Genomic DNA, 56291 nt, shown 5'->3' with positions numbered 1-56291 from the left:
CCAGCCCCGAACCGACCGGGAACAGGCTGTACGACGCGTCGCCCACCGTGGCCACCGCGGGGGTCCGATCGGCCGTCAGGAACCGCCGGGTGACCGCGTCGAGCGTCGCGTCGTCGAGCTCACCAGGCCCTGGTACGACGTGGCGCCCGGTCGAAGTGAGCACCCGGCAGTCGTGGCCGATCTCGGTGGAGATCCGGGCCGCGAGCTCGTCGAGGCTGCGGCCGGCCGCGATCGACGACAGCAGCTGGCGCTGACGGACCAGACTCGCGGACAGCCGGGCCCCGGTCTCGGCCGATCCGGCGGCAGCGACGTACTCGGTGACGTCGGCGAACGCGATCTCGATCGGCACCTCGACGAGCGTGACCTCGTGCCGGTGGCAGGCCTCCAGCAGGTCGGCCGGCACCTCGCCGAGCAACGCCTTGCCGGCCAGGATCGTGGTGGCGCCGCGGCCGGCCATCGAGGCGACGAACACCTCGCTGTCCGCGGCTCGCCGGCGCCAGACCAGGCCGGTCAGGACCACCTCGCCGCCATTCAGGTAGCGGCCGGGTTCGAGCAGGTCGGTGGTGACGAGCCGGCCGATCGGGCGGTCCAGCACGCTGCCGGCCGAGTGCAGCAGGCGAAGCCCGAGCTCGGGCGCGTCGAGCAGTTCGGTCAGCAGCACGACGTACCTCCCTCGGGCTGGGGTGTTTAGAGGAACGTACAACGCGCGCCCGCACGTGAGACAGCGTTCCGGCCGGCTGCCCCTGAGCTTGGCCGGAGGGTTGACGCTCCCGACCTGGTCGTCTTATGGTCATTTCGCAGAACAGAAATCAACTTCCGCAATACGGAAATTTGGAGTTGTGATGAGCCACCCGCTGCGCCACACGGTGAACTGCTCGCTGCTGTTCACCGAGCTGCCCTTGCTGGAGCGGCCGGTGGCCGCCCGGCGCGCCGGTTTCAGCGCCGTCGAGTTCTGGTGGCCGTTCGTCGAGGCCGTGCCGCCGGACCGGCAGGTCGATGCGTTCGTGACCGCGATCGCCGACGCCGGCGTCCAGCTGACCGGTCTCAACTTCTTCGCCGGCGACATGCCCGGCGGCGATCGCGGACTGGTGTCCTGGCCGAAGCGGTCGAGCGAGTTCCGCGACAACGTCGACGTCACCGTCGGGATCGGCGAGCGGCTCGGCTGCCAGGGATTCAACGCCCTCTACGGCAACCGGGACGACGCGAGCTCCGAGCGTGAGCAGGACGACCTCGCGGTCGAGAACCTCGCGCTGGCCGCCGGTGTGGCGGGCCGGATCGGTGCCACCGTGCTGGTCGAGCCGGTCAGCGGCGCGGACCGGTACCCGCTGCGGACCGCGGCCGACGCGCTGGCCGTGATCGATCGCGTCCAGGCGGCGTACGACGTACCGAACCTCGGACTGCTCGCGGACCTCTACCACCTCGCGGTCAACGGCGACGACGTCGACCAGGTGATCGCGGACCACACCGACCGGGTCGCGCACGTCCAGATCGCCGACGCGCCGGGCCGCAACGAGCCGGGCACCGGCACTCTCCCGCTCGACCGGCAGCTCAGCGCCCTCGCGGCGAACGGCTACACCGGCTGGGTCGGACTCGAGTACAGGCCGTCCACCAGCACCGACGAAAGCTTCGGCTGGCTGCCGTTCGACCGCCGCTGACACCCCTAGGAGACCTCACATGACGAACATTGCTTTCATCGGCCTCGGGATCATGGGCAACCCGATGGCTGTTCACCTGGTCAACGCAGGTCACTCCGTGGCCGGTCTCGACCGGAGCCCGGAGCGGACCCAGACCCTCGTCGACGCCGGCGGCCGCGCGGCCGCCTCGATCGCCGACGCGGTCAAGGGCGCCGACGTGGTCTGCGTGATGGTGCCGGACTCGCCCGAGGTCCAGGACGTCCTCGAGGGCGAGGACGGTGTCTTCCAGCAGGCCGAGACCGGCACGCTGATCATCGACTTCTCCAGCATCCGCCCCGACGTCACGCAGCAGCTCGCCGAGCAGGCGCGGGCGCTCGGCTTCCGGATGCTCGACGCCCCGGTCTCCGGTGGCGAGGCGGGCGCCAAGAACGCCGCGCTGTCGATCATGGTCGGCGGGGAGGCGGACGACTTCGCCACCGCCAAGCCGCTGTTCGACGCCGTCGGCAAGACCGTCGTCCACGTGGGTCCGAGCGGGTCGGGTCAGACCGTCAAGGCCGCGAACCAGCTGATCGTCGCCGCCAACATCCAGGCCGTGGCCGAGGCCGTGGTCTTCCTGGAGGCGTACGGCGTCGACACCAAGGCGGCCCTGGAAGTCCTGGGTGGTGGCCTGGCGGGTTCCGCCGTACTGAACCAGAAGAAGGAGAACATGCTGTCCCGCTCCTTCCAGCCCGGCTTCCGGATCGACCTGCACTACAAGGACATGGGCATCGTCACCGCGGCCGCCCGGGAGGCGGGTGTCGTCGTACCGCTCGGCGCCCTGGTGGCCCAGCTGGTCGCGTCCGCCCGGGCCAACGGCGACGGCGGTCTCGACCACTCCGCGCTGCTGCGTGGCGTGGAGCGGCTGTCCGGACTCGGGTCCCTGAATGGGCAGGTCAGCTGATGGCTCGCATGCGCGCGGTCGACGCCGCGGTTCTGATCCTGGAGAAGGAAGGGTCCACGCAGGCGTTCGGGCTGCCCGGCGCCGCGATCAACCCGTTCTACAGCGCGATGCGGCAGCACGGCGGCATCAAGCACGTGCTCGCCCGGCACGTCGAGGGCGCCTCGCACATGGCCGAGGGCTACACCCGGGCCAAGGCCGGCAACATCGGGGTCTGCATCGGTACGTCGGGACCGGCCGGAACCGACATGATCACCGGCCTGTACTCGGCGTCGGCCGACTCGATCCCGATCCTGTGCATCACCGGCCAGGCGCCGGTCGCCAAGCTGCACAAGGAGGACTTCCAGGCGGTCGACATCGCCTCGATCGCCAAGCCGGTCGCGAAGTGGGCGGTCACGGTGATGGAGGCCGCGCAGGTGCCGGGGACGTTCCAGAAGGCGTTCCAGCTGATGCGCGACGGTCGTCCGGGTCCGGTGCTGATCGACCTGCCGCTGGACGTGCAACTGGCCCAGATCGAGTTCGACATCGAGACCTACGAGCCGTTGCCGGTATCCCGTCCTGCGGCGACCCGGGCGCAGGCCGAGAAGGTGCTCACGATGCTGGCGGCCGCCGAGCGACCGCTGATCGTCGCCGGTGGCGGGATCGTCAACGCGGACGCGGCCGACCTGCTGGTCGAATTCGCGGAGCTGACCGGGATTCCCGTCGTACCCACGTTGATGGGCTGGGGCACGCTGCCGGACGACCACCCGCTGATGGCGGGCATGGTGGGGCTGCAGACGTCGCACCGCTACGGCAACGCGACCATGCTGTCCTCGGATCTGGTCCTCGGTATCGGCAACCGCTGGGCCAACCGGCACACTGGCGGTCTGGACGTGTACCGGGCCGAGCGGAAGTTCATCCACGTCGACATCGAGCCGACGCAGATCGGTCGGGTGTTCGCGCCGGACTACGGTGTCGTGTCGGACGCTCGCGCCGCTTTGGAGATGTTTGTCGAGGTGGCGCGTGAGTGGGCCGCCGAGGGCAGGTTGGCCGACCGGTCCACGTGGGCTGCGGAGTGCCGCAAGCGGCGTACGGAACTGCAGCGGAAGACGCACTTCGATGTGGTGCCGATCAAGCCGCAGCGCGTGTACGAGGAGATGAACCGGGCATTCGGGCCGGACGTCCGCTACGTCAGCACGATCGGGTTGTCGCAGATCCAGGCCGCGCAGATGCTGCACGTGTACCGGCCACGGCACTGGATCAACGCCGGTCAGGCCGGGCCGCTCGGGTGGACCGTGCCGGCCACGCTGGGGGTCGCGGTCGCGGATCCGGACAGCACCGTGGTGGCGTTGTCGGGTGACTACGACTTCCAGTTCCTGATCGAGGAACTGGCGGTCGGGGCGCAGTTCAACATCCCGTACATCCACGTCGTCGTGAACAACTCCTACCTCGGGCTGATCCGGCAGGCGCAGCGCGGGTTCGACATGGACTTCTGCGTGCAGCTGTCGTTCGAGAACATCAACAGCCCCGAGGTCAACGGGTACGGCGTCGACCACGTGAAGGTCGCGGAAGGCCTTGGCTGCAAAGCGTTGCGGGTGTTCGAGCCGGACGGGATCCTGCCGGCTCTGGAGCAGGCCAAGAAGCTGATGGTCGAGCACCGGGTCCCGATCGTGGTCGAGGTCATCCTGGAGCGCATCACGAACGTGTCGATGGGCCTGGAGATCGACAACATCGTCGAGTTCGAGGACGTGGCCGAGGTCCCCGAGGACGCACCCACCGCGCTCGCACTGCTCGACTGATGTTCCGGGTGATTGTTGCCTCTGACAAGTTCAAAGGCAGCCTGACCAGCGCCGAGGTCGCAGCCGCGGTCGGCGTCGGACTCCGCCGAGTCCACCCCGGCACCACCGTGGTCCCCATCCCAGTAGCCGACGGCGGCGACGGCACGTTGACCGCCGCCGTCACCGCGGGCTTCACGCTGGTCCCGGTAACCGCCACAGGCCCCACCGGCGAACCAGTCCCCACGGGCTACGCCCACCACCCCGCCCCCGCCGCCCCAACCAACGGGCGCGGCGTCGGGGCGGCGTCCGCGCGTGGCGGCTCGGGTACTCGCGGCGAGTCCGCTGCTTGTGGTGATGTCGCGGTTGTGGAGTTGGCTGATGTTTGTGGGCTGGTTCGGCTGCCGGGTGGGCGGCCGGCGCCGATGAGTGCCAGCTCTCGTGGGGTCGGGGAGGTGATTGCGGCGGCTCTTGACGCGGGGTGCCGGAAGGTCACCCTCGGGATCGGCGGGAGTGCGTCCACCGACGGTGGGGTAGGCCTCGTCCAGGCGCTGGGTGCGCGGCTCGTGGGTGGGGATCTGGCCAGCGCGACCTCGCTCGACCTGACCGCGCTGCGTCGGCGGCTGGAGGGGGTGGAGGTTGTCGTTGCCTGCGACGTGGATAACCCGCTGACCGGCCCTCATGGTGCCGCTGCCGTTTACGGTCCGCAGAAGGGCGCCGACCAGGCGCAGGTGGCCGAGCTTGATGCCCGACTGAGTCGCTGGGCCGACCTCGTGGCGCGGGAGACCGGGAAGGATCTCCGTGACGAGCCCGGGGCCGGCGCGGCGGGTGGGGTGGGGTTCGCCGCGCTGGCTCTGCTGGGTGCCGAGCTCAGGCCGGGGATCGACCTCGTGCTGGAGTTGGTCGGCTTCCACGAGCAGCTCGCCGGCGCGGATCTGGTGATCACCGGAGAAGGTGCCCTGGACGACCAGACGCTGCATGGCAAGGCGGTCGCGGGTGTCGCGGCGGGAGCGAAGAACATTCCGGTGGTAGCCGTCTGCGGCGTCAATCACCTGGAGCCTCAGCAACTGCAGGAGGCTGGGGTGCGGGCGGCGTACGCGTTGACTGAGTTGGAGCCGGACGTACGCCGATGTATCGCCGAGCCGCGGCCGTTGCTGGAGCGGATCGGGGAACGGATCGCGGTGGAGCACCTTACGATGACAGCAACCGAGAGGGGCATCGCATGAACGAGCGCAGCGAGTTCATCGTCAAGCACAGTGCGCCTCATCGCTCATCCGCGCCCGGAGCGAAGCGAGGACGTGGATGAGCTTGCTGGACCTCGTGATCCGGGCTCGCCGGGCGGTGCGTACGGCGGGCGAGACGGCCTGTGCCGTCGGGGTCCGGGACGGGCGGATCGTCGCGATCGCGCCGTACGACGCCGATCTCGACGCCGCCACGGACGTGCGGCTGGCCGAGGACGAAGGACTGCTCCCGGGCCTGATCGACTCTCACGTGCACGTCAACGACCCCGGCCGTACCGAGTGGGAAGGCTTCACCTCCGCAACGCGCGCCGCCGCGGCCGGTGGTGTCACCACGATCATCGACATGCCGCTCAACAGCATCCCGCCGACCTGCGACCCGCCGGCGCTCGACCTCAAACGCAAGACCGCCCAGACCCAGTCGTACGTCGACGTCGGCTTCTGGGGCGGCGCGATCCCGGGTAACGTCCCCGAGCTCCGCCCACTCCACGAGGCCGGCGTCTTCGGCTTCAAGTGCTTCCTGCTGCACTCGGGCGTCGACGAGTTCCCGCCGCTGGACCCCGCGCAGGTCGAGGCTGCGATGCGCGAGATCAGTACGTTCGACGGCTTGCTGATCGTGCACGCCGAGGATGCCCACCGGATCGACGACGCACCGCCGGCGAACGGTGCGAGCTACCTCGACTTCCTGCACTCCCGCCCGCGCGAAGCGGAGAACGAGGCCGTTGCGCACGTCATCGAGCTGGCCCGCGCGACCGGCTGTCGCGTGCACATCCTGCACGTCTCCAGCTCCGAGGTCCTGCCGATCATCGCCAAGGCCTGCGAGAACGGCGTCCGGATCACCGCCGAGACCTGCCCGCACTACCTGACCTTCACCGCGGAGGAGATCCCCGACGGCGCGACGCAGTACAAATGCTGCCCGCCGATCCGCGAGGCCGCCAACCGCGACCTCCTCTGGGACGGGCTCAGAGACGGCACGATCGACCTGGTTGTCTCCGACCATTCGCCGTCGACGATCGACCTCAAGAACCTGGACACCGGCGACTTCGGCACCGCCTGGGGTGGCATCGCCTCGCTGCAGCTCGGCCTACCGGCAGTCTGGACCGAGGCCCGCCGCCGCGGCTTCACGCTGACCGACGTCGTCCGCTGGATGTCCGCCGCCCCGGCCGCGCAGACCGGATTGCGCACCAAGGGCCGGCTCGAGGTCGGCTACGACGCCGACTTCTGCGTCCTCGCCCCCGACGAGTCCTTCGTCGTGGACGCGAAGACCCTGCGGCACAAGAACGCCATCACGCCGTACGACGGACGCACGCTCGACGGCGTCGTCCGCAGCACCTGGCTGCGCGGCGAACCCGTCGACACCGAAGCCGGCCCCCGTGGCCGCTTGCTGACCCGAGGAGGACAAGGATGAGCTACTACGCCCCGAAGGGTGGACTGCCCGCGCAGACCGACCTCACCACCGACCGCGCGGTCTTCACCGAGGCGTACGCCGTCCTCCCGCGCGGCACGATGCGCGACATCGTCACCAGCCGGCTCCCGTTCTGGGAGGACACCCGGCTGTGGGTGATCGCCCGGCCGCTGTCCGGGTTCGCCGAGACGTTCTCGCAGTACATCGTCGAGGTCGCGCCGGGCGGCGGTAGCGACAAGCCCGAGACCGACCCGGCCGCCGAGGCCGTCCTGTTCGTTGTCCAAGGCAACTTGGTACTCACGGTCGCCGGCGAGAAGCACGCACTCGCGCCGGGCGGGTACGCGTTCCTGCCACCGGGCGGCGACTGGACCCTGCGGAACACGAGTGACGCGGTCGCCACCTTCCACCTGGTCCGCAAGGCGTACGAGCGGATCGAGGGCATCGACGTACCCCCGGCCTTCGTCACCAACGAGGCCGACGTCGAGGGCATCGCGATGCCGGGCACCGAGGGTCGCTGGAAGACCCAGCGGTTCGCCGACCCGGACGACGTACGGCACGACATGCACGTCAACATCGTCAGCTTCGAGCCCGGCGGCGTGATCCCGTTCCCCGAGACCCACGTGATGGAGCATGGCCTCTACGTCCTCGAGGGCAAGGCGGTCTACCTCCTCAACAAGGACTGGGTCGAGGTCCAGGAGGGCGACTTCATGTGGCTGCGCGCCTTCTGCCCGCAGGCCTGCTACGCCGGCGGCCCGGGCCGCTTCCGCTACCTCCTCTACAAAGACGTCAACCGCCACCCCAAACTGCCGCAGCGATTCCTCTAGTCGAGGCTCTTGCTGAGGAAGATCCGGCTGATGCCGGCCTCGCTCGGGATCCGCCCGAACTCGGTCCAGCCGTGGCGTTTGTAGAAGTCGGGCGCCTGGAAGTTGATCGTGTAAACGACGCCGCTGACACAGCCCCGGTCCCGGGCCTCGGCTTCTGCCTGCTGAAGGACCCGGCTCCCGAGGCCCGACCCGCGCAGCGCATCCGGCAGATAGAGCAGATCGACGAACCACAGCCCCAGCGAGGTCCGGCCGGTCAACCCGCCGAGGGTCTGCCCGGTCGAGGGGTCCTTCACGAGCACAGCCAGTGCCCGCCGGTCCTGAACCCCGCTCGCGCTGAGGTTGAATTCGTCCAGCGAATCCGCGACCACGGCGACCTCAGCATCGGTCGGATCGTCGGTCAGTACGACGTCGAGGGCGGGATGAGTGTCCACAATCGGACCGTATCCGCGGCCTCCGACAGTTCGGTTGACCTGTCTGGCGGGGCTGAACTCGGCGCCGGGTGTTGCGATCATGCTCCTGGCATCGCCCTGAAAGTGCCGGTAGGTGTGACATGGAAGGCGAATCCGTGGGGCGTGGTCCATTCCAGAGTCTTGTAGTCGAGGCGGTGGACGGTCCATCCGGGGGCGTGGGTCTTGACCCGGTGGCCGAAGCGGCCCAGCGGTGCGAGGTTCAGGGTGCTGGTTTGGCCGGGTGGGCCGAGGAGGTCGTAGGGGTGGAGGTGGTCCAGGTCCATGCCGTGGTGGGTTTCTTGGGTGCCGTAGGGGAAGAGTTCGACGGGGTGGGTGAGTTTGATGTGTTCGCGGATGCGGTCGGGGGTTTCGTAGGCGTCGACGCTGACGGCGTCGTTGAGGTCGATGACGGGCTTGACGGTGTAGGGGCTGTGGCCGACGAGGTCGCTCAGTTGGTCGGCAAGCAGGGGGCCGATGCCTTCGGCGCGGAGTACGCCGGTGCCGGTGGCGAGGGTGTGGTCGGTGAGGTGGACGTAGATCTCGGTCTGTCCCGGGTGTAACCGTCCACCGTGGCGGGTGCCGCAGCCGGTGTGATTTGTGCTGTCGCCGGTGGTGGGGCTGGTGTAGGCGTCATGTTTGATCTGCGCGAGGCGGGCGCGCAGGGTCCGTTGGGCGGCGGCGTCCATAGGTTCGCCGCCGTCGTCGGGGTCGAGGCGTAGGCCGGGATCGGATGGGTCGAACGGCTCGATCGGCACGGTGTCTGGGGTGTCGAGGGGGTCGGGCAGGTCGCTGGTGCTGGGGTGGGGTGCGTCGCGGTCGGCCTCGTTGTCCGGACCCGGCTCGCTCCAGTCGCTCGCCGAGTCGGTGGCTGCGTCGTGGCGGAGGTCTTCGTCGGTGCGCCAGGCGCCGGCTCCGGTGCCTGCGGCAGAGGTGGTGGGATCGGGATAGGTAGGTCCGCTTGTGGAGGCGGCCGGGTGGGCGATCACGCGATCGGGAGAGGGGGATGGGGTCGGGGAGTGGTCGGTGCCGGACTCGGCGGTGCGGACGGTGTGCAGCGCACCGGAGTCTGGGGGCGTGGTGTCCTGGGCGGTTGCTGGGGTGGTGAGGTGGTGGTGGCGGGCTTGGGTGAGGAGTTCTTGGGTGTAGCGGGCGTCGGCGATGATGCCGACCGCGTCCGCGCGCCGGTGTTGGACCGGGCGGGTGTCGCCGAGGGTCTTCAACGCGTCGGCGATCGCGTCGAGGGTCGCCTCGTTGCGGATGACTGCGCCGGCGGCGGCTTTGATGTACATGGTCTTGGTGCCGTGCTCGTTGCTGTGCCCGACGAACACGCCCCGTTCGCGGGTCTTCTCGTCGGCCTCGGCTCTGGCCAGGTCGGCATCGGCGTGCATCTTCGCGGCCTGGACGATCTTCTTCAGCCGGTACGGGGTGATGGAGTCGATGAGTCGCGCGATCCGCTGGTCGACGTAGGCGGCGGCGTCCTCGGACAGCTCCGCGCAGTCGGCCACGATCCGGCACGCCTTCCACGGGGTGGCCTCACCGGCCTGGACCCTGGCCCAGGTGAAGGGGAACCGGTGCCGCAGCGCCAAGGCTTGGCCGAGGTAGTTGGCGGCGACCCGCTGGGAGATCCCCAGCATGACCGCGAACTCGGCGATTGCGAACTCCAGGATCTCCGGGCAGCCGTCGCCACCCAGCACCACCGCCCGTTCCCGGCCGTCGTAGGACCGGCGGCCCGCCCGGCCTGGCTGCGCCGATGGGTGCGCGGATGGGTGGTAGCGGTCGGCGTAGATCTGGGCGTGTTCGAGGAGGCGGGCGTCGGACCGGTTGGCCTCGGCGCGGTGTTCGGCGGCCGATTCCAGCAGGTCGGCTGTCGATAGCGTCGCCAGGTCTCCTTCGAACATGTGTGCGATTCTATGCACCGCTATCAGATCGCGGCAAATCCAGCGGGGGCCCCGACAGCCCTTATCCACAAGGGGAAACCTCACACGGCTCTGGAGAGGAGAACTGGATAACCAACGCCGCCTGATCGGCCTCCGACTGCTTGCTGGGTGCAGATCCAGGCGGACGTCAGACGCTGATGGAGACTGGGCGCTGGGGCGGGATCAGCGGGTCCGTGATCAGGCGGGCGTGGCGCTCGACGTCGTACCGGGAGCCGTCGTACGCGAGGCGTTGGCGTTCGAGGCCCTCGGAGAGGAAGCCCGCGCCGGCCGCGACCGCGCAGGACGCGGGATTGTTGAGGCGGTGGCCGAGCTCGAGCCGGTAGAGGCCGGCGTCGTGGTGGGCCCAGTCGGCGAGAGCGCGGAGCGCGTCCCGGGCGACGCCGTGGCCGCGGATGTCGGCGAGGGTCCAATACCAGGTCCAGCCCACCTGGTGGCGGTCGATGTTCGTCACGGCCACGCACCCGATCGGGTGGTCGTCGGCATCGGCGACGGCGTACACGTGCCCGTTGTCCAGGTCAGCGACGCGGCCGATCCAGTCCACCGCGGACGCCCGGTCCACGATCCCGCCCTGGGTTCTCATCTCGGGATCCTGGTGAGCCGCGGCCAGCCGCAGCGCGTCAGCTGTCCGCCACCGCCGCAGCCCCAGCTCCCCGAGCGCGTATCCCATCCATCGAATCTACCGCCCACTCCGCACGAGCAACCGCGCTCGCGGCGCGTTCCCCGGCGCACGACCGTGGGCGATCGGGAGAGGATAGGGCGTATGGGATATCTGGATTTCAGGGATCAGGTCGTGGTGGTGACGGGCGCCAGCAGTGGGATCGGGGCTGCGGCGGCGGTGGGATTCGCGGAGACCGGGGCGACGCTCGCGCTGCACTACCACCGCAACTCCGACGGCGCGAAGCACACGGTGGGCGCGGTGCAGACGGCCGGCGGTACGGCGTCCCTGCACCAGGCGGACCTGGCCGACCCGAAGTCGGCCGACGGTTTCATCGACGACGTACTCGCGGAGCACGGCCGGATCGATGTACTGGTGAACAACGCCGGTGACCTGGTCAAGCGGACCGCGGTGGCCGACGTACCGGACGAGGAGTTCCACCGGATCCTGGACGTGAACCTGACGTCGGTGTTCGCGCTCAGCCGCCGGATCGTGCCGGTGTTCCGCGCCCAGGGCGGTGGCGCGATCGTCAACGTGACCTCGATCGCCGGCCGCAACGGCGGTGGCGGCGGGTCGGTCGTCTACGCGACCAGCAAAGGCGCGGTCAGCACCTTCACCCGCGGACTGGCCAAGGAGCTCGCGCCCGAGGGTATCCGGGTCAACGCGATCGCGCCCGGTGTCATCAAGACCCCGTTCCACGACCGGCACACCGGCGACGAGCAGCTGACCGCGCTGGTCGGCACCATCCCGATGGGCCGCACCGGTACCCCGCACGAGTGCGTCGGCACCATCCTCTTCCTCGCCTCCGACCGGATGGCCTCCTACGTCACCGGCCAGATCATCGAGGTCAATGGCGGCCAACTGATGCCGTAGGCGGACTCCCGCCACTCACCAACCTCGATCCGTCGCCCCGCTGCACGCTCACCGGGAGGTGCGGCCGGCGTTGGATCGAGGTTTGGTGAGTGGCGGAGGTCCGGCTCAGCGGGAGAGGGTGCGGAAGCGGTGGGCGGAGAGGGGGAGGAAGACTGCGATCAGTAGGGCGGGCGCGATGAGGGCGGCCTGTTCGGCGTGGGTGCCGATCCAGGTCGCGGTGGCCGACGGGTCGGGGTTGCCGAACAGGGCGCGGGAGGCCGTGGCCGTCGCGGACAGCGGGTTCCACTGGGCAATGGTGCCGAGCCAGGACGGCATCGTCGAGGTGGCGACGAAGGCGCTGGACAGGAAGCCGATAGGCCAGACCAAGACCTGGATCATCGTCACGCTCTGCGCGTTCTTCACCGTCAGTCCGATGAAAATCCCCATCCACAGCAACGCGAACCGCAGCAGCAGGAGCAACCCGAACGCACCCAGCGCGGACGGCAGCCCCTCGTGCCACCGCCAGCCGAGCGCGAGCCCGGTCGCGACCAGCACGAGCAGCGTCACCATCGAATCGAGCATGTCCGCGATGCACCGCCCGAGCACGACCGCCGCCGAGCTCATCGGCAACGACCGGAAGCGGTCCGTCACCCCTTTGTCCTTGTCCTGAGTGACCGCGGTCATCGTGCCCTCCAGCCCGAAGAGCATCGACAGCGCGAAGATCCCCGGCACGAGCAGCTCGTAGTACGACTCACCGTCGGGGAAGTCCATCGCGCCGCCCAGCAACGCGCCGAACATCAGCAACATCAGCACCGGGAAGAACCAGTTGAAGATCACGATCCCCGGCTGCATCCGCCAGTGCACCAGCGTCCGCCGCGCGATCGTCCAACTGTCCGCCAGCGCCCATCCGAGCGTGGTCATGGGGCCTCCCGGCCTGAACTGAGGAGCGGAGGGAGCGAAGCGAGTGGAGCGACGAGGGAAGGCCGGAAGTCAAAGCCCCATGACCCTGCCGGTGCCGAAGGCCCGGCCAAAAGCACCGTCATGCGGCCACCTCTGGTCCCGTCAGGTGTAGGAAGACCTCGTCCAGGGTGGGTCTGCGCAAAGTGATGTCCTCCGGTTCGATCTTTGCCTCATGCAACGAGTTGGCGATCACCACCAGGGCTTTGGTGCGGTCCTTGACCGGCACGCTGATCCGCACGTCGCTCACCCGGATATCCCCGTCCGCCAGGGGTTTCGCCAGTTCGACCACTGTGGTGACGTCCAAGGGATCCGTGAGTACGAGATCCAGCCAGTCCGACCCGAGTCGGGACTTCAGCTCGTCCGGGGTGCCCTCGGCAACGACCTTGCCATCCTTGAGCATCGAGATCCGGTTCGCCAGTTGATCCGCCTCCTCCAGGTACTGCGTGGTCAGCAGCACCGTCGTTCCGCCGTCGACCAGTTGCCGTACGGCGGACCACACCTCGAGCCGCCCGGCCGGGTCCAGACCGGTCGTCGGCTCGTCCACGAAGAGCACCCGTGGGGCCACGATCAGGCTCGCCGCGAGGTCGAGCCGCCGCCGCATGCCGCCGGAGTACTTGCTGACCGCCTGCCCGGCCGCGTCCGTCAGGCTGAACCGCTCGAGCAGTTCGTCCGCCCGGAGTACGGCGGCGGCGTGCCCCAGGTGGTTCAGCCGGCCGAACATGACCAGGTTCTGCCGTCCGGTCAGGACTTCGTCGATCGCGGCGTACTGCCCGACCAGCCCGATCCGGCGCCGGACCTCGGCGCCCTGCCGGCGGACGTCGTACCCCGCGATGGTCGCCGTACCGGAATCCAGTTCCAGCAGCGTGGAGAGGATCCGCACCGCTGTCGTCTTGCCGGCGCCGTTGGGGCCGAGCAGCCCCGTCACCGTGCCGGCCGTGACCTCCAGGTCGAATCCGTTCAGGCCGGCCCCCTCGGTGCCGCCTTTGTAGTGCTTCCGTACGCCGACGGCCTCGATCACACGTTCCGTAGTCACGTCCCACCTCTCGCCCGGTTGAGTCGTAGACTGTACCGTACACTGTACGACTCAGGTACGATCGGGTCGACGACGACCGGCTGGAGAATGTTCCCGTTGACTGGAAAGAAGGTGGCCGCGCCCGATCCGGCGCGCAGCCTGGCGCTGCTCTGGGGAAGTCATACAAAGGCCGGCCGCTCCGGCCTGACCGTCCGCGCGATCGTGGACGCCGCGATCGAGCTGGCCGACGCGCAGGGGCTCGAGGCGGTCTCGATGCGGATGGTCGCCGAGCGGCTGAAGGCCGGCACGATGTCGCTCTACACCCACGTGCCCGGCAAGGGTGAGCTGACCGACCTGATGTTCGACCGTGTGTACGGCGACCTGTACGCCGACGTCGACGAGCCGGCTGGTCAGCCCGGGGGATGGCGGGGAGCTCTGGAGTTCATCGCCCACCGCAACTGGGACGTCCTGACCGAGCACCCGTGGATCCACGAGGTCCCGACAATGCGTACGGCGCTGGGCCCGAACATCACGAAGAAGTACGAGGCCGAGCTACGTCCCCTGGACGGCCTCGGCCTCACGGATGTCGAGATGGACTCCGCCCTCACCCTGGTTCTCACCCACGTCCAGGGCACCGCCCGCGCCGGCGCGGAACAACTCCGCACCCAACGCGATTCCGGCCTCACCGACGAGGAGTGGTGGCGTCAGATCTCGCCGACCCTCACGCACGTGATGTCCGGTACGGCTCAGCACCTCCCCGTCGCCGGCCGCGTCGGCACCGCGGTCGGCGAACACTTCCAATCCGTCCTCGACCCAGCCCACGCTCTGGCGTTCGGCCTGACCAGGATCCTCGACGGGATCGGTCTGCTGATCGAGGAGCGGTCCGCCTAGCTGTTGAGCAGGTCCTCGAACGGGGTGGGGTTGTCGTACGGGTCGGTCGGGGTCGGTTTCTCATGGTGAAGCGCCGCGACCAAGTCGGTGGCTGCTTGCGCGATGCGGGTGCGGAGCTTGGCCGCGTTCGGGCCCCAGTCGGTCGAGGCGGCGTATACGGCGGTCGAGACCGGGGCTGCCTTCAGGTAGGCGAACAACGGGCGCAGGGCGAACTCGAGGACCAGCGAGTGCCGCTCGGTACCGCCGGTTGCCGCGAGCAGGACGGGCTTGCCGGCCAGGGCTTGGTCATCCAGTACGTCGAAGAACATCTTGAAGAGCCCGGAGTACGACGCGCTGAAGGTCGGGCTGACCACGATCAGCGCATCGGCCGCGGTCACCGTGTCCAGAACGGTCCGCAAGGACGCCGTCGGGAAGCCGGTGAGCAGGTTGTTGGTCAGGTCGTGCGCGTGGTCGCGCACCTCGATCAGCTCGATCCGAGACTCGATCCCGCGGCCGGACAGCTCGTCCTGGACCGCGGCCGCAAGCTGGTCGGCGAGCAGCCGGGACGACGACGGCGTCGTCAGCCCGGCCGTCACCACAGCGATCACTCGCTCGGTCATACCGTCGGCTCCTCGATCGTCTCCAGGTCGCGCGCCCGCTCGGCGGCGGCCTTCAGTGAAGCATGCGTCGGCGCGTCCGGCACGTGCGCCGGCTTCTTCGCCGCGAACTCCCTGCGCAGCACCGGAACCACCTCTTCGCCGAGGATGTCCAGCTGCTCCAGCACGGTCTTCAACGGCAACCCGGCGTGGTCCATCAGGAACAGCTGCCGCTGGTAGTCACCGAAGGCCTCCCGGAACGACAGCGTCCGCTCGATCACTTCCTGCGGGCTGCCGACCGTCAGCGGAGTCTCCCGGGTGAAGTCCTCCAGCGACGGGCCGTGTCCGTACACCGGCGCGTTGTCGAAGTACGGCCGGAACTCCCGGACGGCGTCCTGCGAGTTCTTGCGCATGAACACCTGGCCGCCGAGACCGACGATCGCCTGGTCCGCGGCGCCGTGCCCGTAGTGCTCGAAGCGGCTGCGGTAGAGCTCGATCATCCGCGCCGTGTGGGTGATCGGCCAGAAGATGTTGTTGTGGAAGAACCCGTCACCGTAGTACGCCGCCTGCTCGGCGATCTCGGGTGACCGGATCGAGCCGTGCCAGACGAACGGCGGTACGCCGTCGAGCGGCCGCGGGGTCGACGTGAACCCCTGCAGCGGCGTACGGAACTTGCCTTCCCAGTCGACGACCTCCTCGCGCCAGAGCCGGCGCAGGAGGGCGTAGTTCTCGACCGCGAGCGCGATGCCGTTGCGGATGTCCTGACCGAACCACGGGTACACCGGACCAGTGTTGCCGCGCCCCATCATCAGGTCGACCCGGCCCTCGGCCAGGTGCTGCAGCATCGCGTAGTCCTCGGCGATCTTCACCGGGTCGTTGGTGGTGATCAGGGTCGTCGAGGTGGACAGGATGATCTTCGACGTCTTCGCGGCGATGAACCCGAGCTGCGTGGTCGGCGACGACGGCACGAACGGCGGGTTGTGGTGCTCACCCTGCGCGAACACGTCTAGGCCGACCTCTTCGGCCTTCAAGGCGATGGCCACCATCGCCTTGATCCGCTCGCCCTCGCTCACGGTCGTCCCGGTCGTCGGGTCCTCGGTCACATCCCCGACGCTGAACACACCGAACTGCATCTGTCCTCCTCGCTCGCACCTGCACCAGGTAGTTCACTATTAAACTACCAGAACGCCACTCCCCGGCGAGTCATTCCCCGCACCGCCCCGCGTGGCCGACGTGTACCGCGGTCAGAGTCCGGGATACTCGATCACGGTCTCGGCCGACCGGGCGGCGAGTTGCCAGCTCTGCCGCCGGAAGGCCAGCACGATGCAGGCGAGTGCTGCGCTGCTGACCAGCGCGGCGCCGACGATCAGCGTGACGTCGCCGGTGAGGCCGCCGGTCACGACGAGCCCGAGCCCGACGACGACAGCGCAGACTGCCAGTGTGATCGCCGCGGGCCGGCTCTGCCAGACCCAGCGACCGCCCTGCTCGACTTCGGCGGCCAGGCCGGTCGCAAAGGTTCGCAGCTCGCCGTCCCAGGGTGCGAGCTCGAGGATCTGCGCGGCCGCCTGCCGGCAGAGCCGGCGCTGTCGCTCGCTGGCGATCAGCCGGACCTGATAGACGGTGACGGCGAGCGACGCCTCGGTCATTCGCCGAATGGCCCGGGCCAGCTGCGCCCGAAGCTCGTTGTCGTCCGGTTGCGCGAGCAGCTCTCGGTGCAACCGCTCGACGTCGGCGGCGGGATCCTCAGCCATCGGTCACGTCCTGTTTCGTCGTGCTCACGGGTTGGTGGCGTTGTAGGCGGTCGTGTAGACGGACTTCATCGTCGGCCAGTTCGAGGCCAGCGCCGACGCGTACAAGACATAGTCGAGACCGCCGGCCCGCCAGTACACCGACTCGACGTGCTTGCGGCCGTCGGCGGTGTCGAACTCGAACTCCCAGCCGACCGACTCGTGCTCGCGCCAGGTGCCCGGTCGGAGCCCGATCAGCCGGTAGCCGGGGTACTTCGTACTGAAGCTGCGCTCGGCGTTCCGCATGATCTCGATCAGCGGTTGGTTCGGCGACGTCGAACCGCCGTAGCGCAGGAAGCTGGTCGGATGTGCGGGGTCGGTCGCCTGGGTGTCGGTCCCGCCCGACCGGACCTTCGCCTGCCATCCGGCCGGGATCTTGGTGGTGAGCCCGCCCGGACCGGAGACGTCCTGGAAGTCGTTCGGAGCGCTGGTCGGTGGCGCTGAGCTCGTGCGGGTGTTCTTGGGCACGGAGCTGCTGATCGGCGTGGACGGTGCGGGTGCGGTCGGCGTACTCGTCGAGGTCTTCGGCTCCGTCTTCGGCTCTGCCGCGGTCGCCTGATGGTCCGGCGTACGCAGCAGGAGCAGGCTGGTCCCGATCAGCCCGCAGACGACGAGGTTGGCGGCGAAGACGATCGCCGCCACCTTCCCGGAGCCCATCCCTGGTCGGCTCATGGTTCCCGTCACTCCGGCTGGAACTTGATCGCGCCCTGCTCGACGGTGACCGGACCGGACACCGTGAACGAGGTGGGGTCGTTGACCGGGTAGCCGCCGTACCCGGTGCCGGTCAAGGTCGCCTGACCCTCGGAGGTGGTCTCGGCGACGACGTTGCCGTCGTCCGCCAGCCGGAGTTCGATCGTGGGGTACTTGTCGATCCGCCAGGCCGGCCGGGTGACGTCGATGCTGATCGAGAAGGGGCAGTTGTGATCCGGCTTGGTCGCCGCGATCAGGCAGCCTTTCAGGTACTCCTTGAGCTGCCCGTCGACGGTGGTCTTGGCCTCGGCCTTGATCCGCGGGACCAGCTCGACGGTGCTGTCGCCGAAGGCCGCGTCGACGGTGACCGGATCGCTCTCGACCAGGGGGTTGTCCACCAGGTCGACGACGTACCGGCCGGGGAACACCTCCAGGCTGGCCGACTCGTCCCCGGCGTTCAGCGCGTGACCGTTGACTTGTACGGCGACCGGGGCCGGGGTGCTGATCTCGATCGTCGGCCGGTCGCCGGTCAGCTCCCAGCCGCGGAACAGACCCCAGGTCAGCTCGTCCTTGCGGTGCAGGTCGACCTCGCCGCTCGCCTTGGTGTCGCCGATCACGAAGCCGACCTTGGCGGTCTGGCTGTCCTTGCCGTCGTCTTTCAGGTCGTCGATCGTCACCTTGGTCGGTGGGACGTACCTGTCCGAGCTGATCAAGTCACCGGTCGCGGTGTCACCGCTGCCGCCGTACGTGAGCGCCTTCTGGGCATCGCGGTCGGCGAGTGCCGCGTAGTACCCGTTGACGACGGACTCCGGAGTGAACCAGATCCTTTGCACCACGAAGCTCGCGGTGCTGATGACCGCGATCAGTGCGACGACCACCGCGGTGATCAGCGTCGCGCGCGGCGAGGGCTTCCAGGGTTCGACGAACGGGCTGACGGGTCGGCTGGGCTGGGTGGTTTGCACCGTTACGTCTCCTTGGCCGGGGATACCGCGGTACGGCGTACTTGGTCGAGGTACTCGTCGAGCGTGGCCTGCCGGGCGGCCAGGATCTGGGTGTGGTGCGCGACCGGCGGCTCGTGCCGGCAGGTGGCGAGCTCGCGCCACGCGACCGCCGACCTGCGCAACTCGTTGTGCCACCGGACGCCGTCGATCGGGTTGACAGCCGCCGACATCACCCAGCGATGCCAGTACCAGAACATCGTCAGCTCGGTCCGCAGACCTTCATGCACCGGCCAGCATGGCGGCAACATCACCCAAGGCGCATAGGCCTCCTCGAGCCACGCAACCCACCCCGCCAACCCATCCCAGGACTCCTCCCGAACCTCCTCACTCGACTCGTCCCAAACCCAAGGCGGCCTGGACGCCATAGTCACTCCCTCCCCGCATCGCCGGCAGCCGAACTCTCGTAGTCGCTGTCAGCCGAACTGTCGTAGTCGGTGCCGGACGAGTAATCCCATCCCCATATCCCGCATCCCCCGCCTCTGACTCCATAGCCTCCGCAACCCGCGCATCATCAGCCGCGGCCTGCTCCGCATAACCCCCACCCGCCCCAGCATCCGCATCCGCCTCGGGCTCTTGCTCGGGCTCGGCATCAGCGTCCGCGTCAGCCTCGGCTTCGGTCTCGGCGTCGGCATCAGGCTCGGCGTCCGCGTCGGCATCGGCGTCGGCGTCGGCATCCGCGTCGGCGTTCGCATCGGCGTCAGCGTCGGCGTCGGCATCAGCCTCGGCGTCGGCCTCGGCGTCGGCGTTCGCCTCGGCGTCGGCCTCGGCATCCGCGTCAGCCTCGGCGTCGGCGTCGGCCTCGGCCTCGGCGTCGGCGTCGGCGTCCGCGTCGGCCTCGGCGTCGGCGTCTCGGTCTGGGGTGGGACGAGGTTCGTCTTCTTCGAGGTCTGTGGTGGTTTCGGAGCCGGGGTCCTCGTCGGGTTCCGTCAGTGGATCCTGTTGTGAGTCCTCGCGGTCGGCTTCCCACTCCGGGGCTTCCTGGGCCTCGGCGGCCTTCCGCTGCCGAAGCTCCTCCTCGTCTGCTAGGACTTGATCGATGACAGTCTGAGGCACTGGGTCGACTGTCTCGGTGGGCTCTGGAGGACAGATACGCTCGTGCCCCGGTGGCGACTCCATGTCGCCGTATCTCTCGGCTTGAAGCAGACGTATCGCGTCCGAGTAGTCCGGGTCGTCCGACTGACCGGCGCGATCCAGCTCGTACAGCAGATGGTTGGCCTTGTCTTTGACCTCGAAGCTCTGTGGAGTGTGGAACTGCACCTCGAACATGTGCTGTGCCCGCCCGTCCGACCCGACCATTGCCCAGGTCGAGTTGATGCCGCGGTAGTCCGGGCTGTTCCAGCTGTTGCGGTCCTTGACCTTGATGAACCCTTGAGCTCGCAGGTTCTCGTAGCACGCGAGTACACCCTCGGTGTATTGCTCACTGGGAAACGTCAGGGTGTAGCGATTGAGATCGTTGGTGGAGTAGGCGGCCGCGGGCGCCGTCGCCAAGGGCGAGCGGCGCGCAACCTTGCTCCGAAAGGACTTGAGACTCTTCAGCGAGTAGCGGAGGCCTTCCAGGTTGCTGTCGTAGCGGGCGGTGGCGCGCCTGCTCTCCTCCAGCGCGTCGTCGAGCCGTCGCCGCCGTCGTACAGCGCGTAAATGAGCTGCCTCAACTGTCTCATTCTCGTCGGCATCGAGACGTAGTTGATCCTCGTGTCCCTTGCCCCGCCAGGGTCCTGGACTCACAGCTCGGTGGCTCCCGAAATTCCGCGAGTCTCCTGGATCAGTCGTTCGGCGGTCTCGGCGTCGATGGGTTCCAGGTCGGGGACGTCGTGCGGTCCGCCAACCTGGAAGTCTCTGATGTCCGGTGTCCGGACCCACGTGTTGGCTTGGCCGAAGCCCTCTTCGACCATGCGCTCGGGACTCCGGAGCTGCCGGTAGACGAGAGTGTCTTCGTGGAGGTCTCCTTTCTCTGGACTCAGGTATCGGACCCAGTACCGCGCGAATCGCTGCCGATCCGCGAGCAGCATTTGCACCTGCTCGGCTGTGACCGGCACCAGAAGATCGGGGTGCGGAACGTTCACCTCGCCGCGCGGATGCCACGACCAGTCGATCATCGACAAGTACTCGAAATCATCGCCGCGGCGCCGCCACAGGCCACTCGGACGATCCGCAGACTCCTTACGTGCCTTCGAAACCCGGGCGAAGTATTCGTAGTCGTCGTCGGTGCTCATGTGGTGAAACCCTTCATTTGCGTGCATACGTCGATCGTGGTCATAGCTTGGTGGCTCCGGTGATTCCGCAGGTCTCTTGGATGAGGCGTTCGGCGGTCTCGCGGTCGATAGGTTCCAGGTCGGGGTGGTCGTGGGGGCCGGCGGCTTGGAAGTCTCTGATGGTTTGGGTTCGGACCCACGTGTTGGTGAGGCCGAAGCCCTCGTCGATACGGCCCTCGGGGCTCAGGAGCTGCCTGTAAACCAGTGTGTCCTCGTAAAGGTCGCCCTTGTCCGGGCTCAAGTGCTCGACCCAGTACCGGGCAAATCGCTGGCGATCCGCGAGCAGGATCTGAACCTGCTCAATGGAGATCGGCACCAAGAGGTCGGGGTGCGGTACGTACACATCACCGCGCGGATGCCAGGACATGTCGACCGTCGACAGGTACTCGAGCTCGTCGCCGCGACGGCGCCAGAGACCGCTTGGACGGTCCACGGACTCCTTGTATCTCTTGGAGACCCTTGCCAGGTACTCGTAGTCGTCAGTGGTCATGGGTGAAGCCTTGTAGTCGGGTGAATTCGTGGATTGTGCCGGCGGGGCGGGCTTCTATCTGGAAGGGCGGTTCGCTGCGCCAGAAGAGCCAGGCGTGGAACGGCGGGAGCATCTGGATCGCGTTCACGGGGAGGGCCGGGCGGAAGATGTTGCTGACGGTGTGGTTCTGACCGGCGATGGCGGCGCCGACGCCGACGGCGCCGGTGGTCGGAGAGGCGCCGTACTGCGGGCCGAGCTGTGTGCTGGTGGTGGTTTGGCGTTCTTCGCCGGCCCATGAGGAGATGTTGTGCAGGTCCTCGCCGTTCGACATGCCGCCGAAGATCAACTTGGCGGTGGTCGCGGCCAGGATCGCCGCCTGCGGTTCGACGCAGTACCGGTTGCGGAGCTGCGCCAGGCTCTGCGTGGCCCACAGGGTGACGATGCCGCGGCCGCCGCCCTCGCTGACGAGGGACGGGAGGCTTTGCAGCGGTGCGATGTTCGCGACCTCGTCGAGGGCCAGCAGCAGGGGTGGGTCGAGTCGGCCGCCGCGGGCGGCGGCGAGCTCGGAGGCGCGTTGAGCAATGCTGTCGACCAGCCCGGCCATCAGGGGTGCGATCGCCTGCTGCTGGTGCGACGGCCCGATGATGAACAACGACGACCTGCTGTCCAGGAACTCGTCGATGTCCAGTTCGTTCGCCGAACACGACGCCAGCACGGTCGGCTCGGACGTCGCCTCGAGCGTGTTGCGGGCGACCGAGTAGAAGCTGCCGCGTTCCCGGTCACCGAGCAGCCTGACCGCGTCGAGGTCGTCGGCCCACATCGCGCCGGGGCTGGACGACAACCGCAGGATCGCCGTTGGATCGCGCGTCTCCTGGGCCATCAGCCAACGCCGTACGACGGAGATCGGCAGGCCCTCCAGCGCCGCGGCGTGGAAGTACGCGCGCAGGATCGCCGCCGCACCTCCCCGCCAGTGGTCCCCGTCCTGCACGCCTTGACCCGCGACCGCGGTCATCGCCGCGACCCGTCGGTAGCAGACCGACGGATTCTCGCAGTCGGCCAGTGGCGACCACTTCATCGACAACTCGGGATACTCGCTGCCGAACGGGTCGTACACCTTGACCGATCCCCTGTACGGCGCGGCGAGCGCACGCCGGCGGTCGCCGGTGAAGCCGAGGATGTCGCCACGGGTCCGACGTACAGACCAGCGGGCCCTCCCACCACAGCACCGACGGGACGATCAGCCCGGAGGTCTTGCCGTAGCGCGGCGGACCGACGATGCCGACCGAGTCCTCCGGTGCACTCCAGCAGCGCTTGTATCCGCCGCGGGCGTCCCAGCCGAGGAAGACCTGCCGGCGTGGTTCGACACCGAACGGCGGGATCTGCGGCCATGCCTGGTTCATCCGGCGATCAATCCCTGGCCAGCGAGCTGGTGATGATCACCGGCGTCGGTACGTCCGGCCGGTCGGCGTCGGGCAGCGGGTACTGAATGCCTGGCTCCTCGACCCGCTCGAGTCTCAGTTCGCTGGCGGGGTGGGAGGCCAGGATCGACATGTCCCAGCCGTTCCGGGCGCCGTCGAAACTCTCCCGGAGCTTCGCGAGGACCGTGCGGATCCCCTCGCGATGCCCCGCGAACACCGCGCCCTGGTCGGCTCGGTACTCGGCGGCCTGTATGCCCGCCATCTGCAGCGGCATGACGAAGTACCGGATGGCCACGAGGATCGGCCAGGTCGCGAGCCAGATGACGAAGGCGAGGATTCCCCGCGTCCACCGCAGCAGGAAGGTGCAGACGTTGTACGCGATGTACAGCTGGAGGGCGACACCGCGGATGAAATAGTTGGAGACGCAATCGGCGTTGCGCCAGTGCGTCAGCTCGTGGCAGAGCACCCCGGCCAGCGGCTCCCGTTCGTACTCGAACATGTCCAGGAACCCGACGTTCACGATGATGTGGCGGCTGTACGCGGCGGCGTTGGGAACGCGGTCGTCGACCATCATCAGGACAGGCAGTGACGCCAGACCCATCCGGCGAGCGCAGTCTTCCAGGACCGGTCCGATCAGCTCACGCTCACGCCGGCTCGGTCGCCGGCCCCCGTCGACGATGCGGATCCGCCAGTTCTCGGTGGCGATGGCATACAGGGTGTAGAGGAAACCGCACAGGAAGGCGACCACGAGCTGTCCGAGGAAGCGGGCGATCCCGTCCGACGGGCTCGCGGCGGTCACAGCGATCCAGGGCAGCAGCAGGCCGGCAAGGAAGCCTCCGAGTGCTCCGGCCGCGGCGCCCAGCAACATCCCCAGGATGCCGCCGCCCTGCAGGAAGGCGCTGCCCAGCAGGCTGTCCAGAACCGGGATGTCGCGGACCCAGGAGTCCGCGGTGTTGTTGCCGCCGAACGCGCCACCGAAGTACCCGAGGGCGCCGCCGGCGACCATGCCGACCCCGCCGAGCAGGATGGCCACCGGCAGGTTGAACCAGCTGGCGATGAGCGCGCCGATCAGACCGCGCGGGTTGCGCAGCATGCCGGTGATCAACCAGACGAAAGTGTTCTGGTAGCCCGGCGGCCGGCTGAACACCCGGCGCAGCTTCGTTCCGATCGAGTCCCGCGGCGCCGGGAGGGCGACCGGTGAGGGAGTCGGTTGCCAGGAACTCTGAGGAGCGGTCGGCGGGCCGGGCTGCTCCTGGAACGACGCCACGGTCGGGTCGACCGGTCGAGCACCGGTCGCACCGCAGTGCGGGCAACTCTGTCCGACCGGATCTCGCTGATTCCCGCAGCGGACGCAGATGCCCACGTAAGCCTCCCCAGAGTCGGCTGCCTCATGCGTACTCAGTGCAACTCCGTCGTCACGGAGTGGCACCGAAACTCGACTCTAGCGGTCCGAGCGGTCGACGTGGGGCGGGCTCGGATGATCTGTGGACAACTGCCACTTGTTGCAATCGAGCCCTGGGGAGGCCAGCAGAATCAGGCTGCGTCGAGCGCGGCTACCTGGTCTGAGGTGAGGGTCAGGTCGGTGGCGGAGTAGGAGTCGCGGATGGTCTCGGGGCGGCTGGAGCCGGGGATCGGGATGACGTACGGCGACTTCGCCAGCATCCACGCGAGAGTCAGGCGCTGGGGGCTTACGTCCAGGTCGGCGGCGAGTTGGTGGAAGGCGGGGTGCTTGGAGCCGAGATCACCGGCGTTGGAGATGCCGCCGAGCGGGGACCAGGGCAGGAACGCGATGCCGAGCTCGTCGCACAGTTCGAGCTCCGGCTCGCTGGAGCGGAAGGCGGGGGAGAACTGGTTCTGCACCGAGACCAAGCGGCCGCCGAGGATCTCGTTGGCCTGCTTGATCTGGGCCGGGTTCGCGTTCGAGATGCCGGCCAGCCGGATCTTGCCCGCGTCGAGCAGGTCCCGGATCGCACCGATCGAGTCCTCGTACGGCGTCTTCGGGTCGGGCCGGTGGAACTGGTACAGCCCGATCGCCTCCACACCGAGCCGCTTCAGCGACGCGTCGGCCGCCTCGAACAGGTGCTTCGGTGAGCCGTCCACGGTCCAGCGACCGTCGCCCGGACGCTCGTGGCCGCCCTTGGTGGCGACGAGCACGTTCGACGTGTCACCGCCGTACGACGCCAGTGCCTTGGCGATCAGGCTCTCGTTGTGACCGACATCGGTCGCGGTCAGGTGGTACGCGTCGGCGGTATCGATCAGCGTGATCCCCGCGTCGAGGGCGGCGTGGATGGTCGCGATCGACCGGGCTTCGTCGGGCCGGCCCTCGATCGACATCGGCATCCCGCCGAGCCCGATCGCGGACACCTCGACGTCACCGATCCGGCGGGTCTTGTTCGTGTCAGCTGCCATGCATCCAACCTCGCTCGCCCGGACCGCGGATTCCAACAGGAATATCCGCACAGATTCAGCACCGCCAGTGCTGAATGCGTGTCAAGGGGTTACCTTTCGAACGCTGCTTACGTAAGAATGTGACACCCTCTTTGGAACGGAGCCCGCCCGTGCCTCCTCCTTCCCGACGTACCTTCCTCCAACTGACCGGCCTGAGTGCCGCGTCGGTCGCGATCGGCGTCGCCGCGCCGGCGAGTGCCGACGCCACGCCCGGTCGCCCGATTCCTTCCGGTGCGTTCGCGCTCGGTGTCGCGTCCGGCGATCCCCGGCCGGACGGTTTCGTGCTGTGGACCCGGCTGGCCCCGACCCCGTTGGCCACCGACGGCCACGGCGGGATGCGCGCCGACCACGTACCCGTGCAGTACGAAGTGGCCGAGGACAGCCTGTTCAAGCACGTCGTACGGCGAGGGCTCGCGATCGCCACGCCTGAGCTGGCGCACGCCGTACATCCCGAGGTGCGCGGGCTCCGGCCGGGTCGCGAGTACTTCTACCGTTTCCGGGCCGGCACCGAGGTCAGTCCGGTCGGCCGGGCGAAGACGTTGCCGGTGAGCGGTGACCAGTTCACCTTCGCCACCGCGTCCTGTCAGGCCTGGTACCACGGCTACTTCCCGGCGTACAAGGACATCGCCCGCCGGTCGCCGGACGCGGTGTTCTTCCTCGGCGACTACATCTACGAGTACGGAATTGTTGCCGGCGACAACCTCTGGCGCGAGGGTGTCACGGTCGGCCCCGAACACGGCGTCGAGATCGAGACCCTCGAGCAGTACCGGCTGCGGTACAGCCTGTTCAAGACCGACCCGGACCTGCAGGCGGCGCACGCGGCCGCGCCCTGGTTCATGGTCTGGGACGACCATGAGGTGCAGAACAACTACGGCGCAGACAACTCGCTGTACGGGATCCCACCGGAGCTCTTCGTGCATCGCCGGGCCGTCGCCTACCGCGCGTTCTACGAGAACCTGCCGGTCGCTCTGAACAGCCTCCCGCACGGTCCGGACGGCCAGCTCTACCGGCGGTACGACGTCGGCTCGCTGGCCCGGGTCCACCTGCTCGACACCCGCCAGTACCGCGACCCGCTACCGGTCAGCGAGGCCGATCGAGTGTCCGAGCAGCGCAGCATCATGGGCGCCGAGCAAGAGGCCTGGCTGTACGACGGCCTCCAGCACTCGCCCGCGGCCTGGAACATCCTCGCGGGCGGCGTCGTCCTCACCGCGATCACCGACGACCGGACCGAGCAGTGGGACGGCTATCCCGCGAACCGGCGGCGCGTGATCGAGGCGATGAGCCAGGCTGGGACCGCGGTCATGCTCACCGGTGACATCCACCGCCACGTGGCATCCGAGCTCAAGCTGGACTTCGCGAATCCGGACTCGCGGACGGTCGGCGTCGAGCTGGTCTGTTCGTCGATCGGATCCAACGGCGACGGAACCGACACCGACACGTATGCGAAGGACTGGCTGCAGCACCCGTACGTCAAGCTCTACAACGCCCGCCGCGGATACGTATACACGACCCTCACCCGCTCCGAGTTGACCACCGAGTTCGTCAACTTCCCCTACATCCAGGCGGACGCGAACGCCGAGCCGCACGTCGTCGCCGCCTTCCGATCGCCCGTCGACGCTCCCCGCCTGGAGGCATTGTGACGAACCGCCCGCCCGCTATCACCGGCCTGCACGGCGCCGGCGCGATCGGCACCGTCACGCTCGACTGGAAGCCGGTCTCCTGGGCGACAGTCGTCGACCACTACGCCGTGTATGTCGACGACACCTTGGTCGGCAAGACGGTCTACCCACACTTCGTCCACCGCGGCCTCGGCTTCACCGGCGTCACCAGGTCCTACCGCGTGGTCACGGTCGATGCCGCTGGCAACAGATCGCGGTCGTCCGCGGCCGCAGCCGTCGCCAACCTGACCTCGGTCACGGTGTCCGGCGTACCGGTCGCGACGGTCGGGACCTTCGACGGCAAGGGCTCCGAGCTCGCGCTCTCGCCGAAGGGGTACGCCGGCTATCCGGCCCGCTTCCCGTCGGACGTCGACTACACCTTCGGTACGTCGACCCCGTCGGCGGACTGGTCGTACCTGCTACCCGGCCCGGCCGACAAGTGGGCCGGCTCCAAGAACCACCGGGCCACCTTCCGCTTCGAGCTGACCGCCGTACCGGAGCAGGATCTTGACCTGGCCCTGTGGTTGATCGACAGCCACGCCAGCCTGGCCGCCTCCGCGGTGCTCACCGTCAACGGCACCGAGGTCGACCGCCTCACCTTCGCCAACGGGGCGACCAAGGGCTCGACGATTGCCGACAGCACCTACCCCGGTTCGCCGCTGAAACCGTCGTACCTCGAACGACCGTTGCCGAGGGCGCTGTTCCGCGCCGGAGCGAACGTCCTCGAACTCTTCAAGGACCAAGGCTCCTGGATCGCGTACGACGCCCTCGGCATCTTCTCCCGGAAGTGATCAGGATGCGTGCACGTGCGGGTTGCGGTCCTCCACGACGTACGTCGCGCGCGTGCTGATCGGAGCGCCCTGGGTCTGGACGAAGGGGACGACGCGGAAGTCGGAGCGCCACTGCTTCTGGTCCACGGTGACGCGGACATAGCCGCGCTGGGAGTTGAAGAACTTCAGGTGCGGGTTGGCGGCCAGGAACTGCTGACCCTGGTCGGTCGTGTCGGAACCGTCGCCGCCGCTGGTGATCGACGTACCGACGAACTCGGTGCCCACCGTGGCCGAGTCCGGGTCGGCGAAGTCGCGCTTGAGCTCGAGGGCGTAGTTCTGGTGCCGGTCGCCGGTGATCACGACCAGGTTGCGGACGCCGCTGTCCTGGGCGGCCGCGAGTACCTTGTTGCGCTCGGCAACGTAACCGTCCCACGGGTCCAGCCAGACGTGCGTCTCCGGACCGGGAGTCCAGTCTGTCTGGCCCATCGGGGTCTGGTTGCCGATCACCTGCCAGCGGGCACGTGACTGGCGGAAGCCGTCCAGCAGCCACGCGCGCTGCTTGCCGCCGAGCATGGTGTTGTCAGGGTTGAACCGGTCGTCACAGGCGGACGAGTCGCCGTCGCCACACGGCTGGTCGGTCCGGTACTGGCGGGTGTCCAGGATGGTGAAGTCCGCGAGCCGGCCGTACGGGAGCCGGCGGTGGTAGCGGATGTCCGGGCCGGCCGGCATCTGCGCGTGCCGCAGTGGCATGTTCTCGTAGAGCGCCTGGAAGGCCTGCGCCCGGCGGACCCGGAACACGGCCGGGTTCTGGTCCGGCTCGGTGTCGGCCTGGGAGAGGTCGCCGGCCCAGTTGTTCTCCACCTCATGGTCGTCGAACGTGTGGATCCACGGGTGCGCCGCGTGCGCGGCCTGCAGCGGCGCTTCGGTCTTGTAGAGCGCGTACTGCAGCCGGTACCGGGCCAGGTCGAAGGTCTCGGTGTGGAACCGCGGGTCCGTGGTCACACCGCGCTTGTTCGTCTTCACACCGGACTCGTAGATGTAGTCGCCGAGGTGGACGACCAGGTCGAGGTCCTCGTTGGCCATATGGTCGTACGCGGTGAAGTACCCGTCCTGCCAGGCGTTGCACGACGCGAACGCGAACTTCAGGTCCCGCGGCGAGGCGAGTGGGTGCGGGGTGGTCCGGGTGCGGCCGGTCCGCGAGACCTCCGAGCCGGTGCGGAAGCGGTAGTAGTACACGTGGTCGGGCAGCAGACCGCGGACCTCGGGGTGGACCGAGTGGCCGAGCTCAGGGGTCGCGACGACGCTGGACCGCCGTACGACGTGGCGGAAGTGCTCGTCCCGGGCGACGTCGTACTCGACCCGGATCGGCCGGGCGGGCATCCCGCCCTTGCCGTCGACGGCGTACGGGTCGGTGGCGAGCCGGGTCCACAGCACGACACTGTCGTACTGCGGATCACCCGAGCCGACGCCGAGTGTGAACGGGTTGCCTGTGGCGGACGGAGCGGCGTACGTGGTCGAGGCGTCCCAAGCCCCGGTGCCGAGCAGTACGGCGGCGGTGCCCGCACCGCCCAGGCCGAGAAAGCGGCGACGTGAAACGGACATGTGAGAGTTCCTCCTGGTGGGCGGCGGGATTGCGGTCAGCCTTCCGCCCGCGGGTGGCTCGCAGTTGGTCGGTGAGTTAACGGGAATGCTCGGTAGATCGAGCAACCGGCACGATAGGGGCATGCAAATCGACGAACGAGTACGACGTGCGCGCCCCGAAGACATCCCCGCGATCGTGGAACTGGTGTACGGCCTGGCCGAGTACGAGCGCGCGCCCCAGGAGTGCCGCCTCACCGCGGACCAACTGCAGATCGCCCTGTTCGGGCCGACGCCCGCGGTCTTCTGCCATGTCGCCGAACACGAGGGCGAGGTGGCCGGCTGCGCACTCTGGTTCCTCAGCTTCTCCACCTGGCGCGGCGTCCACGGCATCTACCTGGAAGACCTCTTCGTCCGCCCCGAAACCCGCGGCACCGGCCTCGGCAAAGCCCTCCTCACCGCCCTGGCCCAGGAATGCGTCCGCAACAACTACGAACGCCTCGAGTGGTCCGTCCTCAACTGGAACACCCCCGCCATCGACTTCTACAAGTCCCTGGGCGCCGGCCGCCAAGACGAATGGACCGTCTACCGCCTGACAGACGACGCCCTCACCCAACTGGGCTCATAAGCCCTGGGCAGCAGCTTCCTGCAATTCGGCTGCGTTGGCCTGGACCCAGTCGTGTTGCCTGCGGATAGCTGCCGGTACGCCGAGGTTCACGAGGTGCTGCATTGCGGAGTCACCGGCGGCGGCCGCGGCGTCGATGCCGTCCGCGGCCCGCGACTGCCACCAGAGAATGGTGGGGACGAGATCGGTGAGATCGGTCGAGCCATAACCGCTCAACAGGGCCTGCCATTGCGGTACGACGCGCGCAACGTCGCCGAGGTCGGCGTATTGCCAGCAAATGAACGCGATGTCGTGAATACGCGCACCGGGAGCGGCGATGTCCCAGTCGATGAAGGTGATGGCGCGTGTGCCGTCGGAGGTGTAGACGGTGTTCTTCGGCGACAGGTCGTTATGGCAAACCACCTCCTGATCACCGGCGAGCGCCGTACCAGCGGTGAGGTCGTGGAACTCACGAACCAACGCCCCCACCGACTCGAGCGTCTCGACCGATGTCACCGCGTCCTTCCACGGACGTTCCCACGCGACATAGCCGTCGACGAAACTCAGCCGCTCACGCCCGTCCTCGTCCACGCCGAGAAACCGCGGCGCCCCACTCCACGCGTCCAGCAGCCTCAGCAGTTCGTGCACGAATTCCGCCCGCTCACCGGGCTTGCGCAGTACGGCGTCCCCTCGGCGGACCACCACGTTCACGAACCCGCCGCGCAACTCCTGATCGTCCACCGCGGGAAGTCTACGAGCGGCGGTGTTTGACGGCGTACATGGCCTGGTCGGCCTGGTGGAGGAGGGTGTCGAGGTCGGTTGCGGCGGGGGTGATCGGGACGGTGCCGATGCTCGTGGTGACCTGGACGTCGATGTTCGGCAGCGGGCGGCTGACCGCGGCCTCGACCCGTGCGATCAGGGCGGCCAGGTCGTCCCCGGCGATGTCCTCGGCGAGGACGGCGAACTCGTCGCCGCCGAGCCGGGCCACGGTGTCGCCGTGGCGGACGCCGGCGGTCAGGCGGCCGGCGATCTCGCGGAGAGCCCGGTCGCCGGCTTCGTGGCCGTACCCGTCGTTGACCAGCTTGAAGTGGTTCAGGTCGCAGAACAGCAAGGCGCCTGGTCGGCCGGACGCGCGGGTCCGTTCCAGAACGGAAGCGAAGCGGTGCTGGAGCAGTCGGCGGTTCGGCAGACCGGTGAGCGGGTCGTGCGCCGCGTGGTGCCGGAGCTCGCGTTCGGCGACCTTGCGCGCGGTCACGTCATCGATCTGGATCAGCAGGATCCGCGGCTGGCCGGCGCCCTGCCCGACGATCGCCGCCGTACCGCCGAGCCAGATCTCGTTCCCGCTGGGCTGCGAGAAGATCCGCTCGAACCGATAGGTCCCGTTGCCTTCAGCCACTTGTTCGAGCTCGTGGCGGGTCTGGTCGGGTTCCTCGTCGCGGAGGAAGTCCACCATTCGCGTGCCGACCAGCTGGTCCGCGGCGTACCCGGTGATCCGGCAGAACGCGTCGTTGACGCGCAGGATCCGGCCCAGGTCCGGCCCGTCGAACGCGATTGTCGCCATCCCGTTGCCGGCGCCCTCGAAGACCTTCCGGAACGTGGACTCGCTGACCTCCAGCCGCGCCTTCTCGGCCCGTAACTGATCGGTCAGCCGGGCCTTGTCGATCGCCAGCCCGGCCTGGGTGGCGAAGATCTCCAGCAACTCCCGGTGGATCGGGCCTGGCCGGCGCTGGTCCTCGGGCAGGTCGACCGCGAGCATGCCGACCAGCTCACCGTCGGGTGAGTACAGCGGCGCGAACAGCGCGTCCAGCGGATGCCAGGCGTCCGGATCGTCAGACACCGGTACGTCGGGCACCCAGCCGATGACCTCGCCTTCCGGGAGTCGCTCGTGCGGTACGAAGCGCAGCTTGCCCCACTTGTCCGCGATGGCGAACTCGGCGTCGAAGATGTCCGCGGCGCTGACCGTTCCGATCAGGGCCTCGCGTGCCTCCGGGGACCCGGCGACCGCGATCACCTCGAACTTCCCGTCCGCGTGCCGCAGGTTGAGGAGGGCGATACCGAAGCCGAGCCCGTCGACGACGCCATCGACGACCGCCTGCAGCGTTTCGGCCAGGCTTCGCCCGGCACCCATCCGGGCGCTCACCTCGTACAGGCGGCGGATGGCCGTCAGCCGGACCGTTGGCTCGTTGGGCACGCGTCGAGGATAGGCCGATCTCACCGGGCGTGAGCACTGGTCACCGAACCTGATCCGGTTAAGCGTCTGTCACAGGCGTCACACCCGGCGAGTCAGCCGGGTATCAGAACCGCAGTTCGGTCAGCCCACGGTAGCTCCGCTCGGCCGACGCCCACGCGTCGACCGGCTTGTCGTGCTCGACCAGCCACTGCTCGACACCGCCCTCCGAGGCGTGCGCGAACATCGCGGCGAAGTCGAGCTTGCCGGCGCCGACGTCCTCCCACGACCCGTCCTCGGCCATGTCCTTCACGTGCAGCGCCGGGAACCGACCGGGGTGCTCACGGAAGTACTTCGCCGGGTCCTGGCCGCCCTCGACGGCCCAGTAGAGGTCGAACTCGAAGCCGAGCAGCTCCGGATCCACCTCCAGCAGGAGATCGAAGAGGATCTGCCCGTCCACCTCGGCGAAGTCGCGCCCGTGGTTGTGGAACAGCAGCTTCAGCCCGGCATCACGGGCGGCCTTACCCGCCTCGGTGAACGCCGCCGCCGCCGTACGGAATCCTTCGACAGAGTGCAGCTCGGACGGAATCGACGGTACGACGACCCACTGGCCGCCGAGCGTCTGTACGTCGGCCAGCGCGCCGGCCCAGTTGTCCGTGAGCCGGCTGTAGCCGACGTGCTCGAGCACGATCGACAGTCCGGCGTCGTCCGCGAACGAGCGGATCTCCTCGGCACTGTGGTCGAACCGCCCGCTCACCCCCACGGTCTGGTAGCCGATCCCGGCGAGGCGCTTCAGCGTCCCCGGGTAGTCGTCGCCCAGGACGTCCCGCATCGTGTAGAGGTGCATCCCGATACCGCCGGCGGGGATAGTCATACAGACAGCTCCTCAGTAGCTAGATGACGTGTTCCTGATATCGCGCCAGCGCGAGGTCGAAGACCTGCTGCCCTGGCGCGTCCCACAGCTTCTGGTTGAAGATCTCGACCTCGATCGGCCCGTCGTACCCGGCCGCGTCGCAGGCCTCGCGCAGCCGGCGCAGCTCGATCGAACCGTCGCCCATCATGCCGCGCCCGAGCAGCGTGTCCTCCGGCAGCGGAACCACCCAGTCGCTCACCTGGTAGGACAGGATCCGCTCACCCGCCCGCTCGATCTGCCGGTACACGTCCGCGTCCCACCACAGGTGATAGGCATCGACGATCACGCCCACCTGTGACGCCGGGAACTGCTCGGCGAGGTCGAGCGCGCCGCCCAATGACGACACCACACAGCGGTCCGAGCAGAACATCGGATGCAACGCCTCGACCGCGAGCTTCACCCCACGCTCTTCCGCGTACGGCGCAAGTTCGGCCAGCCCGTCGCGGACCATCGAACGGGCACCGTCGAGATCGCGCGAACCGGGCGGGAGTCCACCGCTGACGAGCACGAGTACCGACGTACCCACTGTCGCGGCCTCGTCGATCGCGCGCCGGTTGTCCTCGATCTTCGCTTTCCGCTCGGCCGGGTCGGTCGAGGTGAAGAAGCCACTGCGGCACAGCGACGAAACCTTGAGGCCGGCATCGCAGACGAGTCGCGCCGCCTTGTCGACGCCGTACTCCTGGATCGGTTCGCGCCACAGGCCGATCCATTCCAGGCCGGCCTTGGCGCTCGCCGCGACGACGTCCGTCAGCGGCCAGTACTTCGTCGTCGCCTGGTTCAGGCTGTAGCGGTTCACGCGTCGACTCCACCCACGCGCAGCAGTTGCCGGAATCGCTCGACGGCCAGCTCAGGATTCGTGAGTACGCCGGCCTGATCCGCCAGGCGGAAGGTGTCAGCCAGGTGCGGAAGCGACCGCCCGGTTTGCAGTCCACCCACCATCGAGAATCCGGGCTGGTGCCCGTTCAGCCAGGCCAGGAAGGCGATTCCGGTCTTGTAGTAGTACGTCGGCGCCGAGAAGATCTGCCGGGCCAGCGGGACCGTCGGCGCGAACACCCGGTCGTAGGTGTCGAGGTCGCCGTCGTCCAGCGCCTTCAATGCGGCCGCGGCCGCCGGAGCGATGGCGGCGAAGATCCCGAGCAGCGCGTCGCTGTAGCGATCGGCGTCGCCCTTGATCAGCGCGGGGTAGTTGAAGTCGTCGCCGGTGTAGAGCCGCACACCCTCCGGCAGACGGTTGCGCAGGGCAACCTCTCGGGTGTCGTCGAGCAGCGAGACCTTGATCCCGTCCACCTTCGTCGCATTGTCGACAATCAGATCGACGACAACGTCGGCGGCGGTGTCGAGTGAGTCGCTGCCCCAATAGCCGTCGAGCGCGGGGTCGAACATCGAGCCGAGCCAGTGCAGGATCACCGGCCGCGACGACTGCCCGAGCAGGTGGTCGTACACCTTCCGGTAGTCGTCCGGCGATCCAGCCGCCGCACACAACGCCCGACTCGCCATCAGAATCGGCTGCGCACCCACGTCCTCGGCCAGTGCGAGCTGCTCCTCGTAGGCGCCGATCACCGCGTCCAGTTCGTAGTTGCCGTCGGAGCCGGCGGTGGGTCGGCCTGCGGTGGTGAGCTGGTCTGTGCCAACCCCCACGGCGATCCGTCCGTCAGGCGCTTCGGCGGCGGACAGCCGGATCAGCTCCTGCGTGGCTGCCCAGTCCAGGCCCATGCCGCGCTGTGCTGTGTCCATGGCCTCGGCGACAGACAACCCGAGCGACCACGCGTGGCGCCGGAACTCCAGCGTGTGCTCCCAGTCGATGACCGCGGGCGCCCCCGGCGAGTTGTCGCCCAAGGGGTCGGCGACAACATGCGCGGCCGCGAACGCGAGCCTGCTCGACGCGGGTGCATAGGGGCCCTGGGCAACCGGTTCGCCCACCAGCCGGTACGTCGCCAGGCTCCCAGCGACCCGAGACCCGCCGACCCCGCCGACCGGCAGCTTCAGTTCGAGACTCACAGCCGGCCCTCGAGGTCGAGTGGCGGGACCTCGAGCTTGCGGCCCTCTCGCCACGACTGCAGTCCGAGCTCGGCGAGCTGCACGCCCTTGGCGGCCTCGAGGAAGTCCCAGGTGAACGGCGCGTCGTCGACCACGTGCCGCAGGAACATCTCCCACTGCACCTTGAACCCGTTGTCGAACACCTCGTTGTCCGGCACCGTCGCCCACTGGTCGCGGAACTTCTCGGTGGCCGGCAGGTCCGGGTTCCAGACCGGCTTCGGCGTCGCGGACCGGTGCTGTGCCCGGCAGTTCCGCAGTCCGGCGACCGCGGAGCCCTCGGTCCCGTCGACCTGGAACTCGACCAGCTCGTCGCGGAACACCCGAGTCGCCCAGGACGAGTTCATCTGCGCGATGATCCCGCCCTCCAGTTCGAACACGCCGTACGCCGCGTCGTCCGCGGTGGCGACGTACTCCTGGCCCTGTTCGTCGACCCGGGTCGGGATGTGGGTCGCGCCCTGGCAGTAGACCGTCTTGACCTGGCCGAAGATCTGGTCGAGCACGTACCGCCAGTGGCAGAACATGTCGACGATGATGCCGCCGCCCTCTTCGGACTTGTAGTTCCAGGACGGCCGCTGCGCCTCCTGCCAGTCGCCCTCGAAGACCCAGTAGCCGAACTCGCCGCGGACCGAGAGGATCTTGCCGAAGAACCCGCCGTCGACCAGCCGCTTCAGCTTCCGCAGGCCGGGCAGCGACAGCTTGTCCTGCACCACGCCGTTCTTCAGTCCGGCGTCCCGGACCAGCCGGGCCAGGTCGACCGCGGCCTCCAGGCTCTCCGCGATCGGCTTCTCGCAGTAGATCGCCTTGCCCGCTTCGACTGCGGCGCGCACCCCCTTCTCGCGCAGCTGAGTCAGCTGGGAGTCGAAGTAGATCTCGACGTCCGGCTCGGCCAGTGCTTCGGACAGGTCGGTGGTCCACCGGGTCAGGTCGTACTGCTCCGCGATCCGGCGCAGTTTCATTTCGTTGCGGCCGACCAGGATGGGCTCGGGGATGATCATCGTCCCGTCGGCGGCGGGCAGGCCCCCCTGCGCGCGGATCGCCACGATGGACCGCTCGAGGTGCTGGCGCAGGCCCATCCGGCCGGTGACACCGTTCATCACGATGCCGATGCGTCGCTCGTTCACAGTTCTGCCTCTCACGAAGTGATGTCGTAGACGTCGAGGCGACCGCACATGCCGTGCCGGCCGAGCTCGGTGGGGGCGGGGAGTCGATGAAGTTCGGCGGTCTGCAGGTGCGGTGCCGTACCGGCCTCGAGGGCGTCCAGCGCGGCGCCGGTCTCGTCGGCCAGGCGGCGTGCGCCCTGCTCCCAGCGCTTCCGCCAGTCGGCGAGCTGCGGCCGGACGATCTGGACCGCGGCCGCGTAGAAGTCGTCCAGCGCGGACGGGCCGTGGGCTTCGAGGGACTTCCGCAGTACGGCGAATCCCTCGAGGGCGAGGTCGCGGCGGGCTATCGCGGACAGGGTCCGGGCCTCACCCTCGCCGGTGAGCCTGCTCGCCTCGAGGTAGGTCTCGCGGTCGATGAGGTGCTCGGGCGGCAGCGTCAGTACGGCGTCGCCCGCCTCCGGGAGGCCGGAGTTCGACATGAGGGTGAGGATCTTCAGGCCGCCGGTGTTGATCAGCCGGTGGATCGTGCCGGGGTCGAACCAGACCACGGTGCCGGGCTGCAGCGGGGTCTCGGTGAAGCCCTTCGGAGTGAGGGCCTGGACCGCGCCTGAGCCGGCCATCACGTAGTACCCCTCGGAGCAGGCGAGGTGCACGTGCGGCGTGCCGCCGACCAGGCCGTCCGGGGCTTCGGTGTCGTACACCGTCAGCAACGAGACGCCGATCCCGCCGGGAAGCGCCGCGGCGGCACCCGGCTCGTACTCGCACATCGCGGGCCTCCCTGGTCTTTCAGCCTTGGAAAGGGCTTTCCGCAGCCTGTGATCGCAACCTTAGGTGGGCCGAAACGACGAGTCAACCTGTAACGGAAAGCGATCTCCGACCACAACCGGCCAACTCCAGCGAGTTACATCGAAGTAGACCTCACCCGCCCCGCAGGCGACACCCGATGTCCGAGGGCTTGCCCCCTCACCTGCAGCGTTGCCCCCTGAGATTCTGAGTGGGCAACCCTCCATCTCAGGGGGCTGCCCCTTCAGCTGGAGGGTTCGCGCCTCCGAGGGACGCAGTGGGGGAGTGTGCGGGGTGGGGTGGGCCGGGTCGGGGTGGTCCGGGGCGGGTCGGCCGGGCGGGGTGGAGTGGGCCGGGTCGGGGTGGTCCGGGGCGGGGTGGTCCGGGGATTAGTTGGAGCGGACTGAGGCGACTGCGGTGGTCCACTCGGCTCGGCGGTGGGCGCGGGCGTCGGGGGCGGGGATGGGGGTGAAGGTGCGGTAGGTGCGGGTGGTTGACCAGGTGGTGGGGTGGCCGAGGGTGGTCCAGGTGAGTTCGGCGGTGCCCAGGGCGGAGATTTCGGGGACGTTGGCGGCCTCGACGGGGTGGCCGAGAAGGTCGGCCTGGGTTTGCATGAGGAGGTCGGAGACGGTTGCACCGCCGTCGGCGCGGAGGCTGGTCAGGGCGCCGGGGATGGTGTCGGTGATGTCGCAGATCTGGTGAGCGACGGCGTCGACGGTGGCGCGGGCGAGGTGGGCGCGCGTGGTGGAGCTGTTCATCCCGGTCAGCGCGGCCCGGGCGTTGCGGTCCCAGTGCGGTGCGCCGAGACCCGCGAACGCCGGCACGAGTACGACGCCCTCCGCCGACGGCACGCTCGCCGCGAGCTCCATCAGCGCGCCGACGTCCGGTAGGCCGAGCATCCCGGCTGTCCACGCCAACGCGGCACCCGACGACACGATGTTTCCTTCGAGCGCGTAGAGCGGCTTGTCCGTCAGCCACGCCAGCGTGCATCCGTCCGCCACGAACCCGTCGACAGGCGTCATCACCGACGACCCGGTCCCGTACGTCGCCTTGACCATCCCGGCCTGCGTGCACCCCTGCCCGTACATGGCCGCATGCGAATCCGCGAGTACGGCGACAATCGGGATCCCATCGGCCAGCCCCGGTACTCCGGACGTCATCCCGAACCCACCGTTCGACGGCCGCACCTGCGGCAGAACCGACCGCGGTACGTCGAATGCCGCCAGCAACGAGGTGGACCAGTCGAGGTCGACAACGTCGTACAGCAACGTGCGTGACGCGTTCCCCGCGTCCGTTAGATGCTCTTGGCAACCAGTCAGTCGATGGATCAGCCAGGAGTCGACGGTGCCTACGTGGTCGGGTCTCGCGTGCTCGAGCAGCCAATGCAGCTTGGGCGCCGAGAACATCGCGTCCACGCGGAGCCCCGTGCGGGACCGGACCAGGGAGTCCACCTCGGGAGGCAGTTCCGAGCACCACGACGTCGTACGCACGTCCTGCCAGCCGATCACCGGACCGACGGCTTCGCCCCGGTGACTCCATCCCACGACGGACTCGCGCTGGGTGGACAATCCGATCCCTACGATCTCGACCGGATCCGCGGAGACGAGGCAGGACGAGATCGCCTGTAGCACGCTCTGCCACAGGTCCCCGGCATCCTGCTCGACCCAGCCGGGCTGTGGTGTGGACAGTCCGACCGGTGCCGAACCCGTGGCCAGAACGTTGCCATCGGACGCGACCAGGACGGCCTTCGAGTTGGTCGTGCCCTGGTCGATCGCCAGCACAGCGGCTCCGGCCATCGCCGTCCCCTTCCCGATGAACTTTCAACCGAGCTCTTGACGGGACTCTAGCGTCGTGGTGACACTCATGGCGACAGGTTATGCAGTAGTGAATATCTATTCACAGCCAAACCACATCAACTTGCCCCGCCTTCGGCGGCGGAGTGGGTGGAGTGAATCAAAGGAGGTCGTCAGGGTGAAGCCGAGTAGACGGCGGGTCATCATCAACACCGATGCCAAGAACGAGGCGGACGATCAGTTCGCGATCGTGCACGGGCTGTTGTCGCCCACCTTCGACATCCGCGGCCTGATCGCGGCGCACTTCGGCACCCGCCGGTCGGACCGGAGCATGGCGGAGTCCCGCGAGGAGATCGACCTGCTGCTGGACCTGATGGACCTGACCGGCCAGGTCCCGGTCGCGAACGGCGCGCCGACCGGTATCGCGGACGCGCAGACCCCGCTCGACTCGCCCGGTGCGCAGCTGATCATCGAGGAGTCCAAGCTGGCCTCGAAGGACGACCCGCTGTTCGTGTCGTTCCTCGGGCCCTTGACCGACATGGCGAGTGCGATCCTGCTCGACCCGGAGATCGTGCACCGGGACGTGATCGTGATCTGGATCGGCGGGCGCGGGTACCACGGGCACACGTCGTACCCGGGGATCGAGTTCAACCTGTCGAACGACATCCACGCCGCGAACGTGGTGTTCGGCTCCGGAATCACCGTCTGGCAGGTGCCGAGCGACGTCTACACGAAGGTGTCGGTCTCCTACGCCGAGCTGGACGAGAAGATCGGCGACGCCGGTCCGCTCGGCAAGTACCTGATCGAGCAGTTGCACGAGTGGAACGCGACCTGGCACGGGGAGCCGATCGAGTCCCGGTCCCTCGGCGACTCGCCGGCGATCGCGCTGATGCTCTACCCGAACAGCGGGAACCTGCGCGTCCGTCCGGCCCCGCGCTTCGGCGTCGACGGCTGGTACCTGCCCGGCACCAACAACCCCATCAGTGTGGTCGAGCAGGTCGACGTCCGGTTCCTGCTCGAGGACATGTTCGCCAAGATCCGCCGCTTTGCCCGTCAAAGGAGTCAGTGATGAACACCTTCACCCGTCGAGGCTTCCTCGGTCTCACGTCCGCCGCCGCGGTCGGCGTCGGTCTGTCCGCGTGCACCGGTGGGGGTGCGTCCACCAGCGGTGGCGACACCGCCGCGGCCTCGAACAACCTGCGCCTGTTCACCTACGAGGGTGACGAGACCATCGGGTTGCTGAAGGCCCAGGTCAAGAAGTTCGACGAGCAGAACGGTACGACGACCACCGTCGACAGCCTGCCCGGTTCGGGTGCGGCCGTGTACCCGGACAAGCTGCGCACGGAACTGCTCGGCGGCAAGGGCCCCGATGTCTGGCGGATCTGGGGTGGTCAGATCGGCAGCCCGTTCGCGAAGGCCAAGCAGTCGCTCGACCTGTCGCCGTACTACTCCAAGTACGGCTGGGACTCGAAGATCAACACCGCGGCGATCTCCGGGATGACGTTCGACGGGGTGAAGTCCGGGGTGCCGTTCGTCTCCCTCGGGATCGGTGCCTGGTACAACAAGTCGCTGTTCGCCAAGGCCGGCGTGAGTGGTCCGCCCACGACGTACGCCGAGCTGGAGGCGATCAACGACAAGCTCGTCGCGGTCGGTGTGACGCCGGCCGGTCTCGGCGGGAAGTACGGCTGGGACATCATGCGGCTGTTCGAGTACCTGCTCGAGCACACCGCGGGACCGGACCTGCACGACAAGCTGCTGACCGGCGCGGAGAGCTGGGACCGGCCCGAGGTGGTCGAGGCGTTCGCACTGTTCAAGAAGTGGCAGGACAAGAAGTGGCTGCCGCAGGGCGCGCTGGGCCTCGACCCGGCCGACATCGAACCCGCCTACGTCCAGGGCAAGACGGCGTACACGATCACCGGACCGTGGACCGAGGCGGCCGCGATCCTGTCCGCGAAGAAGAGTCCGGCCGCGTTCGGCAACTTCGAGCTGCCGACCGACAAGAGCCCGGCGCGCCACTCGGGATTCGTCGAGGGCTACATGATCAACGCCAAGAGCGGGAATCCCGACAAGTCCGCGGCGCTGATCGACTTCATCGTGCAGCCCGCGACGCAGAAGGCGTTGCAGGTCAGCGCGTCGACGGTCAAGGGCGCCGAGCCGGACCCGAAGGCGCTGCCGCTGTCGGCGGAGTGGTCGCAGAAGTACGGCGGCAACCCATTCTACACGATCCAGGACCAGGCGTTCCCGAAGAAGCAGGCCGACCAGTACTTCAGCGTGCAGAGCGACCTGCTGCAGGGCTCGGTGACGCCGGAGGCCGCATCGAAGAAGATGCAGGACATCGTCTCCGCCTGGGCGAAGGGCTGAGTCACGATGGCTACTGTCGCGCTCTCACAGCGCCGAACCGGCCAGGCCCCGCCGGGCAAGGTCAAGCGGGGTGGCAGGTGGTCGCCCTGGTTGTTCGCGCTACCTGCACTGGTGGTGTACGTCGCGTTCCTGGTGTATCCGGCGTTGTCATCACTGTGGTTCAGCCTGACCAACTGGGACGGCCTGAGCGCGACGTACAAGTTCGTCGGGCTGGAGAACTACTTCAAGATGCCGACTGACCCGGTCGTCGTCACCGCGGTCCGGAACAACCTGATCTGGACCGTGGTGACGATCGCGGTGCCGACCATCATCGGCCTGGCGCTCGCGATCGCACTGAACGGCAAGGTGCACGGCAAGCCGATCCTGCGGCTGGTGTTCTACACCCCGGCGGTGCTGCCGCTGGTGTCGATCGCCTCGATCTGGGGCTGGCTCTACAACCCGCAGTACGGCGCGATCAACTCGTTCCTGCGGCTGATCGGCCTCGACGGCCTGGCGCAGCCGTGGCTCGGGCAGGACTCGACCGCGTTGTGGGCGGTCATGGTGCCGGCGATCTGGTTGCGGACCGGCTTCCCGATGCTGCTTTACCTGGCCGCATTGCAAGGCATCCCGCAGGAGCTGTACGAGGCGGCGACCGTCGATGGCGCGACCAAGTGGCAGCAGTTCTGGCACGTGACGATGCCGAGCCTGCGGCCCGCGCACTACATCGTGCTGGCGTTGTCGCTGATCGACTCGTTCAAGGTCTTCGACATGATCTACGCGATGACGTACGGCGGACCCGGTACGTCGACGCAGGTGATGGGGACGTGGATGTACTTCAACGTCTTCCAGTACTACCAAGCCGGCTACGGAACCGCGATCGCGGTCGTGATCACGCTGGTCGCGGTCGCCGTCGGCATCCCGTACGTACGCTCGCAGACAAGGGAGGCCTCATGACCGTGCTTTTGGCCGGGCCTTCGGCGCCGGCGTGGTCATGGGGCCTTGGCTCCCGGCCTTCCCTCGTCGCTCCGGTCGCTGCACTCCCTACGCTCCTCAGTCCAGGCCGGGAGGCCCCATGACCGTGCTTTTGGCCGGGCCTTCGGCGCCGGCGTGGTCATGGGGCCTTGGCTCCCGGCCTTCCCTCGTCGCTCCAGTCGCTGCACTCCCTACGCTCCTCAGTCCAGGCCGGGAGGCCTCATGACCTCGATAGCTCCTGCTCGCGTGGAAGTCCCGGTCGACACGGTTGAAGCGCACCCCGCCGGAGAGAAGCCCAAGGGGCGGCGCGGGTTGGTGATGACGCTCGTCCTGGCGGCGGTGGCGATCTTCTGGGTCTCGCCGCTGGCGTTGCTGGTGATCACCGCGGTCCGGCCGCTGTCCGACTTCATCAGCAATGGACCGCTGTCCTGGCCGGACGCCTTCACCTGGTCGAACTTCAGCGACGCCTGGGACATCGGGAACTTCGCGACGACGTACCGCAACAGCCTGTTGCTCGCGGCGATGAAGGTGCCGCTCGGGGTGCTGCTCGCGGCGATGCTCGGGTTCGCGCTGGCCAAGCTGCGGATGAAGTTCCGCCGGACGGTGATGTTCTCGGTGTTCCTCGGGCTGACCATCCCGATCTACATCACGATCGTGCCGGTCTTCATCATGATGCGCTCGGCCGGCGCCACCGACAGCCTGTTCGGGCTGCTCGGGCCGTACCTGGCCTTCGGCATCCCGTTCGAGGTGCTGGTGCTGCAGTCGTTCTTCCGGCAGATCCCGGACGAGATCTTCGAGGCGGCCCGGGTCGATGGCGCCGGCGACTGGCGGATCTTCTTCACCATCGTGCTGCCGTTGTCCACGCCGGCCCTGGTGACGGTGGCGATCCTGGACGCGGTCGCGACCTGGAACGAGTTCCTGTTCGCGCTCATCCTGCTGAACTCCGACGCGCACAAGACGATCCCGGTCGGGCTGCTCAACTTCCAGGGCCAGTTCGCCAACAACAACACCGGTCTCGCGGCGGGCATCTTGATCGCCGTGGTGCCGATCCTGATCGCGTACACCTTGCTCCAGCGCTGGATCGTCGGCGGACTCACCGCCGGCGCCACCAAGGGCTGACCCACATATGAAGGAGATGACGATGACTGACATGCCGGTCTTCGGCGCGGGTATCTGGCACTTCGCGACCTACAAGGACCGCTATGCCACCGACGGCTACGGGCCGCCGGTCGGGTTGCTCGAGCAGATCGACCGGGCGGGCGCCGTCGGCGACCTGTCCGTGGTCGACCTGAACTGGCCGTTCGCCGGGTACGACGGAACGCTGGACGAGGTCAAGGATGCGCTGAAACGCAACAACCTCAAGGCGATCGCGATCACCCCGGAGATCTACACCCGCGACTTCGTCAAGGGCTCGCTCACTAACCCGGATCCGGGCGTCCGCAAGCAGGCGCTGGAATTGTTGCACCAGGCAACCGAACTGGCGAAGGACCTGGGCTGCTCGTACGTGAAGCTGTGGCCCGGCCAGGACGGCTGGGACTACCCGTTCCAGGTGGACTACCACGACATCTGGAACCTCGCCCTGGACGGCCTGAAGGAGCTCGTCTCGGCGCATCCTGACATCAACTTCGTGATCGAGTACAAGCCGCGCGAGCCGCGGGTGAAGATCATCTTCCCGAACGTCGCCCGTACGCTGCTCGGGATCGAGAAGATCGGCCTGCCCAACCTGGGCATCCTGCTCGATTTCGGCCACTCGCTCTACGGCCAGGAGACGCCCGCCGACGCGGCCCAGCTCGCGATCGACTACGGCCGGCTGTTCGCGATCGACGTGAACGACAACCTGCGCGGTTGGGACGACGACATGGTCGTCGGCTCGGTGCATCTGGTCGAGACCTTCGAGTTCTTCCACACGCTGCGCAAGAACAACTGGGAAGGTGTCTGGCAGCTGGACCAGTTCCCGTTCCGCGAGGACAGCGTCGAGGCCGCGAAGCAGGCGATCCGCTTCCTCAAGGCGATCCACCACGCGCTCGACGTACTGGATGACGAGGCGCTGGCCGCGGCGCAGGCGTCGCACGACGCACTCGCAGCGCAGAAGCTGGTGCAGAAGGTCCTGCTGAGTTCGATGGCGGACCTGGCATGAGTCTGACCGTCGAACATACGACCATGCCTGTGCTCGGGCGGCTGCCGATCCACAGCGGCCGCTCCGAGCAGGTCGCGCACATCGCCGAGGCGGCCAAGCAGATCCGGATCCAGGACCTCAAGCTGGTCCACCACGCCGGTGCCGGCCACATCGGCGGCGACTTCTCCTCGATCGACATCCTGGCGACCTTGTACGGCGCGGTGCTCGACATCTCGCCCGAGACGGTCAACGACCCCGAGCGGGATCGGTTCATCCTGAGCAAGGGGCATGTCGCCGGAGCGCTCTACACCACGCTGGCCGCGTTCGGCTTCCTCCCGGTCGAGGAGCTCGCCACCTTTCTCAAGCCGCTGTCCGCGCTGAACGGGCATCCGAACCGGACCAAGGTGGCCGGCGTCGAGGCCAATACGGGTCCGCTCGGTCACGGCCTGCCGGTCGCGGTCGGGCATGCCTTGTCGGCCAAGCTCGACGTGTCGTTGCGCCGTACGTACGTACTGGTCGGCGACGGCGAGTTGCAGGAGGGCAGCAACTGGGAGGCGATGATGGCGGCCTCGCAGTACCAGCTGGACCGGCTGACCGTGATCGTCGATCGGAACCGGCTGCAGCAGGGCGCGACCACCAAGGAGACCAACGACCTCGATCCGCTGCCGGAGAAGGCGACTGCCTTCGGGTTCGCGGTGGTCGAGGTGAACGGACACGACCACGGTGAGCTGCTCGACGTGCTGTCCGCCGTACCGTTCCGGCCTGGCAAGCCGACGTTCGTGATCGCCCACACGCACAAGGGCCACCCGATCTCGTACATGAGCAACAACGTCGCCTGGCACCACCGGGTGCCCGACGCGGCCGAGTTCCAGCAGGCGCTCACCGAACTCGAGACCGGGGGACGCCCACGCTATGAGAGGGAACCGGTATGACCGTCGTCCACACCTCGATCGCCGACCAGCCGCGGTACGACTGCCGCGACGCGTACGTCGAGACCCTGGCCGAGCTCGCGCACGCGGACCACCGGATCGTCGGCGTCGTGAACGACTCCGTCGGCTCGAGCAAGCTGAACAGCTTCCGCAAGTCGTTCCCGGACCGGCTGATCAACGTCGGCATCGCCGAGCAGGACATGGTCGGGGTCGCCTCCGGGCTGGCCAACGGCGGCCGGATCCCGTTCGTCTCGGCCGCGTCCTGCTTTCTGACCGGCCGCGCGCTGGAGCAGATCAAGGCCGATGTCGCCTACTCGAACACCAACGTGAAGCTGTGCGGCATGAGCCCGGGCGTCGCGTACGGCGAACTCGGCCCCACGCACCACTCGGTCGAGGACATCGCCTGGCTCCGCGCGATCGCCAACCTGACCGTGATCGTGCCGGCCGACCCGATCGAGACCGCGGCGGCGTTGCGGTGGGCGGCCGCCTCGGACGGACCGGTGTTCATCCGGGTCAGCCGGATGAGCGTGCCGAAGGTGTACGCCGACGACTACGAGTTCCAGCTCGGCAAGGCGATCACGGTCCGGGCGGGCGACGACGTGACGCTGATCAGCAACGGGACCGTGCTGTGGCGGGCGATCGCCGCGGCCGAGCAGCTCGCCACCGAGGGGATCTCGGCCCGGGTGCTGTCGATGCCGACGGTCAAGCCGCTGGACACCGACGCCGTGGTCGCGGCCGCGCGGGAGACGGCCGGAATCGTGACCGCCGAGGAGGCGGTGTCCGGTGGCGGGCTCGGCGGTGCCGTCGCGGAGACCGTCGTACAGCACCATCCGGCCCGGGTGTCGATCCTCGGGTTCCCCGAGTTCGCCCCCACGGGGTCGGCCGGCTACCTGCTGGACCGGTACGGACTCTCCCCCGAGGGCATCGCGGACGCCGCCCGGCGACTGGTCACGACAGGTACGTGACCAGGTCGGCGATCGAGACCATCGCGAAGTCATGGGTATCGGCGAACGCGCGCAGGTCGGAGCCGGTCATCAGCGTGCCGTCGTCGTTCATCAGCTCGCCGATCACGCCGACCGGCGGCAGTCCGGCCAGCCGGACGAGCTCGACAGTGGCCTCGGTGTGACCGGGCCGCTGCCGGACGCCGCCGTCGACCGCGCGCAGCGGGAGGATGTGGCCGGGCCGGATCAGGTCCGCGGGCTGAGCCGCCGGGTCGGCCAGCACGCGGACGGTCCGGGCCCGGTCGGCGGCCGAGATGCCGGTGCCGACACCGGTGCTCGCGTCGATCGAGACGGTGTACGCCGTCCGCAGGCTGTCCTGGTTGTGCGGAACCATCAGCGGGAGCTCGAGCCGGTCGAGGACGTCGGCCGCGGCCGGCGCGCAGACGTAGCCGCTGGTGTAGCGGACCAGGAGCGCCATCAGTTCGGGGGTGGCCAGGCACGCGGCGAAGGTCAGGTCGCCCTCGTTCTCGCGGTCCTCGTCGTCGACGACCACGACGGGTCGCCCACGCCCGATCTCGGAGACAGCACGCTCGATGGTGTCCAATGTGGTCGCGGTGCTCACTGTCGTGTCCTCTCGGCGTGACATGGAATGGCACTCCGGGGGCAACGACAAGCTCCACGAGACCGTACGACGGCAGGCGTCGCACGGGCACCGCGAAGACTGCCACGTGCGCTTCCCATCCGGACTTTCACCGTCGGTCCCGGAGTTCCACCAGGTCAACCGGACACCCTCGCGGGTGCACGGGTCGCGGACTGTCACCGCCGGCTCGGAATTTCACCGACCCCAGAGCACGTGTGGTCTTGCAGATTCAGCGGTCAGTTTATCGGTCCGAACCCCCCACGGGAGTGTCATGTCCATCTCAGTCGTCTGGCGTCCGATCGAACTCTCGCTGACCTCCGCCGAGGAGTGGGTGGAGTTCGAGCACGAGAGCGGCCTCCGGCTCCGGCGGCCCACGTTCACCGACGGCGGCGAGACCTGGAAGGTCCGCTTCGCCGCGCCCGAACCTGGTCTCTGGAAGTGGTCAGCTGGTGAGTTCCGGGTCGAGGCCGCCGAGGACGAACCCAACCCGTTCTACCGGCACGGCTTCTGGCGGATGTCGCCCGGCGGCCGCAGCCTGGTGCACGCCGACGGCACGCCGGCCATCCTGGTCGCCGACACCGCATGGGCACTGCCCTGGCGGGCGACCCCTGACCAAGTCCGCGAGTACGCCGCCGACCGGCAGGCCAAGGGGTTCAACGCGGTCCTGCTGATGACCGTCCAGCCGGACATGCGCGCGGTCGGTCCGCGCGATCGTACCCAGGACGAGGGCTTCGACGTGGCCTTCGAGGATCTCGCCGACGGACACCTTCGGGAGCTGAACGTCGAGTACTTCCAGTACCTCGACGAGCTGCTGGCGATCCTGGTCGAGCATGGGCTGGTCCCGGTCCTCCAGCCCGTGTTCCAGGGCTTCGGGTGGAAGGGCCTCGACGTCGCCGGCACCGTCGTACCGCCTGCGGAGTACGCCGCGTACTGCCGCTACCTCGTCGCCCGGTACGGCGCTCAGCCCGCGATCTACCTGGTCGGCGGGGACGGGACCGGCCTCGAGCCGCAGGTTGCTGCCGGTGGCGCCGAGGTGCACGCAGTGGACTGCTACGGCCAGCCGACCGGCATCCACTACCGGCCACACATCCACGCGCAGGCTCACCAGGACGCGGACTGGCTGGACTTCCAGTGGTGCCAGACCGGTCACTCCGGTGAACACGTGCCGGAGCGAGTGGCGGACATGTGGCGGAACTCGCCGGTCAAGGCGGTTGCGAACGGCGAGCCGACGTACGAGAACACCGGCCGGACCGGCGTGGGAGCTGGTTGGTGGCAGGGGCACGAGGCCTGGAGCAACCTGTGCGCGGGCGGGACGATGGGCGTCGTCTACGGTGCCGGCAGCCTGTGGCAGTGGCGGCTGCATCCCGACGAGCCCGGTCACTCGGACTACTTCCTCGCGCCGGGCGCGGGCTGGCGTGAGGCGGTCGGCTTCGAGGGTTCGACGTACGTCGGTCTGCTTGGAAAGATCCTGGCCGGGCTGCCGACGACGGACATGCGACCGGACTGGACCCGGGTGATCTCGGGACGGGCACTGAGCGGGGCCGACGGCCTCCTGATCATCTACCGCGAGCACGGCGGCATGGTGCCGGTCTTCGACGACACGGTGCCGTTGAACTACACGATCATCGACCCACGCGACGGCTCCGTGGTCGCCACCGGCAAACGCGACTCGCCGTCGGCCGTGATCCCCGATCCGGGCGGTAGTCCGCGGGTCTACCTGTGTCTGCCTGACCTATAGTCCAGTTTGGTTCTGTCGAAGGGGGTACTCGTGGCGAACGGCAACCGCTCGGTGCGTCAGCCGGGGCTGGACGAGCTGCGGCTGCTGGCGAAGGTCGCCCGGATGTACCACGAGAAGGGCATCCGGCAACCGCGAATCGCGACCGAGCTGAACCTCTCCCAGGCGCGCGTGTCCCGGATGCTCAAGCAGGCGGTCGAGGTCGGCATCGTGCACACCGTGGTGACCATGCCGAGCGGCGTGCACAGCGACCTCGAGGACGAGCTGCAGGGCCGCTACGGGCTCCGGGACGCGGTCGTGGTCGACACGCTCGGGGTCGGCGACGAGGTGCTGCCCGCGCTCGGCTCGGGCGCGGCGGCGTACATCGACATGACGCTGACCGGCGGGCACGTGATCGGGATCTCGTCCTGGAGCGAGACGCTGATCAGCGCGGTGGACCGGATGCCGCGCAAGAGCGTGCCGGTGGTGGACAAGGTGGTCCAGATCGTCGGCGGGCTGGGTGACGCGGCGGTGCAGATGCAGGCCACCCGGCTGACCGCGCGGTTCGCCGAGCTGACCGGTGCGATGCCGGTCTACCTGCCCGCGCCGGGGCTGGTCGGGACGCCCGCGGTACGGCGCGCGATGATGAACGACGTGTCCGTTCGGGACGTTCTGGGCACGTGGGGACAGCTCACCGACGCACTGGTCGGAATCGGCAGCCTCGAACCCTCGCCGCTGCTGCAGCGCAGTGGGAACGCGGTCGCCGAGGCCGACCAGGACGAGCTCCGCCGGCTCGGTGCGGTCGGGGATGTCTGTTTCCGGTTCTTCGACGAAGAGGGAAAGCACGTGCGCTCGACGTTCGACCAGCGAGTCATCGGCGTGACCGCGAAGGAGCTGCTGGCCGTGCCGCGCCGGATCGGCGTCGCGGGCGGTGAGCGGAAGTTCTCCGCGATCCGGGCCGCCCTGCTCGGCGGCTGGGTCAACATCCTGATCACCGACCTGGCCATGGCCCACCGCCTGCTCGGCGAGTAGATGGAGCCCGACGAGCAGCGGGAGGTCTACCGGACCATCGACCTGGCCCTGCGGGTCGGGGAGGTGCTGCTGTCCAGCGGCGCCGGTACGGCCGACGCGACCGCGACCATCCTCGGTGTCACCGCGGCCGGTGGGTTGCGCGGGTGCGAGGTCGACATCACCTTCACCTCGATGGCGATCTCGTACCAGGCCGCGCCGGACGTCGCGCCCGAGACGCACATCCGCCTGGTCCGGTACCGGTCGCAGGACTTCTCCCGGCTGACCGACGTGGATCAGCTGGTACAGCGGTTCGCCCGGGGTGACGTGACCCGGGACGAGGCGAGCCGTGAGCTCGCCCGGCTGACCTCCGCGGGTCCGCCGTACCCGCGCTGGTGCGCCGTACTGGCCTGGGGTGTGATGGCCGGCGGCGCCACGCTGCTGCTCGGTGGTGGCTGGCTGATCACGTTGGTCGCGGTCGTCACCGCGATCGTGATCGATCTGAACAACCGGTGGTTCAGCCGGCAACGGCTGCCCACGTTCTACCAGCAGGTGGCCGGCGCGTTCGTCGCCACCGCGGTTGCTGTCGTCCTGTACGCCGTACATGCGCCGGTGAAACCGTCGTTGGTCGTTGCCGCAGGCATCATCATGCTGCTCGCCGGGATCGCCCTGACCGGCGCGGTCCAGGACGCGATCACCGGGTACTACGTGACCGCGGCGGCCCGCAGTCTCGAGGCGATGCTGCTGACCGGCGGGATCATCGCCGGGGTCTCCCTAGGTCTGGCGATCGGGCTCAAGCTCGGATTCGACCTCGGGATCGAGGCACAGACGATCCAGCTGGCCAACCTGCCGATCATGGTCGGCTCCGGTGCGCTGATGGCGGTCGCGTTCGCGTACGCGTCGTACGCGCCGCTGCGGGCCTTGCTGCCGATCGCCGTGATGGGTGCTTTGGGCTCGCTGGTGTTCACGCTGATGACGCGGGCCTCGTTCGGTCCGGCCTGGTCGACCGCGGCGGCGGCCTTCGTCGTCGGTCTCGGCGGCTACTCGCTGGGCCGGCGGTCCGGGGTGCCGCCGCTGGTGGTGGTCGTGGCGGGGACGATCCCGCTGCTGCCCGGACTGACCATCTACAAGGGCTTGTACGAGCTGATGGGACTCGGCAACCTGGTCGGCATCGTCAGCCTGACGACCGCGGTCGCCATCGGTGTCGCCCTCGCCTCGGGCATCATCCTCGGCGAGTACGTCGCCCAGCCCATCCGCCGCGAGGCCCGGCGCCTCGAAGACCGCCTGGCCGGCCCCCGCCTCGTCGGCCCGCGCCGCCCGGTACGCCGCCGTACCGGGCCACGTCGTACCCGCAGGCGTCGGTCGGCGGAGGTAAACCGGAGTAGTTGGTGAACCAGCTGCCGGCCGGACCCCAGTAGTTGAGCGACATGTACTGCACGTACTGGCGTTTGCCGACCGAGATGCCTGCGGTCGGGATGACGGTGTGCTCGCCGCCGCCACTCACCACCCGCGCGTCCACTACGTTCGGTCGGACCTGGCTGACTTCGATCTCGTGCCCGGCTCCGCGGATCTGGTAGTCAGCAGCCCTCCGCCACCAGGGCTTCCACCTGACCCTCGTGGACGAACCCAGCCCCACTCCCGCCCAAACAGCCCATCACCCACACCTGTCCCCCCACCGCCACCAGCCCCCACTCCTACTGGTTGCCGCGACCACCTAACCCCACCACACCGGCTGCGAGGCGGGTGGTTTCGTGGGTCCGGGTGACCTCGGCGGTGGCGAGCCGTTAGAGTTACTGACTGGAAACATCGGCTGATCGCCGGGGTGGCCCGGCGGGCTCGGAGGATCGACGTGGCACTGGGTAGGACATCCCCGCGGGACCTGCCGCTGTTCGCGGATCTGTCCGGACGCGACATCCGGGACATCTTCAAGGCCGGCGAGGAGGTCTCCGTGCCGGCTGGGTGGTCGCTGATCCTGGAGCAGACCGCACCGGACGCGGCGTACCTGATCCTCAGCGGTACGGCGGCGGTCCGGGTGAAGGGTTCGGAGATCGCCGAGCTCGGCCCGGGTGACATCGCCGGCGAGGTCGGGGTCCGCCGGAACACGTTGCGGACGGCAACCGTCACGGCCAAGTCCCGGCTGCAGTTGCTGCACTTCACCCGGGAGAAGTTCGACGACCTGACCCGCCGCCTGCCGGCCTTCCGCGACGCCATCGACGCCACCATCGCCGAGCGCCGCGGTGGTTCCTGACCCCACGCCGCCCGGCCCGACCGAGCCCTCCCCACGCTCACCCGCCCCGGTCCCGGCGCCCCCCGAACCCCACACCCACCAGTCACCTGCCCGCGAGACGGCGGACGGCGAGGACGACCTGCCTGGAGCACCGCTCGAGTCTCTTGCCGGGACCGGCGTACGGGAAGGTGGGCAGGTGGATCTGGGGTCGCTGCAGCGGGAGTTCGAGCGCGCGTTGCTGGGTGGCGAGCGGAAGTTCACCCGGATCCAGGTGTCGGAGCGGGCGGGGATCTCGATCGCGCGGGCCGAGCGGATGTGGCATGCGCTCGGGTTCGCGACGGTGCCGGACGACGAGGTCGCGTTCACGGACGACGACGTCGAGGCGCTGCGGTTGGTGGCGGCGCTGGAGGACGACGACTTCATCGATCCGGAGATGGAGTCCTCGCTGGCGCGCAAGCTCGGGCAGACCCAATCCCGGTTGGCGTCCTGGCAGTCGTCGATGTTCCTGGAGTTCCTGGCGAGCTCGAAGCTGTCGGCGGACGAGGCGATCGAGGTTGCGGGCCAGCTGTTGCCGGCGATGGAGCGGTTGCAGACCTACGTCTGGCGGCGGCACCTGGCCGCGGCCGCCGGGCGAGCGGTGGCCGGATCCGACGAGCTGGCACGCGGCGTACGGGCGGTTGGGTTCGCCGACATCGTCAGTTTCACCCGGCTGACCCGACGGCTGACGGAGGCTGAACTCGGCCAGCTGATCGAGCGGTTCGAGGGGATGGCCGCGGACGTCGTTGCGTTGAACGGCGGCCGGGTGATCAAGTCGATCGGCGACGAGGTGCTGTTCGTCACCGACACCGCGGCCCAGGGCGCCGCGGTCGCGCTGGCACTGCAGGACGCCGTCTCCGCGGCCGAGGACCTGCCCGACCTGCGGATCGGTCTCTCCTACGGCACCATCCTGATCCGGCTCGGCGACGTGTACGGCGAGGTCGTCAACCTCGCCGCCCGTCTCACCTCGGAATGCAAACCCGGCCGCGTCCTCGTCGACCGCGAACTGGCCGCCGCACTCGACGGCCACTCCGACTACCGCCTCCGCCGCCTCCGCCGCGTCTCGGTCCGCGGCTACCACCACCTCGTCCCGTACGCCCTCCAACGGTCTGAGTGACAATGACCTGGTGCGCGAGATCCTGACCATTGCTGACCTGAACCGAGCCAGTGGAGGCGATCCGCTGATCGTCTGGGCCGCCCAAGGGTTCGGCCGAGGCGTTCGCGCCTGGTACGAGGGGGACGCGGTGGTCGTCGCGTCACCGGATCTCTCGAAGCGTGACCGGCTCGCGGTCGCCGGGCCGGTGGAATCCGTTGCTCGCCTCGCGATCAGTGTGTTCGCCGAGGTGGGGCCGAGCTTCCGTCCGTTCGGTGACGAGCAGCTGGTGCGTGAGCTCGCCGATCGGGTGCCGGGGATGGAGTTCTCGGCCGCTTTCGGCTGGATGGAGACGCGGACGTCCCCCACTCACCAACCTCGATCGGCACCGCCGCCGCAGGCTCAGCCACCTGCTCGGATCACCTCCGGCGGTGACTTGGTGAGTGCGGGAGATCCGGTCTGGCTTGAGGGCGATGCCGGGGTGGTGGAGCTGTTGACCGAGGCATCGCCTGCGTCGTACGCGTGGCCCGGGCGGAGCGGCGTACGACGGTGGGCTGCGGTGACCGGCGACGGCGGGGAACTGCTGAGCATCGCGGCGGATGCGTGGAGCGCGCCGGAGGTGGGGTTTCTGGCCGGCGTTGCCACTCATCCCGTTGCGCGGGGCAAGGGACTGTCCCGGCAGGTCTGCGGTTTCGTCACCGACGAGCTGATCTCGCGGCACGGCAGCGCTGCGCTGATGGTTGACGCAGACAATCCCGCTGCCATTGCGGTCTACCGGAACCTCGGCTACACCTACCGAGCGGTCGCCGCGGCCCACCTCTGACCTGCAACCAGCGCGAGCGCGGACGCAACCGCCCGCTGCCGTCAGGTCGCCGCGGCCCACCTCTAACCTCGGTGAGGCAAACTCGCCTGTTGTCCTCGCGACGGCGATCGGCTACCGGGTAGGCGCGACCGTGAGGGTCACGCCGGCGCGCGGGGTCGACGGCGTTGCCGTGGGCGCGATGGGGGTCGGCTTCGCGGTCGGGGCCGTTGGCTTGTCGGTTGGGCCTTGGCTTGCGGTTGGTGTCGGGGTCGTCCGGGGCGCCGGGGCCGGCGGCGGGGCGAACGGAGCCTTGGTGCTGTCTTTGCAGTTCTCCTGGTCCGCGTAACCGTTCTCGTCCGGGCTGACCACGGCCTGCGGGAACAGGTTGCTGGTCGTGTCGCGGGTGGTGCTCCCGTAGTTCGCGGCGCAGTCCTGGAGCTCCAGGCCGATCGGGTTGCCGTCCTGGTCGTACAGGCGGACGTCAACCTGCTTGCCCTGGGCATCGAACGGGTAGATGTTCGTGACCTGGTTGCCGTTCAGCGTCAGCCCGTTCGACGGCGGGTTGTACGACGAGTTGCCGCCGCGGTAGTCGTTGTAGTGGCCGAGCACGTTGAACGACGTCCCGACGTACGCCGCCGCGAGGAAAGCCGGGACGGCGATGGCCGCGACGACGTTGAGCGGTACGACGTACCAGAGCCAGCGGCGGTCCTTCTGAGTCTTGCGGCCGATCCAGATCGAGACCGCGGCACCGGCGACCGAGCCGACCACGGTGACCGAGGCGGCGCCGAACAGCGCGAAGAACCCACCGGCGCCGATCACGCCGCGCGCGACCCACCAGACCGGCTGGCCGATGCTGACCAGCTCGCCGCGGACGTGCGGCGGGATCTGGTCGACCCAGCCACGGATGGCGGCCGCGCCCTGGGCGCCACGCGGGGTGTCGAGGACGATCCGCGGGTCGTGGCCGTGCAACGCCCGTACGCCGAGGTACGCCGCGCCGAACAGCACCGCGATCCCGAGCAGTCCGAAGAACGCGGTGGCGTTCTCGTCCCAGGCGAAGATGCCGAGGGCAAGGAAGAACGGGCCGACGGTGGCCGCGATCAGGCCCCAGCGGAGGGCCTTCCAACCCGCCTCGAGGTGGGCGGCGCCGACCGGTTGGGTGCGGGGCGGATAGCCGGCCGCGGTCCGCAGCTCATCGGCGTACTGCTTCGGGCTGCCCAGCCGCTCCTGCAGAGCCGTGATGGTCGGCTCGCCCTCGAACTCGGCGGCGACCTCGGTGAGGTGACCGCTGACGTCGTCGAGAACGTCCTCCAGCTCGCCCGGCGGCAGGTCGCTCAGCTCGGCTCGAACCTGGGCCAGGTAGATCGCGACCGCTCCGGTCAGGGTGCTGTTCACGCGGCCTCCTTCTCCAGCAGCAGCACCGACATCGTGTCGGCGAAGTGGTTCCAGGTCTTGGTGGACTGTGCGAGCAAGTCCCGGCCGGTCTTGTTCAGCCCGTAGTACTTGCGGTGCGGGCCTTCCTCGCTCGGCTGCACGTACGACGTCAGCGCGCCGGCCGCGAACAATCGCCGCAACGTCCCGTACACCGAGGCGTCCGCAACGTCCTCCAGGCCGGCGGCCCGCAGTCGCCGGAGTACGTCGTACCCGTATCCGTCGGCGTCGCGCAGCACGGCGAGCACCGCCAGATCCAGCACGCCTTTGAGCAACTGGCTCGTGTCCATCAGTCCTCCTCCGCGCACCGGAAGGCCGGACCCCTCAGACCGCCCTCCCGGTGCTCTACCGACCACACTACTACACACTGCACAGTACTCCACAAGACAGCACGCGATGGGGCACGAAGTGATCCTCGGCGCGCTGGGCGGATGTGGATGTCCTCGTTCCAAGACATCTCTTGATTGTCTTCGAACGAAGGCAGTGTCACCATGTCTATGAACGAAGACATTGGAGACTCGTCATGAGTGACATCGTCATCAGCGACTGGTCGAAGCTCGGCTCGACCATCAGAGCGCAACGACTGCGGCTTGACCTCAGCCAGGCTGAGGCCGCCGAGCGTGCGAGCGTGTCGCGATCCTGGCTTGCCAGAGTCGAGGGTGGACATCGCGGGGCGGAACTCGAGCAGGTGATGCGACTGCTGAACGCGCTCGGTCTGACGATGGTGCTCCGCGTGCCAGATGCCGGCGAGCGGGCTGACGATCGGGCAGCTCAAGAGATCGCGGATCGCCATCGCGAGAGGGCGGTGAACCGCCGGCGTGCGTGGGCAGACAGCTCCCGCGTGGCCGGCGAGGAGTCACGGCATGGCTGAGCGCCTCGCTGTCTTGCTTTACGGACAGGTCGTTGGGCACCTGGACCGGGACCGAGACGCGTCCATGCCGAGCTTCACCTACGACGCCGGCTATGTGGAGTCAGGCGCGGTGCCGTTGTCGCTCCGCCTTCCGATTGCCGAGCGAAGCTACCCTGCCAAACGAGTCGAACCGTATCTCCGAGGCTTGCTACCTGAGAACGCGCAAACGCGTGCTCGGTGGGCAGACCGCCTGGACACGACGCCTGACGACGTCTTCGGAATGCTGGCGGTGATGGGCTGGGACTGTCCTGGCGCAGTGCAGTTCTGCAACCCCGACAGGGTGGAGGAACTCCGGTCTCGAGCAGCCGAGCTGCATCCTGTCAGCGAAGCGCAGATCGCGGATCGGCTGCGGCAGTTGGCTGATCAGCCTGCTTCCTGGTCGATGCCCGGTGAGCACTGGTCACTGGGTGGTCAGCAGGAGAAGTTCGCGCTGACCTTGATCGACGGTCTCTGGCACGAAGCGCACGGGTCGGCCGCAACCACGCACATCATCAAGCCAGGCATCAGATCTCTTCTGCATCAAGCGTTGGTCGAGCACCTCACC

General features: G+C 68.5%; 55 protein-coding genes, 2 pseudogenes and 1 riboswitch (2 of these 58 only partly in view). Of the genes and pseudogenes, 26 read left to right on the top strand and 31 right to left on the bottom strand.

The window, feature by feature from the left end; genetic code table 11:
- Positions 1-661, bottom strand: the start of a protein-coding gene (locus ACZ3HV_RS04490) for a PucR family transcriptional regulator (protein WP_465680844.1). Its footprint begins 872 nt before the window's first position; only the first 661 of its 1533 coding nucleotides appear in the window; it begins with the start codon at positions 659-661; its stop codon lies beyond the left edge, outside the window.
- 181 nt (positions 662-842) lie between these two features.
- On the opposite strand from ACZ3HV_RS04490, the gene ACZ3HV_RS04485 reads away from it, so the two are divergent.
- The 6 genes and pseudogenes from ACZ3HV_RS04485 (at position 843) to ACZ3HV_RS04460 (ending at position 7792) form a co-directional block, all read left to right on the top strand.
- Positions 843-1655 carry a hydroxypyruvate isomerase family protein gene (locus tag ACZ3HV_RS04485; protein ID WP_465680842.1) on the top strand — a complete coding sequence of 271 codons (813 nt, stop codon included), beginning with the start codon at positions 843-845 and terminating at the stop codon, positions 1653-1655.
- A gap of 16 nt (positions 1656-1671) precedes the next feature.
- Positions 1672-2574 (top strand): annotated as a pseudogene (locus ACZ3HV_RS04480) (2-hydroxy-3-oxopropionate reductase); the annotation flags it as partial.
- Positions 2574-4349 carry a glyoxylate carboligase gene (gcl, locus tag ACZ3HV_RS04475; protein ID WP_465680840.1) on the top strand — a complete coding sequence of 592 codons (1776 nt, stop codon included), beginning with the start codon at positions 2574-2576 and terminating at the stop codon, positions 4347-4349. The pseudogene ACZ3HV_RS04480 and the gene gcl, both read left to right, overlap by 1 nt.
- The gene (locus ACZ3HV_RS04470; RefSeq protein WP_465680838.1) at positions 4349-5551 is read left to right on the top strand and encodes a glycerate kinase; all 1203 of its coding nucleotides are present in this window, start codon (positions 4349-4351) and stop codon (positions 5549-5551) included. The genes gcl and ACZ3HV_RS04470 overlap by 1 nt, the downstream gene beginning before the upstream one ends.
- A 76-nt stretch (positions 5552-5627) precedes the next feature.
- A complete protein-coding gene (allB, locus tag ACZ3HV_RS04465) occupies positions 5628-6971 on the top strand; it encodes an allantoinase AllB (protein WP_465680836.1) in 1344 nt (447 codons plus the stop codon).
- Positions 6968-7792, top strand: coding sequence for a bifunctional allantoicase/(S)-ureidoglycine aminohydrolase (locus tag ACZ3HV_RS04460; protein WP_465680834.1), 825 nt, complete (start codon positions 6968-6970; stop codon positions 7790-7792). The genes allB and ACZ3HV_RS04460 overlap by 4 nt, the downstream gene beginning before the upstream one ends.
- Here ACZ3HV_RS04460 and ACZ3HV_RS04455 read toward each other — a convergent pair.
- From ACZ3HV_RS04455 to ACZ3HV_RS04445, 3 genes are all read right to left on the bottom strand, one after another.
- Entirely contained in the window at positions 7789-8223 is a 435-nt protein-coding gene (locus tag ACZ3HV_RS04455) for a GNAT family N-acetyltransferase (RefSeq protein ID WP_465680832.1), read from the bottom strand. The genes ACZ3HV_RS04460 and ACZ3HV_RS04455 overlap by 4 nt on opposite strands.
- A gap of 77 nt (positions 8224-8300) precedes the next feature.
- The gene (locus ACZ3HV_RS04450) at positions 8301-10139 is read right to left on the bottom strand and encodes a DUF222 domain-containing protein (RefSeq protein ID WP_465680830.1); all 1839 of its coding nucleotides are present in this window, start codon (positions 10137-10139) and stop codon (positions 8301-8303) included.
- A gap of 166 nt (positions 10140-10305) precedes the next feature.
- Positions 10306-10845: a GNAT family N-acetyltransferase gene (locus tag ACZ3HV_RS04445; protein WP_465680828.1), complete on the bottom strand. Its 540-nt coding sequence runs from the start codon at positions 10843-10845 to the stop codon at positions 10306-10308.
- A gap of 93 nt (positions 10846-10938) precedes the next feature.
- On the opposite strand from ACZ3HV_RS04445, the gene ACZ3HV_RS04440 reads away from it, so the two are divergent.
- Positions 10939-11706, top strand: a complete 768-nt coding sequence (locus ACZ3HV_RS04440) for an SDR family NAD(P)-dependent oxidoreductase (protein ID WP_465680826.1) — start codon at positions 10939-10941, stop codon at positions 11704-11706.
- A 105-nt stretch (positions 11707-11811) separates the two neighbouring features.
- On the opposite strand, the gene ACZ3HV_RS04435 is transcribed toward ACZ3HV_RS04440, so the two are convergent.
- Entirely contained in the window at positions 11812-12606 is a 795-nt protein-coding gene (locus ACZ3HV_RS04435; protein ID WP_465680824.1) for an ABC transporter permease, read from the bottom strand.
- Positions 12607-12724: 118 nt separating this feature from the next.
- Positions 12725-13678: an ATP-binding cassette domain-containing protein gene (locus ACZ3HV_RS04430; protein WP_465680822.1), complete on the bottom strand. Its 954-nt coding sequence runs from the start codon at positions 13676-13678 to the stop codon at positions 12725-12727.
- A gap of 96 nt (positions 13679-13774) precedes the next feature.
- On the opposite strand from ACZ3HV_RS04430, the gene ACZ3HV_RS04425 reads away from it, so the two are divergent.
- Positions 13775-14548, top strand: coding sequence for a TetR/AcrR family transcriptional regulator (locus tag ACZ3HV_RS04425; protein WP_465680820.1), 774 nt, complete (start codon positions 13775-13777; stop codon positions 14546-14548).
- Here ACZ3HV_RS04425 and ACZ3HV_RS04420 read toward each other — a convergent pair.
- The 12 genes from ACZ3HV_RS04420 to ACZ3HV_RS04365 all read right to left on the bottom strand — a co-directional run bounded on the left by ACZ3HV_RS04420 (position 14545) and on the right by ACZ3HV_RS04365 (position 25149).
- Positions 14545-15147: an FMN reductase gene (locus ACZ3HV_RS04420; protein WP_465680818.1), complete on the bottom strand. Its 603-nt coding sequence runs from the start codon at positions 15145-15147 to the stop codon at positions 14545-14547. The genes ACZ3HV_RS04425 and ACZ3HV_RS04420 overlap by 4 nt on opposite strands.
- On the bottom strand, positions 15144-16256 hold the full coding sequence (locus ACZ3HV_RS04415) for an LLM class flavin-dependent oxidoreductase (RefSeq protein WP_465680816.1): 1113 nt from the start codon (positions 16254-16256) through the stop codon (positions 15144-15146). The genes ACZ3HV_RS04420 and ACZ3HV_RS04415 overlap by 4 nt, the downstream gene beginning before the upstream one ends.
- Positions 16257-16367: 111 nt before the next feature.
- Complete coding sequence (locus ACZ3HV_RS04410) at positions 16368-16874, bottom strand: hypothetical protein (RefSeq protein ID WP_465680814.1); 507 nt, start codon at positions 16872-16874, stop codon at positions 16368-16370.
- Between the two features lie 24 nt (positions 16875-16898).
- Positions 16899-17582 carry a hypothetical protein gene (locus ACZ3HV_RS04405; protein ID WP_465680812.1) on the bottom strand — a complete coding sequence of 228 codons (684 nt, stop codon included), beginning with the start codon at positions 17580-17582 and terminating at the stop codon, positions 16899-16901.
- An 8-nt stretch (positions 17583-17590) separates the two neighbouring features.
- A complete protein-coding gene (locus tag ACZ3HV_RS04400) occupies positions 17591-18562 on the bottom strand; it encodes a hypothetical protein (RefSeq protein WP_465680810.1) in 972 nt (323 codons plus the stop codon).
- Positions 18563-18564: 2 nt separating this feature from the next.
- Positions 18565-18828, bottom strand: coding sequence for a hypothetical protein (locus tag ACZ3HV_RS04395; protein ID WP_465680808.1), 264 nt, complete (start codon positions 18826-18828; stop codon positions 18565-18567).
- A 97-nt stretch (positions 18829-18925) separates the two neighbouring features.
- The gene (locus ACZ3HV_RS04390; protein ID WP_465680806.1) at positions 18926-20326 is read right to left on the bottom strand and encodes a hypothetical protein; all 1401 of its coding nucleotides are present in this window, start codon (positions 20324-20326) and stop codon (positions 18926-18928) included.
- On the bottom strand, positions 20323-20814 hold the full coding sequence (locus ACZ3HV_RS04385; protein ID WP_465680804.1) for a hypothetical protein: 492 nt from the start codon (positions 20812-20814) through the stop codon (positions 20323-20325). The genes ACZ3HV_RS04390 and ACZ3HV_RS04385 overlap by 4 nt, the downstream gene beginning before the upstream one ends.
- A gap of 40 nt (positions 20815-20854) precedes the next feature.
- Entirely contained in the window at positions 20855-21343 is a 489-nt protein-coding gene (locus ACZ3HV_RS04380) for a hypothetical protein (protein ID WP_465680803.1), read from the bottom strand.
- Complete coding sequence (locus ACZ3HV_RS04375; protein WP_465680801.1) at positions 21333-22436, bottom strand: type IV secretory system conjugative DNA transfer family protein; 1104 nt, start codon at positions 22434-22436, stop codon at positions 21333-21335. The genes ACZ3HV_RS04380 and ACZ3HV_RS04375 overlap by 11 nt, the downstream gene beginning before the upstream one ends.
- A gap of 293 nt (positions 22437-22729) precedes the next feature.
- Complete coding sequence (locus tag ACZ3HV_RS04370; protein WP_465680799.1) at positions 22730-24103, bottom strand: M48 family metalloprotease; 1374 nt, start codon at positions 24101-24103, stop codon at positions 22730-22732.
- Between the two features lie 170 nt (positions 24104-24273).
- On the bottom strand, positions 24274-25149 hold the full coding sequence (locus ACZ3HV_RS04365) for an aldo/keto reductase (RefSeq protein ID WP_465680797.1): 876 nt from the start codon (positions 25147-25149) through the stop codon (positions 24274-24276).
- A gap of 149 nt (positions 25150-25298) precedes the next feature.
- Here ACZ3HV_RS04365 and ACZ3HV_RS04360 point away from each other — a divergent pair, with 149 nt between their 5' ends.
- Together ACZ3HV_RS04360 and ACZ3HV_RS04355 are read left to right on the top strand one after the other, a co-directional pair.
- Positions 25299-26828 carry an alkaline phosphatase D family protein gene (locus tag ACZ3HV_RS04360; protein ID WP_465680795.1) on the top strand — a complete coding sequence of 510 codons (1530 nt, stop codon included), beginning with the start codon at positions 25299-25301 and terminating at the stop codon, positions 26826-26828.
- Positions 26825-27637, top strand: coding sequence for a polysaccharide lyase family protein (locus ACZ3HV_RS04355; RefSeq protein WP_465680793.1), 813 nt, complete (start codon positions 26825-26827; stop codon positions 27635-27637). Before ACZ3HV_RS04360 ends, ACZ3HV_RS04355 begins: the two co-directional genes overlap by 4 nt.
- Here ACZ3HV_RS04355 and ACZ3HV_RS04350 read toward each other — a convergent pair whose 3' ends face one another.
- A complete protein-coding gene (locus ACZ3HV_RS04350) occupies positions 27638-29218 on the bottom strand; it encodes an alkaline phosphatase D family protein (protein WP_465680791.1) in 1581 nt (526 codons plus the stop codon).
- A gap of 121 nt (positions 29219-29339) precedes the next feature.
- On the opposite strand from ACZ3HV_RS04350, the gene ACZ3HV_RS04345 reads away from it, so the two are divergent.
- Positions 29340-29822, top strand: a complete 483-nt coding sequence (locus ACZ3HV_RS04345; protein ID WP_465680789.1) for a GNAT family N-acetyltransferase — start codon at positions 29340-29342, stop codon at positions 29820-29822.
- Here ACZ3HV_RS04345 and ACZ3HV_RS04340 read toward each other — a convergent pair.
- The 8 genes from ACZ3HV_RS04340 to ACZ3HV_RS04305 form a co-directional block, all read right to left on the bottom strand.
- Positions 29817-30539 carry a phosphotransferase gene (locus tag ACZ3HV_RS04340; RefSeq protein WP_465680787.1) on the bottom strand — a complete coding sequence of 241 codons (723 nt, stop codon included), beginning with the start codon at positions 30537-30539 and terminating at the stop codon, positions 29817-29819. The two genes, ACZ3HV_RS04345 and ACZ3HV_RS04340, sit on opposite strands and share 6 nt — an antisense overlap.
- 10 nt (positions 30540-30549) lie before the next feature.
- Positions 30550-31989, bottom strand: coding sequence for a diguanylate cyclase domain-containing protein (locus ACZ3HV_RS04335; protein WP_465680785.1), 1440 nt, complete (start codon positions 31987-31989; stop codon positions 30550-30552).
- Positions 31990-32092: 103 nt separating this feature from the next.
- A complete protein-coding gene (locus ACZ3HV_RS04330) occupies positions 32093-32839 on the bottom strand; it encodes a sugar phosphate isomerase/epimerase family protein (protein ID WP_360364738.1) in 747 nt (248 codons plus the stop codon).
- Between the two features lie 19 nt (positions 32840-32858).
- Complete coding sequence (locus ACZ3HV_RS04325) at positions 32859-33674, bottom strand: sugar phosphate isomerase/epimerase family protein (RefSeq protein ID WP_465680782.1); 816 nt, start codon at positions 33672-33674, stop codon at positions 32859-32861.
- Entirely contained in the window at positions 33671-34876 is a 1206-nt protein-coding gene (locus ACZ3HV_RS04320) for a dihydrodipicolinate synthase family protein (RefSeq protein WP_465680780.1), read from the bottom strand. Before ACZ3HV_RS04320 ends, ACZ3HV_RS04325 begins: the two co-directional genes overlap by 4 nt.
- Positions 34873-36036 (bottom strand): Gfo/Idh/MocA family protein, encoded by a 1164-nt coding sequence (locus ACZ3HV_RS04315; RefSeq protein ID WP_465680778.1) that lies wholly within the window; start codon positions 36034-36036, stop codon positions 34873-34875. The genes ACZ3HV_RS04320 and ACZ3HV_RS04315 overlap by 4 nt, the downstream gene beginning before the upstream one ends.
- Before the next feature lie 11 nt (positions 36037-36047).
- Positions 36048-36782 (bottom strand): cupin domain-containing protein, encoded by a 735-nt coding sequence (locus ACZ3HV_RS04310; protein ID WP_465680776.1) that lies wholly within the window; start codon positions 36780-36782, stop codon positions 36048-36050.
- A gap of 405 nt (positions 36783-37187) precedes the next feature.
- Positions 37188-38594: an FGGY family carbohydrate kinase gene (locus tag ACZ3HV_RS04305; RefSeq protein WP_465680774.1), complete on the bottom strand. Its 1407-nt coding sequence runs from the start codon at positions 38592-38594 to the stop codon at positions 37188-37190.
- 175 nt (positions 38595-38769) lie between these two features.
- On the opposite strand from ACZ3HV_RS04305, the gene ACZ3HV_RS04300 reads away from it, so the two are divergent.
- The 7 genes from ACZ3HV_RS04300 to ACZ3HV_RS04270 all read left to right on the top strand — a co-directional run bounded on the left by ACZ3HV_RS04300 (position 38770) and on the right by ACZ3HV_RS04270 (position 45913).
- Positions 38770-39660: a nucleoside hydrolase gene (locus ACZ3HV_RS04300; RefSeq protein ID WP_465680772.1), complete on the top strand. Its 891-nt coding sequence runs from the start codon at positions 38770-38772 to the stop codon at positions 39658-39660.
- Entirely contained in the window at positions 39660-40952 is a 1293-nt protein-coding gene (locus ACZ3HV_RS04295) for an ABC transporter substrate-binding protein (RefSeq protein WP_465680770.1), read from the top strand. Before ACZ3HV_RS04300 ends, ACZ3HV_RS04295 begins: the two co-directional genes overlap by 1 nt.
- Before the next feature lie 6 nt (positions 40953-40958).
- Positions 40959-41885 (top strand): carbohydrate ABC transporter permease, encoded by a 927-nt coding sequence (locus ACZ3HV_RS04290; protein WP_465680768.1) that lies wholly within the window; start codon positions 40959-40961, stop codon positions 41883-41885.
- Between the two features lie 240 nt (positions 41886-42125).
- Positions 42126-43022: a carbohydrate ABC transporter permease gene (locus tag ACZ3HV_RS04285; RefSeq protein WP_465680766.1), complete on the top strand. Its 897-nt coding sequence runs from the start codon at positions 42126-42128 to the stop codon at positions 43020-43022.
- A gap of 22 nt (positions 43023-43044) precedes the next feature.
- Positions 43045-44040, top strand: a complete 996-nt coding sequence (locus ACZ3HV_RS04280) for a sugar phosphate isomerase/epimerase family protein (RefSeq protein WP_465680764.1) — start codon at positions 43045-43047, stop codon at positions 44038-44040.
- Between the two features lie 23 nt (positions 44041-44063).
- A complete protein-coding gene (locus ACZ3HV_RS04275; protein ID WP_465680763.1) occupies positions 44064-44951 on the top strand; it encodes a transketolase in 888 nt (295 codons plus the stop codon).
- Positions 44948-45913 carry a transketolase family protein gene (locus ACZ3HV_RS04270; RefSeq protein ID WP_465680762.1) on the top strand — a complete coding sequence of 322 codons (966 nt, stop codon included), beginning with the start codon at positions 44948-44950 and terminating at the stop codon, positions 45911-45913. Before ACZ3HV_RS04275 ends, ACZ3HV_RS04270 begins: the two co-directional genes overlap by 4 nt.
- Here ACZ3HV_RS04270 and ribB read toward each other — a convergent pair.
- Positions 45897-46511 carry a 3,4-dihydroxy-2-butanone-4-phosphate synthase gene (gene ribB / locus ACZ3HV_RS04265; protein ID WP_465680760.1) on the bottom strand — a complete coding sequence of 205 codons (615 nt, stop codon included), beginning with the start codon at positions 46509-46511 and terminating at the stop codon, positions 45897-45899. The genes ACZ3HV_RS04270 and ribB overlap by 17 nt on opposite strands.
- Positions 46512-46613: 102 nt before the next feature.
- Positions 46614-46746, bottom strand: a riboswitch (FMN riboswitch).
- Between the two features lie 54 nt (positions 46747-46800).
- On the opposite strand from ribB, the gene ACZ3HV_RS04260 reads away from it, so the two are divergent.
- The 3 genes from ACZ3HV_RS04260 to ACZ3HV_RS04250 are packed head-to-tail and all read left to right on the top strand — an operon-like array spanning position 46801 to position 50643.
- Positions 46801-48267 (top strand): glycoside hydrolase family 140 protein, encoded by a 1467-nt coding sequence (locus ACZ3HV_RS04260; protein WP_465680758.1) that lies wholly within the window; start codon positions 46801-46803, stop codon positions 48265-48267.
- A gap of 30 nt (positions 48268-48297) precedes the next feature.
- Positions 48298-49275, top strand: coding sequence for a sugar-binding transcriptional regulator (locus ACZ3HV_RS04255; RefSeq protein WP_465680756.1), 978 nt, complete (start codon positions 48298-48300; stop codon positions 49273-49275).
- Positions 49276-50643, top strand: a complete 1368-nt coding sequence (locus ACZ3HV_RS04250; protein ID WP_465680754.1) for a threonine/serine exporter family protein — start codon at positions 49276-49278, stop codon at positions 50641-50643.
- 37 nt (positions 50644-50680) lie between these two features.
- Here ACZ3HV_RS04250 and ACZ3HV_RS04245 read toward each other — a convergent pair.
- Positions 50681-50755: pseudogene (locus ACZ3HV_RS04245) on the bottom strand (hypothetical protein); the annotation flags it as partial.
- Positions 50756-51100: 345 nt separating this feature from the next.
- Between ACZ3HV_RS04245 and ACZ3HV_RS04240 the strand changes: the two are divergent.
- The 3 genes from ACZ3HV_RS04240 (at position 51101) to ACZ3HV_RS04230 (ending at position 53430) form a co-directional block, all read left to right on the top strand.
- Entirely contained in the window at positions 51101-51499 is a 399-nt protein-coding gene (locus ACZ3HV_RS04240) for a cyclic nucleotide-binding domain-containing protein (RefSeq protein ID WP_465680752.1), read from the top strand.
- Positions 51500-51674: 175 nt separating this feature from the next.
- Positions 51675-52631 (top strand): adenylate/guanylate cyclase domain-containing protein, encoded by a 957-nt coding sequence (locus ACZ3HV_RS04235; protein WP_465680750.1) that lies wholly within the window; start codon positions 51675-51677, stop codon positions 52629-52631.
- Positions 52632-52641: 10 nt separating this feature from the next.
- Positions 52642-53430 (top strand): GNAT family N-acetyltransferase, encoded by a 789-nt coding sequence (locus tag ACZ3HV_RS04230; protein ID WP_465680748.1) that lies wholly within the window; start codon positions 52642-52644, stop codon positions 53428-53430.
- 111 nt (positions 53431-53541) lie between these two features.
- Here the strand turns inward: ACZ3HV_RS04230 and ACZ3HV_RS04225 are convergent, their stop codons facing one another.
- Positions 53542-54801, bottom strand: a complete 1260-nt coding sequence (locus ACZ3HV_RS04225) for a DUF1700 domain-containing protein (protein ID WP_465680746.1) — start codon at positions 54799-54801, stop codon at positions 53542-53544.
- Entirely contained in the window at positions 54798-55127 is a 330-nt protein-coding gene (locus ACZ3HV_RS04220) for a PadR family transcriptional regulator (RefSeq protein WP_130445805.1), read from the bottom strand. Before ACZ3HV_RS04220 ends, ACZ3HV_RS04225 begins: the two co-directional genes overlap by 4 nt.
- 233 nt (positions 55128-55360) lie before the next feature.
- Between ACZ3HV_RS04220 and ACZ3HV_RS04215 the strand changes: the two genes are divergently transcribed.
- Complete coding sequence (locus ACZ3HV_RS04215; protein WP_465680744.1) at positions 55361-55708, top strand: helix-turn-helix domain-containing protein; 348 nt, start codon at positions 55361-55363, stop codon at positions 55706-55708.
- Positions 55701-56291, top strand: the beginning of a protein-coding gene (locus tag ACZ3HV_RS04210; RefSeq protein WP_465680742.1) for a type II toxin-antitoxin system HipA family toxin. The gene runs 681 nt beyond the window's last position; only the first 591 of its 1272 coding nucleotides appear in the window; it begins with the start codon at positions 55701-55703; its stop codon lies beyond the right edge, outside the window. Before ACZ3HV_RS04215 ends, ACZ3HV_RS04210 begins: the two co-directional genes overlap by 8 nt.

The organism is Kribbella sp. NPDC020701 (genome assembly GCF_055562215.1).
Note: the sequence above shows the minus strand (reverse complement) of the source record. Positions and strands in the feature narration are given on the sequence as shown.

Excerpts from the sequence above, each read along its gene's own strand:
- ACZ3HV_RS04485 (WP_465680842.1), top strand. The coding sequence starts at position 843 with ATGAGCCACCCGCTGCGCCACACGGTGAACTGCTCGCTGCTGTTCACC.
- gcl (WP_465680840.1), top strand. The coding sequence starts at position 2,574 with ATGGCTCGCATGCGCGCGGTCGACGCCGCGGTTCTGATCCTGGAGAAG.
- ACZ3HV_RS04470 (WP_465680838.1), top strand. The coding sequence starts at position 4,349 with ATGTTCCGGGTGATTGTTGCCTCTGACAAGTTCAAAGGCAGCCTGACC.
- allB (WP_465680836.1), top strand. The coding sequence starts at position 5,628 with ATGAGCTTGCTGGACCTCGTGATCCGGGCTCGCCGGGCGGTGCGTACG.
- ACZ3HV_RS04460 (WP_465680834.1), top strand. The coding sequence starts at position 6,968 with ATGAGCTACTACGCCCCGAAGGGTGGACTGCCCGCGCAGACCGACCTC.
- ACZ3HV_RS04450 (WP_465680830.1), bottom strand. The coding sequence starts at position 10,139 with ATGTTCGAAGGAGACCTGGCGACGCTATCGACAGCCGACCTGCTGGAA.
- ACZ3HV_RS04445 (WP_465680828.1), bottom strand. The coding sequence starts at position 10,845 with ATGGGATACGCGCTCGGGGAGCTGGGGCTGCGGCGGTGGCGGACAGCT.
- ACZ3HV_RS04440 (WP_465680826.1), top strand. The coding sequence starts at position 10,939 with ATGGGATATCTGGATTTCAGGGATCAGGTCGTGGTGGTGACGGGCGCC.
- ACZ3HV_RS04435 (WP_465680824.1), bottom strand. The coding sequence starts at position 12,606 with ATGACCACGCTCGGATGGGCGCTGGCGGACAGTTGGACGATCGCGCGG.
- ACZ3HV_RS04420 (WP_465680818.1), bottom strand. The coding sequence starts at position 15,147 with ATGACCGAGCGAGTGATCGCTGTGGTGACGGCCGGGCTGACGACGCCG.
- ACZ3HV_RS04415 (WP_465680816.1), bottom strand. The coding sequence starts at position 16,256 with ATGCAGTTCGGTGTGTTCAGCGTCGGGGATGTGACCGAGGACCCGACG.
- ACZ3HV_RS04410 (WP_465680814.1), bottom strand. The coding sequence starts at position 16,874 with ATGGCTGAGGATCCCGCCGCCGACGTCGAGCGGTTGCACCGAGAGCTG.
- ACZ3HV_RS04405 (WP_465680812.1), bottom strand. The coding sequence starts at position 17,582 with ATGAGCCGACCAGGGATGGGCTCCGGGAAGGTGGCGGCGATCGTCTTC.
- ACZ3HV_RS04385 (WP_465680804.1), bottom strand. The coding sequence starts at position 20,814 with ATGAGCACCGACGACGACTACGAATACTTCGCCCGGGTTTCGAAGGCA.
- ACZ3HV_RS04380 (WP_465680803.1), bottom strand. The coding sequence starts at position 21,343 with ATGACCACTGACGACTACGAGTACCTGGCAAGGGTCTCCAAGAGATAC.
- ACZ3HV_RS04365 (WP_465680797.1), bottom strand. The coding sequence starts at position 25,149 with ATGGCAGCTGACACGAACAAGACCCGCCGGATCGGTGACGTCGAGGTG.
- ACZ3HV_RS04350 (WP_465680791.1), bottom strand. The coding sequence starts at position 29,218 with ATGTCCGTTTCACGTCGCCGCTTTCTCGGCCTGGGCGGTGCGGGCACC.
- ACZ3HV_RS04345 (WP_465680789.1), top strand. The coding sequence starts at position 29,340 with ATGCAAATCGACGAACGAGTACGACGTGCGCGCCCCGAAGACATCCCC.
- ACZ3HV_RS04330 (WP_360364738.1), bottom strand. The coding sequence starts at position 32,839 with ATGACTATCCCCGCCGGCGGTATCGGGATGCACCTCTACACGATGCGG.
- ACZ3HV_RS04310 (WP_465680776.1), bottom strand. The coding sequence starts at position 36,782 with ATGTGCGAGTACGAGCCGGGTGCCGCCGCGGCGCTTCCCGGCGGGATC.
- ACZ3HV_RS04305 (WP_465680774.1), bottom strand. The coding sequence starts at position 38,594 with ATGGCCGGAGCCGCTGTGCTGGCGATCGACCAGGGCACGACCAACTCG.
- ACZ3HV_RS04295 (WP_465680770.1), top strand. The coding sequence starts at position 39,660 with ATGAACACCTTCACCCGTCGAGGCTTCCTCGGTCTCACGTCCGCCGCC.
- ACZ3HV_RS04290 (WP_465680768.1), top strand. The coding sequence starts at position 40,959 with ATGGCTACTGTCGCGCTCTCACAGCGCCGAACCGGCCAGGCCCCGCCG.
- ACZ3HV_RS04285 (WP_465680766.1), top strand. The coding sequence starts at position 42,126 with ATGACCTCGATAGCTCCTGCTCGCGTGGAAGTCCCGGTCGACACGGTT.
- ACZ3HV_RS04280 (WP_465680764.1), top strand. The coding sequence starts at position 43,045 with ATGACTGACATGCCGGTCTTCGGCGCGGGTATCTGGCACTTCGCGACC.
- ACZ3HV_RS04275 (WP_465680763.1), top strand. The coding sequence starts at position 44,064 with ATGCCTGTGCTCGGGCGGCTGCCGATCCACAGCGGCCGCTCCGAGCAG.
- ACZ3HV_RS04270 (WP_465680762.1), top strand. The coding sequence starts at position 44,948 with ATGACCGTCGTCCACACCTCGATCGCCGACCAGCCGCGGTACGACTGC.
- ACZ3HV_RS04260 (WP_465680758.1), top strand. The coding sequence starts at position 46,801 with ATGTCCATCTCAGTCGTCTGGCGTCCGATCGAACTCTCGCTGACCTCC.
- ACZ3HV_RS04250 (WP_465680754.1), top strand. The coding sequence starts at position 49,276 with ATGGAGCCCGACGAGCAGCGGGAGGTCTACCGGACCATCGACCTGGCC.
- ACZ3HV_RS04220 (WP_130445805.1), bottom strand. The coding sequence starts at position 55,127 with ATGGACACGAGCCAGTTGCTCAAAGGCGTGCTGGATCTGGCGGTGCTC.
- ACZ3HV_RS04215 (WP_465680744.1), top strand. The coding sequence starts at position 55,361 with ATGAGTGACATCGTCATCAGCGACTGGTCGAAGCTCGGCTCGACCATC.